The following is a 55,993-nucleotide window of genomic DNA, read 5'->3' as shown; positions in this document are numbered from 1 at the left end:
CTTTCGTGACGAAATGCGGCTCCCGTGGTCAGTGCGTCAGCAGCGTAACTTCGACCGATCCATGCGCGTCGCCGCGCTGGTCAATCGGTTCAGTCCGAAGATTCTGCGGATGTTTCCCTACAACTTCTATCTCTGGGATCTGCGTCGGCGCATCGCCAAGGGAATCCCGTTGGTCTGAGCCGACTCTGGCACTTGAAGTGATTGACACCACAGGTGAATCGGACACATACTCGACATAGTTGAAGTTGACGTCAAGTTTCATCATTCCTGTGGAGGCTGTCAGTGGCGAACACCGAAGGCGTATGTGACCAGCGATTCTCTGGCTTGAAGGAGGCGCTGGCACGCAATCTCGATTCCGGCGAGGACGTCGGGGCAGCGATCGCACTGACGATCGACGGCGAATCCGTCGTCGACATGTGGGGCGGTTGGGTCGACGTCGAGCACACTGCTCCTTGGTCTCGCGACACCGTTACCAATGTCTGGTCCTGCAGCAAGACCGTGACCGCACTGGCCGCGCTCATGCTCGTCGACCGCGGGTTGCTTGATCTCGACGCCCCGGTCGCGCAGTACTGGCCGGAATTCGCAGCAGCGGGCAAGGACCGAATTCGGGTCCGGCAACTGTTGTCGCACACCTCGGGTGTGTCGGGGTGGGATCAACCGTTCACCCTCGAGAACATTTGCGACGACGAATATGCCACCGCCCGGTTGGCGACACAGGCTCCGTGGTGGGAACCGGGTACGGCATCCGGATACCACGCCCTCAACTACGGCCACCTGATCGGCGAGGTCGTCAGGCGCATCGACGGACGAACCCTCGGCCGCTTCATCGACGAGGAAATCGCCGGCCCACTCGATGCTGATTTCCGCCTGGGCTTGCCGAAGTCGGAATACGGGCGAGTCTCGAATGTGATTGCGCCACCGCCGTTGCCGATCGACATCGCGGCACTCGGGATGGACAACATCATGGTGAAGACATTCACCGCGCCGCCCGCTGACGCTACAGGTTCGTGGACCGACGGGTGGCGCGCCGCCGAGATCGGTGCGGCCAACGGTCATTCGAATGCGAGGGCACTCGCAAGGATCCAATCGGTGATCGCGTGCGGTGGCAAGGTCGGTGACGTTCGCTTGCTGTCGGAGGAAACGATCGACAAGATCTTCGAGGAGCAGTCGTACGGGGTCGACCTCGTCCTCGGCGTGCCGGTCCGCTTCGGCGTCGGATTCGGATTGCCGACGCCCGAGTCCGTCCCGTTCATTCCGGAGGGGCGAATCTGCTTCTGGGGAGGTTGGGGTGGCTCGCAGATCATCATCGACACCGAGAAGCGCATGACGTTCTCGTACGTGATGAACAAGATGGGGCCGGGTCTGCTCGGTTCCGAGAGATCGGCGCAGTACGTATCGGCGGCCTACGACGCTTTGAGTTGATCGACCGATTCAAATCCGGCAGAACGGTTTTTGTCTGTCGCCGCTGACTATGCTGCCGGATATGCCAGTGTGCTCCGGGGGGAAATCAGCGAGTCCGTTTCGTCGAAGTACGCCCAAAAGTTGCGGAGCTGCATCGGCTGATCGGCGATGAACGGTTTGGTCGACGTCGTCATGCGCTGGTGGCAGTTGCCGGACCAGTTCCACAGTTTCAGCAGGTACCTCGAGGACCGCGGGTTCTTGACTTCCTGCCGGGCGCTGGTCGGCGGAACAGCATTCTGGATGGGGCTGGTGTTGCTGTCGGCGCGATTCAGTGACGTCGGTCCGCAAGGTACGTTCTGGCGAGCGGTCAATCTGGCGGTCATCGCGCTGTGCCTCGGCGCGGCCCTGATCTGGTGGCTGTTTCCGCCTACGCCGCTGTGGTCGTACACCTTTGTCGTGGGTTCCGACGTCGCGATTGCGGCGGCGGCCGAAACCGACTCGGAACCGCTGGGACGACTCATCGCGTGCGTCGTTTTCGCGTCGATCGGCGGCTACATCGCGTTCTTCCACAATCCGAAACTCCAAGTCGGTCACTTGGTCTTCGCCTCGACCGTCACGGTGCTTTCGGGGTGGACTTTGTTGTTCGGGCCAGCAGCGGACGTCGGCTTGGGACTGGCGAAGATCTCGGTTGTGCTGGCTACGATCATCGTGATTCCTGTTGTGTCACAGATTGTTCTGGCGGTCCTGGGTTCGGATGCCACTACCTCCGACATCGACCCGTTGACCGGACTGCTCAACCGTCGCGGATTGGAGCGTCGGGTGAATGACTTGATGGGCGCTCCGGTCACCGAAGCGGATGCACTGCTCGTAGTGGTGATCGACCTCGATCGCTTCAAGACGATCAACGACGTTCACGGCCATGACGTAGGAGACAGCACGATCATGCGAACTGCACTGCGCATCCGTTTGTGGACAACCCAGTCCGCCTTGACTGCTCGTATGGGCGGTGACGAGTTCGTCGTGGTCGAACGGGTACCGGTCAGCGTGATCTCCAGGCTGGAAGGACAGATCCGCTCCGCGATGGACGGAGCGAACGATGACCCTCCGACGAGCGCGAGCATCGGAATGGCGGTCCGCACCGCGCCCCGGAATCCGGGTGAGTCCGTCGACGCTGCTTTTGCCGAACTCTTCCGCGTCGCGGACTCGGTGATGTACGAAGCGAAGCGCGAAGGTGGCAACCAGGTGCGGGCGAGCTTGGTCTGATGTGAGAGCTCAGTCGGCGAAGCTCAGACCACGTTCGGCGAGTGCTTCGCGCAGAATCCTCAAGGCCTTCGGTCCCATCCCGTGCAAAGCGCCGAGTTCCTTCTCGGACACGGACGTCAGCTGCGCGAGATGGGTGTAACCCGCTGCGATCAGCGCGCGCTGTGCGGGAGCTCCCGTCTTCGGGAAGTCGGTTTCCACTGTGCCCGGATCCGGTTCTGTCACTGGCCAACTCCTCCGTGTGGGTTTCTCACAGTTTAGCGAGCGTCGTGAACGATTTCGGGGCTGCCGATTTTGTCGGGCGTTCGCGGAAGTGCGCGAGCTGCCACGGCAATGCCGATGATCGAGACAGCGGCGAAGGTGAAGAGAAGCAATTGCGCAGAACGAAGCGTCGACGGTTCGCCGATGTTGACCAGCACTCCGGCCAGGGCTGCACCGAAAGCATTGGCGATCAGCTGAACGGTGTTGATGGCAGCCGAGGCACGCGCACCTTCTCCGGGATCGGTGACCGAGGTCATCGCCCCGACTGCAAGATGAGGCCAGGCGATGCCGATTCCGACGCCGGCGAACAGCAGTCCGATCACCCACGCGACCACCGCACCGGCACCGGCGTGTTCGGTGAGAAATGCTGCCATGATGCCCAACCCGATCGCGACGAGGATCGGACCGCTGACAACGATTCGTCGCACGATACGAGGGGTCGTGGCCGAGGCGCTCGGGATTTCGCCGAGAGTCCAGCCGAGAGCGAGTGCGGCCCCGAGGAATCCGGCCGCGAGAGGCGCCAGGCCGGCAAGTCGTTGCCCGAAGAGTGGAATGAACGTCTCGACGGTCGACGCGACGGCGAGGACGACGATGGTCAGGTACACCCATTTGAGAGATGACGCGTTGAACGTCGACGGCGGTAGTGCGCCGTGGCGCGAGCGACGGTCAGCGGCGACAAAAGCGATCAGTAGCAGCACAGCGGCGAGAACCATTGCGGCGGTCACGGCGAGGTTGGACAGAATTCCGGCAACGCTGACCAGCAAAGCTGCCGCAGTCAGCAATGCCAGCGAGAGGACCGGCACCGGGCTACTGGTGGTGCTGCCCGGTTCATGTGCCGGTAGCGCGCTGGGGACGAGAGCGGCGACTGCGATCGTCGCGATGACCAGGACGCCGAAAGCCCATCGCCAGGCTCCGAACTGAGCAAAGACACCGCCGATTGCAGGGCCGGCGAAGGTGCCGACTCCCCACATCGCCGAAACCAGCGCGGCCCCGCGAGTCCACAGATGTCTGGGGAGCGCGGCATTGATGACGGCGTAACCGAGACCGGCCAGCAGGCCACCGCCCGAACCCTGGATCGTGCGGCCGACCAACAGCAATTCCATCGTCGGGCTGACCGCACAGACAACGGTGCCGAGCGCGAAGATCGCGAGGCCGATCAGGTAGGCCCCGCGCGGTCCCCTGGCGGCGAGGACGTTGGTGACCAACATCGAAGAGATGACGGAAGCAATGAGGAAGACCGTCGCGGTCCAGGCGTAGTACTGCTGACCGCCGATGTCGTCGATGGCAGTCGGAAGCAGGCTGGTCGTCAGGTAGACGTTGGTCGCGTACAGCGCAACGCCGCCTGCGAGGACGGTAGCGGTGCCGAGGTATCGACCGCTCAGGAGCTGCCGCCAGGTTCCGGTGGGAGCATCGGTGGGGGAGTGCATGTTGTCGAAGGTAGAATCTCGAGTGCGCTTCAGGTCAATGTCGCGCAGCCATTGGGAGGCAGAATGATCCGTAAGAGTGACGAACTTCTCTCGATCGGCGAGGTATCGGAGCGCACTGGCGTCGCCGTGTCGGCTGTGCGCTACTACGAAACACTCGGTCTGGTTCCTGCGGAGCGGACGGCAGGAAATATGAGGAAGTTCCCGCGGCACTCGATCCGGCGGGTGTCGCTGATCCAGTTGGCAGTCAGATTCGGGATACCCCTGGCCGAAGTTGCCGAAGTATTCGGATCGTTGCCGCAGGGGCGAACTCCGACGAAGAAGGACTGGCGCAAGATTTCCACGGAGTGGAATCAGCGCCTCGAGGATCGCAAGCAGGCCATCAACCGGATGCAGGACGAACTGACGGGCTGTATCGGCTGCGGGTGTCTGTCACTGAAAACATGCAACCTTCTCAACCCTGGAGACGAACTGGGCCGGGAGGGGCCCGGCGCCAGACGTCTCTGAAACTACTGTCGGTCACACTCTTTCGCGTGGCCGCGACTGAGCATTCCACCGACCACCACGACGCTCGATCTCGATGGGATGCGAGAAGCACTCGCTGATGTTCTGGGTGGTGATCACATCCTCGGCGAGGCCGCTGGCGGTCACGACGCCGTCCTTGATCAGAAGAGCATGTGTGGTGGTGCTGGGGATCTCCTCGATGTGGTGCGTCACGAGGATGCTGGCAAGTGACGGGTTCTGATTGCGGAGGTCGTCCAGTGCCGTCAAGAGTTGTTCGCGTGCAGCAAGATCGAGCCCGGTCGCCGGTTCGTCGAGCAGAAGCAGGCGCGGTTCGACCATGAGTGCGCGGGCGATCAGGGCTCGTCCCCGTTCGCCTTGGGACAAGTTGGGCCACAGTGCGTCCGAACGCGGACTCATTCCGAGTAGATCGATCAGTGCGTCGGTGTGAGCCTCTTGCTCCGGCGTCGGTGACCAGCGCGGCATCACCTCGGTGGTGTTGGTGAGGCCGGTGATCACGACGTTGCGGACGGTGATCGGAATTCCGATCGTGTGACGAGGGTTCACGTGCCCGATGTCCATCCGCAGTTCCCTCATGTCGACGCGGCCCAACTTGTGGCCGAGGACGTAAACGGAACCGCGAGTCGGGTGGGCGGTTGCTCCGAGCAGGCTCAGAAGCGTGCTCTTGCCCGCGCCGTTCGCGCCGAGGAGGACCCAGTGTTGTCCGGGTTCGATCGAAATGTTGATGTCTTTCAACAAGTATCGGCCGTCGCGGACGAGATCCACGTGTTCGGTCGACAGAACTGTGCCGGTGGGGTGTTGCACGAGAACTAACCTCTCTTAGGCGTCGAGCACACGCAGTCGTCGTAGGACGGTGTCGATGTTTGCTCGAGTTGCCGCTACCGCGGCTTCTGGGTCGGCGTCTTGAAGGGCCTCGACCAACTGATCATGGGCATGTGAGGTGTCGGGGACGCCGGCCTCGTGGGCCATCATCTCGACGAGGGATTCACGAAGGAGTGGACGCACCGACGTGAAAAGCGAGAGCAGAACTGCGTTTCCGGACAGCCGAACGACTTCGGTGTGGAAGTCGAGGTCGACGTCGACGAACTTCTCGACATCACCCTCGAAATGACTGTGTCGCATGGTCAGTCGCCGCCGCAGGCCGTCGAGGTCCTCGGGTTGTACCCGCTCCGCGGCCAGTCTGGCGGCCTCGATCTCGAGTGCGCGACGGACTTCGAAGACCTCGAGGATCCTCGAGCGTCGAAGAAGTTTGGTGAATTCGTCGACGTGCTCGAGTTCGGACGCGGCAGCCACGAAGGTTCCGACGCCGTGTCGGACTTCGAGTAGTCCGTCGCGAGCGAGGAGGCGGATTGCCTCGCGAATCGAGGAACGCCCGACGCCGAGTTCGACGGCGAGGGCCGCCTCGCTCGGTATGCGCTCGGACGGCGCCCACGTTCCATGCATGATTCGTCCGCGCAGCAACTGTTCGAGTTGCGGTACCAGCGGACCACTGCGAAGTGTGAATCCTGTGTGGTCGTCGGACACGGCTTGCCTCTCGGGTGGGTACCGAAAGAGTAACAACTCATCAGACGTCTGAGGACTCGGATGGCCGGTGTGTCGCCGTAGTGTTCACGCGGTCGAAGCGTGTCAGTTGCGGGTGACGCCGAGGAGCAGTGCGATCAGGTCGAGGGCCGTCTCGATCTCGGCCTTTTCTCGGCCGAGCAGGGGGGCGTAGAGGTGTACGTCGCAGATGCGAACGAGGGCTTCGCCCAGCACTTGCGGCGAGAGCGTGATCGTCAGCTGGCCGGCGTCGACCTGGGACTGCAAGATTTCGGCGGTAATGGAGGCGGAGATCGATTCGATGGAGCCGGGCATCATCGCGAGTTTGATGAACACCATCGGTTCGCGTTTGGTCAGCGCGCGCAGTTCTGTCGACGATTCCACCGATCGCATAACGCGGCCGAAGACGTCGAGAATGTACTCCGGACCTTGCCCCGACGCCTGTGACATCGCCTTTCGGTATGTCCGTTCGGTGGCCTCGGCCAGCACTGTTCCGAGCAGTTCGTCGCGGTTGCCGACCCAGCGGTACAGCGTCGCGCGGCCTACGCCGAGACGTTCGGCGAGCAGTGACATGTCGAGTGGTTCCTCCGCGAGGTACATGCTCGCGGCGGTGTCGATCGCGCGTCGGCGTTCGAGGTCGGTAGGCATCGGGACATTCTCTCCGGTTGTCCGGTACTGCACAATTTCGGCCGTTGAAAAATGGTGAGCCTCGGGGGATCGAGCCTATTGACGAACCTGGCCACGTGAGACACACTAGCTCATTGTCTCATGTTAGTGATGGCGATCACAGTCAGGGGTTCGATCGATGAGTTCAGTACAAACCGTTCGTGGGCCGGTGGATACAGCCGATCTGGGAAAGGTGTTGATGCACGAGCATGTCTTCGTTCTGGGTGAGGAGTTGCGCCAGAACTACCCCGACTACCCCGAACCCTGGGACGAGGAAGTGCGGGTAGCGGACGCAGTAGCAAAGCTGACCGAGGTGAAGTCCCGCGGAATCAGCACGATCGTCGATCCCACAGTGATCGGCCTCGGCCGGTACATTCCGCGAATCGTCCGGATCAACGAGCAGGTCGATCTCAACATCATCGTTGCTACCGGCATCTACACCTACAACGACATTCCCTTCCAATTCCATTACACCGGACCGGGATTGCTGTTCGACGGCCCCGAGCCGATGGTCGAACTGTTCGTCAAGGACATCAGGGAAGGAATCGCCGGAACCGGTGTCCGAGCCTCCTTCCTGAAGTGCGCCATCGAGGAGCCGGGCCTTACCCCCGGCGTCGAGCGGGTCATGCGCGCGGTCGGACAGTCGCAGGTGGAAACGGGAGTGCCGATCACCGTGCACACCAACCCGCACACTGAATCCGGGCTGGTCGCGCAGAAGGTTCTGGCCGAAGAGGGTGCGGATCTGACCAAGGTGGTCATCGGTCACTCCGGCGACACCACCGATCTCGATTACCTGTGTGCGCTGGCCGATGCCGGTTCGCTACTGGGGATGGACCGTTTTGGTCTCGAACCGTTCCTGTCGTTCGAGGATCGTGTCAACACCGTGGTGGAGATGGCCCGTCGCGGTTACGCGGAGAAGATGGTTCTGGCACATGACGCGTCGTGTTTCATCGACTACTTCCCCAGTGCTGCAAGAGAAGCGGCACTTCCGAACTGGAACTACACCCACATCAGTGATGATGTCATTCCGGCGCTGCTCGAACGTGGTGTCACCGAAGACCAGGTCAAGGCGATGCTGGTGGACAACCCACGTCGGTACTTCGAGAGCTGAGATATGACCAACGTGTACGAGAGCAAGCCCTGGCTCGCCAATTACGACGCCGACACTCCGCCGAACGTAGACATCGAGCACGTCGACGCCCTCGCGATGTTCCGTGCTTCGCTGGAGCGCGATCGCACTGCCCCGATCATCAGGTACTTCGACAGGACCGTCAGCTTTGCCGAGCTCGACGAGATGTCGGATGCGCTTGCCGTAGCCCTCGCCAAGGATGGAATCGGGTTCGCAGACAGAGTTTCCTTTGTCCTGCAGAATGTTCCGCAGTTCGTGATCGCGACAGTCGCGGTCTGGAAGCTCGGTGCCGTCGTCGTTCCGGTCAATCCGATGTACCGCGACCGTGAGCTGTCCACCGTACTGGCCGACAGCGGAGCGGCGGCAGTCATCTGTCTCGAGTCCTCGGCCGAGACCGTGGCGACTGCGTCCGAGGGCACCGCAGTGAGACGGGTGATCACCACGTCGGAACTGGATTTTCAGTCGCGCGACGATGAACGGATCTTCGGTTCGGCGTCCAGGATTCGGCACGATGGATTTCCGGATCTACTGGAATTGATCGAGGCTCATCGAGGGCAGAAGCCCGAGAAGGTCGATCTGTCCCCGGAAGACCTTGCCTACCTTCCCTATACGTCGGGGACAACCGGCCCGCCGAAGGGGTCGATGAACACGCACTCAAATGTCGTGTTCGCAGCGCAGATCTATCGGGACTGGCTGGGGTTGCGCCCCGGCGGCGCGATGTTCGCGGTGGCGCCACTGTTCCATATCACCGGGTTGATCGGGCACGTCGCGGCTCCACTCCTAGCCGGCGCGCCCACGATTCTGACCTGCCGATTCCATCCCATCGTTGCAGCGGAGTCAATTTCGGAGCATCGGGCTACCGCGATCATCGGAGCGATCACGGTATTCATCGCGTGGACGGACAGCGCCGCAGTCTCGAAGGAATCTTTGAGCTCTCTCGAGTCGGTGTATTCAGGTGGCGCGCCGATCCCGCACGCGGCGTTGGAAGCGTTCCGGGCGAAGTTCGGTCACTACACTCACAACGGCTACGGGCTGACCGAGACGAACAGCCCGGCAATCGTGGTGCCGAATTCGCGTGAAGCGCCGGTAGATCCGGCGTCGGGGGCCGTTGCTGTCGGCGTACCGGTATCGAATACGTACGCCGAGGTGGTGGACGAGAACGACAAGCCGGTACAGGTCGGGGAGTACGGCGAAATCGTGGTCTCCGGTCCCCAGGTTGCACTCGGATACTGGAACAAGCCGGACGAGACCGCACATGCCATGCCGGACGGGCGTTTTCACACCGGCGACATCGGATTCATGGACGGCGACGGTTGGTTTTACATCGTCGACCGGATGAAGGATCAGATAAATGCGTCGGGCTTCAAAGTGTGGCCACGCGAAGTGGAAGATGTTCTCTACGAACACCCCGCCGTACGAGAGGCTGCTGTCGTCGGTGTCATGGATCCGTATCGCGGCGAAACCGTGAAGGCCTTCGTGTCCTTCAAGGACGGTGCCGAGGCGACCACCGAGGATCTGGTCGAGTTCTGCAAGGAAAGGCTTGCAGCATACAAGTATCCACGCATCGTCGAGGTCATGAATGACCTCCCGAAAACAGTGAGCGGCAAGATTCTTCGTCGTGAACTGCGGGTACCGAACTAGATCTGCCTGACAAACGAATTGCCGGCCGCCGACAAGGTGAGCCGGCCATTCGTCGTGGTGGCTGACGAGCATCGGTAGGGGATTTAGTCCCCTATGCGGCAATGCATTTCAGTGATTGACATCACTCTTTTTGTATCGCAGACTGATCGCAACGCCACAGAGTTGAAGTTGGTGTCAGTTTCTACTTCTGGCCCGGTTCCGCTTCTCAACTCCCGGCGCGACGAGCGTCCGACCCATCGAGGAGTAACCCATGACGAGATCGGCAGTGGATTCGAGCACGCAGGCAGGGGGCCTGTCCGATCAGGAACGGAAGAAGAAGAAGGCGCACCGCAAACTTCTCGGCGCGGGACTGCTCGGCAGTTCCATCGAGTGGTACGACTTCTTCTTGTACGGAACGGCTGCGGCACTGGTCTTTCCGCATGTGTTCTTCCCCGATTCATCCGCACTGATGGGCACATTGCTCTCGTTCAGTACGTTCTGGGCCGGCTTCGTTGCCCGCCCCATCGGCGGTTTGGTCGCCGGACACTTCGGCGACAAGTATGGGCGTAAGCCCGCTGTCGTCACCTGCCTGTTGCTGATGGCTGTCGCGACGTTCCTGATCGGCGCGATCCCGAGTGCTTCGGCAATCGGCGTCGTCGCTCCGATTCTTCTGGTGACACTGCGATTCATCCAAGGTCTCGCCTGCGGTGGCCAGTGGGGCGGAATCGTCCTTCTCCTCACCGAATCCGCGAGTCCCAAGAAGCGCGGATTCTCAGGCACTTTCGGTCAGATGGGTGTCTCGTTCGGTGTAGTGCTGGGCAACCTGGTCTTCCTCGTCGCGACCGCGACCATTTCCAATGATGCATTCCTGAGCTGGGGTTGGCGAGTTCCGTTCTTCGCCAGCGCGCTGCTCTTCCCTGTGGTTCTGTACATCCAGACGAAGGTCGAGGACACGCCGGAATTCCTCGAGTTGCAGGAAGACGCCAAGAAGAACCAAAAGGACGTCGTCGTTCAGGCTCCACTGGCGCAGGCGCTCAAGGATCACTGGCGCAAGATTCTGCTCGGTTGCGGACTTCTGGCCGCCACCAATGCACTGTTCTACATCAGCATCGCCGGCGTGCTCAGCTACGGCACAACCGAACTGGGGTTGAAGCGGAACTCACTGCTCATCATCTCGCTCCTGAGCGCGTTGCTGACAGTCGGCGTGGTGCTGTGGTCCGGGAAGATGTCCGACAAGATCGGTCGTCGTCCGATGATCCTGATCGGCGCCGCGGCGATCGTGGTCTGGGCATTCCCGTACTTCTGGTTGATCAACACCAAGTCCCTGCCGCTGTTCTTCATCGCGGTGACGGTTGGCAGCGTGTTCCAGTCGATGACCTACGGGCCGATCGCGGCATACATGGGTGAGCTGTTCGCACCCAACGTGCGCTACTCGGCAGCATCGTTGGCCTACCAGTTGGCTGCGATCACGGTCAGCGGTGGCACTCCGTTCATCATGACAGCACTTATCGCGAAGACCGGAACCACGACATGGGTTGCCGTGTTCGTAGCCCTCATGGGCTTGGTGACCTTCTTCAGTGCCTGGGTGCTGAAAGAGACCAACCCGAAGGAAGTTCGGGACGATCCGAACGCAATTCCGGGCGCGCACCTGTACGCCAAGTAACTCTTTCGGTTTCGAGCAGACGCCCGCTATCGGTCACCGGTAGCGGGCGTCTGACGTATAACTGGAGCATGGCTGCAGCACGCACAGGCTCCGAAGATGCTTTGTCGACAGTGTCACGGGAACTCCCCTCCACTCAGCGTGGTTTGCGTACGCGGCGAGCGTTGATCGATGCGGCCCGCACCGTTTTCGAACGGTCCGGCTATCTGGACTCGCGGCTGATCGACATCACTGTGGAGGCGCAGTGCTCGGCCGGTACCTTCTACACCTACTTCGCGAGCAAAGAAGAGATCTTCGCGGCAGTGATGGAGTTGGCACGCGAAGACATGATGCATCCGGGTATGCCGCACACTCCGAAAGGCGCGGATCCTGCTGAGGTCATCGCGGCGAGTAACCGCGCGTACCTCGAGGCGTACCGACGGAACGCGAAGCTGATGGGACTGCTCGAGCAGGTAGCAAGCATCGATCCGGAGTTCCGGGTTCTCCGCCTCGAGCGTGCTGACGCGTTTGTTCGACGCAACGCGCGCAGTATCGAGAAGCTGCAGAAGGCCGGACTGGCGGACGCGAATCTGGATCCGCTACTGACGTCTCGGGCACTCTCCGGGATGATCAGTCGACTTGCGTTCGGGTACTTCGTATCCCGCGGCGGCGAGGACGGCGCCGCCGGAGTGACCTTCGACGGTCTGCTCGATACCGTCAACCGGTTGTGGATCAACACTTTGCAATTCTCGCTACGCCGAAATTGATGTTGACGCCGGGTTCACGTTTGGTGTCTGATGGAGCAATGACACCCACGCGTACGGCAGTGCTCGTCGATTTCGGTGGAGTTCTCACCTCCAGTGTGCTGCGAGCCTTCGAAGATTTCGGAGCCTCGCTTGGGGGCGACCCACGACTTCCGTTGACCCTGCTCTCCCGCGACGACGTCTCGAAGCGACTGCTCTCCGATCACGAATCCGGAAAGATCGACCAGGAGGCCTTCGAAGCAGGATTCGGGGAACGGCTACGAGCGCACGGCGCCGTCGTGGACAGCGAAGGATTGGTCGACCGTATGCAGGCCGGGCTTGTCCGAGACGAAGAGATGGTGCGACTGATTGCGGACGTCCGAGCGGCGGGTCACCCTGTTGCGCTCGTGTCCAATGCTTTCGGGCGTGATTGCTACGCGGGTTTTGTGCTCGAGGACCTCGCCGACGAAGTGGTGATCTCCTCGGAAGTCGGGATTCGTAAGCCCTCTCGTCAGATCTACACCATCGCGTGCGAGCGGCTGGGTGTTGCGCCCGAAGGCGCCGTGATGATCGACGACCTGCAACAGAACCTCGACGGCGCGGCACGATTGGGGATCGCCGGCATTCTCCACACCGATGCGGAAAGCACTCGCAGTCAGTTGGAATCGACGTTCGGACTACTGCCCATGCAGTGAAACTGTAGGTTCTCGGTAACACTCGAATACTGCTGGAACACTTTTGGAGGAATGAATGATTGCTGTCATCGCGGATATCACCGTCAAAGACGGAAGCGGCGAACAGTTCGAAGCCGTAGTCGCCGAACTTGCCGAGAAGGTGCGCACGGAAGAGCCCGGAACGGTTCTGTATCAACTGATCCGCTCGAAGACGGATACGAATTCGTACAAGTTCATGGAGCTGTATCAAGACAGTGCTGCGATCAAGGCCCATGGATCGTCCGAGCATTTCCAGGCCGCGGGAAAGGCGATGGCGCCCTTCCTCGCAGGCGCCCCGCAGATCGAGTACTTCGACGCACTCTGAGCGTATGGACAGGGCACTCTGAGCGCAAGGACAGGTGAACCCCGGCGAAATCTCGCCGGGGTTCACCTGTGTTTTCAGTTCTGCTTCTGGGCGCGGAGTTCGGTGCGGTCGATCGATCGCTTGAGGATCTTTCCCGTCGAACCCTTCGGGAGCGCGTCGATGAACTGGACCACCCGCGGAATCTTGTAGGCGGACAGACGTTCCCGAGCCCAAGAGGTGACGTCATCTGCTTCGAGGTCGGAGCCTGGGCGCACGGCCACCACCGCCGCAACCTCCTCGCCGTAGTAGTCGTCGGGTATACCGATCACCGCGGCCTCGATGATGTCGGGGTGCTGGTAGAGCACCTCTTCGACCTCGCCTGGATAGACGTTGTATCCACCGCGGATAATGAGGTCCTTGACGCGGTCGACGATGCGAAGGTCACCGTCGGCGTCGGTCTCGCCGAGGTCTCCGGTGCGGAACCATCCGTCGCCGGACAGGACGGCGGCCGTGTCGGCCGGGCGCTTCCAGTAGCCCTTCATGACCGTCGGTCCTTTGATGAATACCTCGCCCACTGTGCCTGCCTGGCAGACATTTCCGTCGTGATCACGGACCTCGACCTCGGTGCGCGGTACGGCGCGGCCGGTGTATCCGATCTTTGCGACGCGGTCGATGCTGTTGAAAGTTCCGAATGCGCTCGTCTCGGTCAGGCCGTAGCCCTCGAGGATTGTGCAGTTGAACCGTGCTTCGAAGGCGCGAGCGACTTCACCGGGAAGTGATGCGCCACCGGAGATTGCGATCCGCAGTTGTTCGAAGTCGGAGCTGTCCACGTCGGCTGCGGCGTGCAGCATGGCATTCCACATGGTGGGGACGCCGGCCATGATGGTGAGCTTGTCCCGACGCACCAGATCGAGCATGGCGGCCGGGTCGAACCGGGCGAGCAGGGATAGTGATCCGCCGCCGGTGAAGGTTGCCATCATGACCGAACCCTGGCCGAAGATGTGAAAGAGCGGCAGTCCGGTACCGGTGCGGTCCGAGGGATTTCCGCGGCTACTCTCGGCGCCGATCTCACCGGCAGACAACAGATTCCCGACTGTCAGCTGAGCGCCCTTCGGACGTCCGGTGGTACCGGAGGTGTAGAGAATCGCCGTGGTGTCCGCTGTGTCGCGGTCGACCACCGTTGCCGGTGGATGGTCGGCCTTCGCCGATTCTTCGGTGAGCGTCCACACCGGGACGCCGCGCGCACTCCCTGCATCCTGAACTGCGGGACCGAGCTGGTGCCAGGCGATCGCCAGCGAAATCTCGGCGTCGTCCAGTACGTACTCGACTTCGGGTTGCGCCGACATCGTGTTGATGGGCACCACGACACAACCTGCAGCCTGAATCCCCATGTACGCCACGATGAATTCAGGCACCGACGGCGCCGCGAGCAGAACCCGGTCGCCGATGCTCAACCCTTCGTCGCGAATGCGGCCGGCAAACGCCAGAGACGCGTCGTGAAGCTGTCGGTATGTCCAATGACTATCAGTGCCGCGAATTGCAATATTTTCCGGAGTGGCTTCCGCGTGACGGGTCACCGGGTCGAGAACGCTAACCATGGTTCTGCCTTTCGGGAGGAATCGACCGATTGTGTGTCCTGGGTCTCACCAGAGCGTACACTTGAATCCGGCGTCAACATCGAGTCTGCTGGGATTGTCCCGAAAATGATGTTGATCGGAAGGATGAGGAGCGCACCGTGCTCGACGACGAATCGCGAATTGCCGCCTTACCGGTGGCTCCGCCCGCGCTGCTCCGGGATCGACCGACAACCGAGCGGGGGACACGCACGCGTGCGGCATTGATTGCTGCTGCCCGTAAGGTTTTCGAGCGCAGTGGCTATCTCGATGCACGTTTGATCGACATCGCAAAAGAAGCCGGTTGCGCGACGGGATCGTTCTACACGTACTTCGCGAACAAGGAAGAGGTGTTCGCCGCCGTCCTCGAGGTTGCGCGAGACGACATGATGCACCCGGGCATGGGACGCGTTGCGAGCGCGGACGATCCGTACGCCGTGCTCGAGGCAAGTAATCGAGCGTATCTGGCCGCGTATCAACGCAATGCGAAGTTGATGGGGCTCATGGAGCAGGTTGCTCACATCGACCCGGAGTTCCGGAAGTTCCGCAGCGAGCGTGCCAATGCGTTCATACGCCGTAATGCCCGCGGGATTGCAGATCTGCAGTCCCGCGGCATCGCGGACACGACGCTGGATCCGATGACGGCGTCGATTGCTCTGTCCGGCATGGTGAGTCGACTCGCCTACAGTCTGTTCACCCTTCGTGAGGGTGAGGTGGACGGGCGTTCACCGGAGTTCGATCAGATTGTCGCCACTGTGACCGATCTGTGGGCGAACGCTCTGAAGTTCCCCGACCGTCTCTGACGAGGTGGGCCGCCCCGGCTGCATCGATGTTCGAGCGGCCGGGCGTCCCAGTCTCGGTTCAGCTCTTTTCGGTTCAGCTCTTTTCGACGACGCGAGCGACGGATTCGGCGACCACGACGGGCTTGTCGGAACCCTCGCGCTCGACCACCTGGCTCATCTTCACTTGGATTCCGCCGGGCAACTGCTCCGCGGACACGACGGTTGCGCGCATGCGGACCCGGGATCCCACGGGAACGGGAGCGGGGAAGCGAACCTTGTCGTAGCCGTAATTGAGGCTGTGGGCGAAGCCGTCGAAGTGGATGAGTTGGTAGGAGAACTGGGGTCCCAGTGAGAGGCTGAAGAGTCCGTGCGCGATCGTGCTGCCGAGCGGGCTCGATGCGGCTCGTTCCGGGTCGACATGAATCCACTGATGATCGTTTGTGGCTTCGGCGAACGCGTTGATGCGCTCCTGGGTGATGTCGTACCACTCCGTCGGGCCAAGTTCCTGGCCGATGAGCTTCTCGAGCTCGGCGAAGGTGGACGGGCGGACGGGCAATTGGTTTTCAGTCATCGTTATCCCTTTACTCGCAGTTCAGGAGGACGGAACGGGCCGTTCGGGTGACCGTCGCGATTCGACGGTTGAAACTGACGCCGGATTCAACTATACATGAGGGGAGACGTGGATCACTGTCAGCGCGTAGGTATGACGCAAGCGAGAGGAATCGCTCATGAAGGTTGCCCAGAAGGTAGCAATTGTCACCGGTGGCGGCGGGGGAATCGGCGGTGCACTGGCCGAGCGACTGGCTGCCGAGGGTGCTCGCGTCGTAGTGGCTGACCTGGACGGGGCAGCAGCTTCGGCAGTAGCAGAGGCGATCAACGCGGAGCGTCCCGGAGCGGCCGTGTCTGCCGGTGGCGACGTCTCCGACGAGACGGTCATTGCGGGCCTGATCGCGCAGGCGGAAAAGGAATTCGGCCCGGTCGACCTCTACTTCGCCAATGCCGGCGTTACCGGTGGCATGGGCCTCGACATCAGTGAAGACGTCTGGGACACGACGATCGACGTCAACGTTCGCGCCCACATTCGCGCTGCCAGGCTCCTCGTCCCCGGCTGGACGGAGCGCGGGGAGGGCTACTTCATCAGCACGGCCTCTGCGGCCGGCTTGCTCAGTCAGGTCGGGTCCGCCGCGTACTCGGTGACCAAACATGCCGCGGTCGCGTTTGCCGAGTGGCTCTCGATCACCTACGGAGATCAGGGTGTTCGCGTCAGTTGCCTGTGTCCGATGGGCGTCAACACCAAGCTTCTCTACGAAGGTGAGAACTCCGGCGATCCGGTCGGCAAGGCCGCAACCGGAGCCGTGCTTGCGGCAGGCAATGTTCTCGAGCCTGCCGAATGCGCCGAAATCGTTCTTGCGGCAGTGGATGCCGAAGAATTTCTCATCCTTCCGCACAAGAACGTGCTGGACATGTACCGGCAGAAGGGCGCCGACTACGACCGTTGGCTGCGCGGGATGCGCCGGTACCAGGCGTCGCTCCTCGCGGGAACACGATGACCGAGGAACTCGTCCTCTCCGAGCAGAGAGGAGCGGTGCTGGTTCTGACATTCAATCGGCCCCGCGTTCTCAACGCGTGGACCAACGAGCTCGAAGATCAGTACTACGACTTTCTGGCCGTGGCAGACGAAGATCCCAGTGTCCGAGCAATTGTTGTCACCGGCTCCGGCCGAGGATTCTGCTCGGGGGCTGACCTCGGCAATTTGAAGAACGTCGGCGAAGTCTCCGAAAGTGATCTTGTCCGGCCGCGAGACCGTCATTTCCCGACCACCATCCGCAAGCCGCTGATCGCCGCCGTCAACGGCGTCGCTGCCGGGCTCGGAATGGTCGAGGCTCTGTACTGCGACGTTCGTTTCGGTTCGAGCGCAACACGATTCACTACCGCGTTCGCGCGTCGAGGCCTGATTGCGGAGTACGGCATCTCCTGGATGTTGCCCCGCTTGGTCGGGCACAGTCGAGCAGTCGATCTTCTGCTTTCCAGCCGGATGGTGGACGCCGACGAGGCGTACCGCATCGGTCTGGTCGACCACCTGGTCACCGGCGGTGACGTTCTGGATGCGGCGATTGCTTACGCCGAGGACATCGCGGCGAACTGCTCGCCGACGTCCCTCTCCGTCATCAAATCTCAGATGAGTGCCGACGCGCACTCGACCTTCACCGATTCCGCCAGGCGTGCGGAATCGCTGATGCTGAACGCATTTCACGGCCCGGATGTCGTCGAGGGTGTCAACAGCCATCTCGAACATCGAGCCCCCAATTTTCCTTCCCTCTCTGTCAGGAGTTCACATGTCAGTGTTTGAGTTCTCGGATCGCACCAAGAAGTACCAGGCCGAACTGCTCGATTTCATGGACAAGCACGTTTACCCGGCCGAAGCGGTCTACGAAGAGCAGATGCGTGAGTCCGGTAACCCGCACTTTCAGCCGCCGATCATCGACGACTTGAAGAAGGAAGCCAAGGCCCGCGGGCTGTGGAACCTCTTCCATCCCCATCCCGAATGGGGCCCCGGCCTGACCAACCTGGAATACGCACCGCTCGCGGAGATCATGGGCCGCAGCCACCTGGCCTCCGAGGCCACCAACTGCGCCGCTCCGGACACGGGAAACATGGAGGTGCTCACGCTCTTCGGCACCGACGAGCACAAGGAGAAGTACCTCAAGCCGCTTCTCGAAGGCGAAATTCGTTCCGCTTTCGCGATGACCGAGCCCGAGGTTGCCAGCTCCGACGCCACCAACATCCAGCTCCGTATGGACCGTGACGGCGACGAGTACGTGCTGAACGGCCGTAAGTGGTTCGCTTCCAACGCCTTGCACCAGAACTGCAAGGTTCTGATCGTCATGGGTAAGACCGACTTCAATGCCGCCACCCACCGTCAGCAGTCGATGATGGTCGTGCCGATCGATGCTCCCGGCGTCACGATCCTGCGCAACCTGCCGGTTTTCGGCTACCAGGACCGCGAAGGACACGGCGAGATCACTTTCGAGGACGTGCGCGTCCCGGCCAAGGACATTCTCGCCGGTGAGGGTGAAGGATTCGCGATCAGCCAGGCGCGCCTCGGCCCCGGCCGCATCCACCACTGCATGCGTGCAATCGGAATGGCCGAGCGCGCACTGGAACTGATGTGCAAGCGCGCATCCACCCGCATCACCTTCGGGAAGCCCGTCAGTGACAACGCGAATATCCAGGACTGGATCGCCGAGGCTCGTATCGACATCGAGATGGTTCGACTCCTCACACTCAAGGCCGCACACATGATGGATACGGTGGGCAACAAGGAAGCGCGCACCGAGATCGCAGCCATCAAGGTTGCGGCACCGAACATCGCGCTCAAGATCATCGACCGCGCCATCCAGGTTCACGGCGGTGGCGGCGTCACCGACGACTTCCCGCTCGCGATGGCTTACGCCCACATGCGCACCCTTCGCCTGGCCGACGGCCCGGACGAGGTGCACAAGCGCGCCATCGCCAAGCAGGAACTGCGCAAGTACCGCGAAGTCAAGGCGAACTGACATGGCAGGACTGGATCTCACCGGTAAGACGGCCATCGTCACAGGCGCATCGCGGGGCATCGGCCTCGCGACCGCGCAGGCGATTGCGGCGGCGGGCGGAAACGTCGTACTGACTTCGCGCTCACAGGAATCCGCAGATGCGGCTGCCGCGCAGGTGAACGGCAACGCGATCGGCGTCGGCGCTCACGCGACGGACGAGGATGCTGCACGCAAGTGCGTCGAGCAGACGATCGAGCGTTTCGGCAGTCTCGACATCTTGGTGAACAACGCGGGCACCAACCCGTCGTTCGGGCCGATCATCAACCAGGATCACTCGCGCTTCGCCAAGACTTTCGACGTCAACGTGTGGGCTCCAGTCCTGTGGACCGGCCTCGCAGCGCGGGCCTGGATGGGCGAGCACGGTGGTTCCGTGGTCAACACCGCTTCGATCGGCGGCATGGCGTTCGAGGCGGGAATCGGTACGTACAACGCGTCGAAGGCTGCTCTGATCCACATCACCAAGCAGTTGGCGCTCGAGTTGTCACCGAAGATTCGTGTCAACGCCGTTGCGCCGGGAGTGGTGAGAACCAAACTCGCCGAAGCTCTGTGGAAAGAACACGAAGAAGCGGTGTCCGCGTCGACTGCTCTCGGACGCATCGGTGAACCCGAGGACGTGGCCGCTGCCATTGCCTTCCTGGTTTCGGATGCAGCCCAGTGGATCACCGGTGAGATCATGACCATCGACGGTGGCCAGTTGTTGGGTGACGCACTCCCGTTCCGGCAGGGAGCGTCCGTCGGTGGCTAGCGTCGGAGTAGTGGGACTCGATACCGAAGCGGTCACCGGGTGGATCGCAGGCCTGGGGATCGACTTTTCCGGGCCGTTGTCCTTCGATCGAATCGGCTTGGGACAATCGAATCTCACGTACCTGGTTCGCGATCACGACGGCAATCGCTGGGTGCTACGACGCCCACCGCTGGGGCATCTGCTGGCCTCGGCTCACGACGTGGCGCGTGAGGCTCGAATCCTGAGCGCTCTCGAATCCACCGACGTGCCTTCGCCGCGAGTATTCGGGTTGACCGAGGATCCTGCCGTCACCGAAGTTCCGCTGCTCCTCATGGAATTCGTGGACGGCGAAGTGGTGGACCGAATGCCTCTTGCGGAGGCGTTGTCGGAAGATCGTCGCCGGGCAATCGGAATCTCGCTCGCTCAGACGCTGGCGAAGATACACGCCGTCGACCTCGAGCAGGCCGGTCTCGACGACCTGGCAAGCCACAAGCCCTACGCTGCACGGCAGTTGAAGCGTTGGGGAGGTCAATGGGAACAGTCGAAGACGCGGGAATGCCCTGATCTCGACGATCTCACCCGACGCCTGATTGCAGCCCAGCCGGATCACACGGAAACCACGTTGGTGCACGGCGACTTTCACCTACGCAATGTGATCACCTCGGCGAGCAACGGCGAAGTTGTCGCGGCCCTCGACTGGGAACTGTGCACACTCGGTGATCCGTTGGCGGACGTCGGAAGCTTGTTGGCGTACTGGCCGGCGGCTGGTGAGAATACCGGCGGCGATTTCCCGGCGTCGGCACTCCCGGGATTCCCCTCGCGAGAGGAGATCTCCCGGATCTATCTCGAGGCCACCGGACGGGACCCTGCTGCGCTGAAGTTCTGGCACACGTTGGGACTGTGGAAGATTGCCGTGATCGCCGAGGGCGTGATGCGTCGCGCCCGCGACGAACCGCAGAATGCCGCCGAGAGCGGAACTCCCACCGTGGAACGTATTGACGCCTTGGTCGCCAAAGCCAGGGAAATTGCAGATCAGGCCGGGATCTGACGAGATCGTCCGGTGTCCGTCGAATCACGAAAGTATGGAGGGCCAGTGAGCCAGGAACGTAGAACCGCAATTGTCACGGGTGCAGCACGCGGAATCGGTGCGGCAGTAGCGAAGCGACTGTCGGAAGACGGTTTTGCCGTCGCCGTGCTCGACCTCGACGAAGCGGCGTGTGCCGGAACCGTCGACGCGATCAAGGCCGCAGGCGGACAGGCACTGGCCGTCGGCGCTGACGTCTCCGACGAGGCTTCGGTCGCTGCAGCAGTGGATCGTGTTGCCGCAGAACTGGGTGCACCTACCGTGCTGATCAACAATGCCGGCATCACTCGCGACAACCTTCTGTTCAAGATGAGCGTTGCCGAGTGGGATTCGGTGATGAACGTCCACCTGCGCGGAGCGTTCCTCATGTCGCGTGCGGTGCAGAAGTACATGGTGGAAGCGAAGTTCGGCCGCATCGTGAACCTCTCGAGCACGTCGGCTCTCGGCAACCGCGGACAGGTCAACTACTCCGCGGCGAAGGCCGGAATGCAGGGCTTCACCAAGACATTGGCCTTCGAGCTGGGCAAGTTCGGCGTGACCGCGAACGCTATTGCCCCCGGATTCATCGAAACCGAGATGACCGCCGCAACGGCCGAGCGCATGGGCGTCGGCTTCGAGGACTTCAAGACCGCTGCCGCTTCGCAGATTCCGGTCAATCGCGTCGGACAGCCCGAGGACATCGCGCACACCGCGTCGTTCTTTGTCAGCGAAGGCGCAGGCTTTGTTTCCGGTCAGGTCGTCTACGTCGCCGGTGGACCGAAGGACTGACCGTCCGCTCACCGCTCGAACCGAAGGAATGGGCATGGCTTTCGACGAAGAGGCAGTATCGCGTGATCTCACCGACAAGGTGAACACGCTTCTCGCGGAGAACGATCCGAACAGCGTGTCGGTATCGGACTTCCTCGGCGCACGATTCGACGCCGGACTGGCGTGGGTTCATTTCCCCGAAGGTCATGGGGGACTCGGTGTACCGCAGAGCTTTCAGCGTCAGGTGAACGCTCAGCTGGAGGCCGCCGGTGCACCGGGCCCGGCCACCGGCAAGAACGGGATCGGACTGGGCATGGCGGCACCGACCATCGCTGCCTTCGGCACCGAGGAGCAGAAGCAGAAGTTCCTGCGCCCGTTGTGGACTGCGGAGACGGTCTACTGCCAGCTGTTCAGTGAACCGGGCGCAGGTTCGGACCTCGCGGCCGTCGCTACCCGCGCCGTCCGCGACGGCGACGACTGGATAGTCAACGGGCAGAAGGTATGGACGTCGGGCGCGCAGAATGCGCAGCTGGCGATTCTCGTGGCCAGGACCGATCCGTCACGTTCCAAGCATGCGGGTCTGAGCTACTTCATCTGCGACATGACCGATCCGGGCGTCGATGTCCGGCCGCTGCGTCAGATCACCGGCGAGGCCGAATTCAACGAGGTATTCCTCACGGACGTCAGGATTCCGGACGCCAATCGCCTCGGAGCCGAAGGCCAGGGGTGGAAGGTTGCGACCACCACCCTGAACAACGAGCGTGTTGCCATCGGTTCGGGCGCACCGCGTGAGGGAGGCATGATCGGAAAGGTCGCTCAGGCCTGGCGTGACGAGCCCGAGCTGCGTAACCCGGCGATGCACGACGAGTTGATGCGACTCTGGACCGAATCCGAAGTTGCGCGTCTGACCGGTGAGCGACTGCGCCAGCAGCTCGCCGCCGGCCAGCCCGGCCCCGAAGGCTCGGGAATGAAGCTCGCGTTTGCCGGTTTGGCCCAGCAGATTTCTGGATTCGACCTCGAACTGCACGGCGAAGCCGGTCTGCGCTACGACGACTGGACACTGCGTCGACCGGATTCCGTCGACTTCACCGGGCGTGAACCCGGATACCGGTACCTGCGAGCCAAGGGCAATTCGATCGAGGGCGGAACGTCGGAGATCCTGCGCAACGTCATCGCAGAACGTGTACTCGGGTTGCCACCCGAGCATCGCGTCGACAAGGACATCGCCTGGAAGGACCTACCCCGATGAGCGCCGATCTGCTGTACTCCGAGACCGAACAAGATCTGCGAGCCAGCGTCAGACGACTGCTGAGCGAGCGGGCCGGCGCCGACACCGTGGTCACGGCGTACGACGACGTGTCCGCCGACTTCACCGGGCTGTGGAAGTCGCTGGCGTCGGAACTCGGTTTGGCGGGACTGCTGGTACCCGAGGAGTTGGGCGGGGCAGGTGCGTCGACGCGTGAGGCGGCGGTCGTGATGGAGGAGATCGGACGTGCGGTCGCTCCCGTTCCGTTCTTCACCAGCGCGGTGCTGGCGACGACGGCGTTGCTGAAGGCCGGCGAGACCGAGGTGCTCGGTCAATTGGCAGCGGGGGATTCGACGGCTGCTCTGGTCGTCCCGTTGTCCACTGCACCAGGAACTTTCACACCTACTGTCAAGGCAACGGCGAGTGGACTCGTCGGCAGCGTCACGACGGTTGCCGGCGTCGCCGAGTCCGATGTTCTTGTTGTTCCGGTTGCCGGTGAGAGCGGCCTGGAGCTGCATACCGTTCGGATCGCCGACGCTACCGTCACGCCGGTTCTGTCCCTGGACATGACGCGCCGATTGGCGGACGTCGAGTTCTCGGGTTCGTCGTCGGTCCGTGTCGACAGCGGCAATGCGGCGCAAGCGGTTGAGGAAGCGTTGCTCTGCGGAAGCGCACTTCTGGCGTCCGAACAGTTCGCTGTAGCTCAGTGGTGCCTCGAAACGACTCTCGCGTATGTGAAGGAGCGCAAGCAGTTCGGCCGGGCGATCGGTTCGTACCAGGCGATCAAGCACCGCCTCGCCGATCTCTGGCTCGAAGTCAGCTCTTCGGGCGCGGCAGCACGCTATGCGGCGGACACCTATGCACGCGGCGACGCCGATGCGGCGATCGCAGCGGCGGTGGCCCAGGCATTCTGCAGCGGCGTCGCGGTTCATGCTGCGGAGGAGTGCGTCCAACTTCATGGTGGTATCGGAATGACGTGGGAGTATCCGGCGCACCTGTACCTCAAACGGGCGAAGAGCGATCAGCTGTCGCTGGGAACCGCGTATCAGCATCGGGCACGCCTCGCCGAGTTGGTCGACCTCCCGATCTCGTCCTGAAACTCACCCACTATCTGTCTGGAGAATTGCTGTGAAGGCTTGGCGCGTCAACGAACTCGGTCAACCCCGCGATGTGCTCGCGTTGGAGGAGACCGCGGATCCCACCCCGAATGCGACGGAGATGTTGGTCAAGGTGCTGGCGGCTCCGGCCAACTTCCCCGACGTCCTCATGTGCCGGGGTGAGTACCAGATCAAGCCGCCGCTGCCCTTCACACCCGGTGTCGAACTGTGTGGTGAAGTGGTCTCGGTCGGTGAATCGGTGACCAAATTCGCAGTGGGGGACCGGGTGATCGGTAATCCGAGTCTGCCGTCCGGCGGATTCGCCGAGTACTCGGTACTGGATCAGAACAACACGTTCCCGGCGCCGTCGGCTCTCGACGACGCGGAAGCATCCGCTCTGAGCATCGGCTATCAGACAGCGTGGTTCGCTCTGCATCGCCGCACCCAACTGCTCGAGGGTGAGACATTGTTGGTCCACGCTGCTGCGGGTGGTGTCGGTAGTGCGGCAGTGCAACTCGGCAAGGCGGCAGGCGCCAAGGTGATCGGTGTCGTCGGCGGCCCGGACAAGGCCGAGTACGCGCGCAAGCTCGGCGCAGACCTCGTCGTAGACCGTCACAGTGAGGACTTCGTGGCAGCGGTCAAGGAGTTCACCGGCGGCAAGGGCGCCGACGTGGTCTTCGATCCGGTCGGCGGCGACGCATACGCGAAGTCCACCAAGTGCATCGCCTTCGAGGGACGGATCGTCATCATCGGCTTCGCCGGTGGCACGATCCCGCAGCCGGCACTCAATCACGCTCTCATCAAGAACTATTCGATCATCGGACTGCACTGGGGGCTGTACAAGGCCTACAACCAGCAGGCCATCGACGACTGCCACGTCGAGCTCACCAGGCTCGCCGATGCCGGCTTGGTCAAACCACTGATCAGTGAGCGGTTGTCGTTGACGGACGTTGCCGACGGTATCGGTCGCCTCGGCGACGGCACCACGGTCGGTCGCGTCGTGTTCCAGCCCTGATTCTTGCTGTGCGCCTTTATTAACCCCCGGCGGTTAATAAAGGCGCACAGCACTTCGTGTTCGACGAAAGGATTCCCCGATGAGGCAAGCTGTCATCGTTTCCACCGCCCGTACCCCGATCGGTAAGGCGTACCGCGGCGCGTTCAACAACACTCAGGCTCAAGAGCTTGCTGCACATGCCATTTCGAATGCAGTTCAGCGCGCGGGCCTCGAGGGCGGCGAGGTCGAGGACGTCATCCTCGGCGCCGCGCTGCAGCAGGGCTCTTCCGGCGGCAACGTCGCGCGGCAAGCGGTACTGCGGGCCGGGCTTCCGGACTCGGTGTCCGGAATGACGATCGATCGTCAGTGCTCGTCCGGGCTCATGGCCATCGCGACCGCAGCAAAGCAGATCGTGGACGACGGAATGCAGATCGCGGTCGGCGGCGGAGTCGAATCGATCTCGTTGGTCCAGAACGATCACATGAACAACTTCCGCGCGGCTGATCCGTGGCTGAAGGAAAACAAGCCGTCGATCTACATGCCGATGCTGCACACGGCCGAGATCGTCGCCGAGCGCTACGGAGTCACCCGCGAGCAGCAGGACGAGTTCGCGCTCGTCTCCCAGCAGCGGACCGCAGCGGCCCAGGACGCAGGTCGGTTCGATCTCGAGATCGTCCCGCTGCCCTCGATCAAGCAGGTGCAGGACAAGGAGACCGGTGAGATCCGCAGCGAGTCCGTGACGCTGACCCGCGACGAAGGCAACCGCGCTTCCACCACGTTGGAAGGGCTGTCGAGTCTGCGACCGGTTCTGGCCGACGGGACTGTCAGTGCTCATTCGTCCATTACTGCGGGCAACTCGTCTCAGCTCTCCGACGGCGCTTCGGCGTCGGTGCTGATGGAGGCAGGCGAGGCGCAACGCCGCGGGTTGGCTCCTCTCGGTATCTACCGTGGCATGGCTGTCGCGGGTTGCGCTCCCGACGAGATGGGCATCGGACCGGTGTTCGCGATTCCGCGTCTGCTGGATCTTCATGGGCTGAAGGTCGACGACATCGATCTCTGGGAACTCAACGAGGCCTTCGCCTCTCAGGCCCTGTACTGCCGCGACAAGCTCGGGATCGATCCCGAGAAGTACAACGTCGACGGCGGCGGTATCTCCGTCGGCCATCCGTACGGAATGACGGGGGCTCGTCTGGTCGGCCATGCTCTTCTTGAAGGAAAACGGCGCGGAGCCAAGCTCGTGGTGGTGACCATGTGCATCGGCGGCGGTATGGGTGCTGCCGGGCTTTTCGAGGTCGCATGAGCTTGATCGAGGGACTGTTCGACGTCAGTGGCAAGACCGTTGTGGTCACCGGTGGATCACGCGGCATCGGATACATGATCGCTCGCGGGTTTGTCGAAGGCGGAGCGACGGTCGTCATTTCGGCCCGAAAAGCCGAAGCCTGTGACGAAGCCGCGCGAGAGCTTTCGGAGTTCGGCACCTGCATTTCGCATCCGGCCGATCTGTCCACGGACGAGGGGGTCGAGAGCCTCGCTGCGAAGGTCGCCGAGGTTTCGCCGACGCTCGACGTACTGGTCAACAACGCCGGTGCCACGTGGGGAGCTCCCGTCGACGATTTTCCGGCCGCAGGCTTCGACAAGATTTTCGACATCAATGTCAAGGCAATCTTCCTCCTGACGCAGAAGCTGTTGCCGCAGTTGCGGTCTGCAGCCACGGCGGAAGATCCCGCGCGCGTGATCAATATCGGATCGATCGACGGACTCGTGGTGTCGGGTTCGGAGAACTTCTCGTACGGAGCCAGTAAGGCTGCGGTGCACATGTTGACGCGCAAGCTCGCGGCAACGCTTGCGGGGGAACAGATCACGGTCAATGCCATTGCGCCGGGCCCGTTCCCGTCGAAGATGATGGCATTCCTCCTCGAGGACGAACAGAGTGCAAAGGCTGTGGCGGACTCGGTCCCGTTGGGCCGGGTCGGAACTCCCCAGGATGCCGCAGGTCTTGCCATCTTCCTGGCTTCACGTGCCGGGGCTTATCTGACCGGCGCGGTGATTCCACTCGACGGCGGTGCGAGCGGAGCGCGCTGACCTACTGACCGATCTCCTCTGTCCCAAAAGGCCTGAAAGTCTGAACTACTATGACTTTCAGGCCTTTTCGTCCCTTTGTCTGATTGGGTTGTCTGTGACTGCAGTTGCTAGATTATCCGAGGTTCGGGGGGAACGACGACGACAACACCAACAATCCCGGCCTTGGGGGAGTCATGTTTCGCGCGGGGAGATCGTTGGGGGTGTTCGGGGTAGTTGCTGCTCTGGCAGCTGCTGCCGTCACGGTGGTGGCTTCGCCGGCGATGGCTGCGCCGGGATGCGTCGGAGTCAGTGGCGTCGGTAGTAGCGGTGGTCCGGCCAATGCGGCACCGTGGCTCAACGGCAACACCGGAGGGTTGCCAGGTCTGTCCGGTCGTACTGCCGCGATCGAAAAGGTCACCGGGACATACAGTCCAAACAAGACCGTTGATCGCTTCAATGTCCTGGGTACCGACCTGGGCATCATGTGGGACAACGGTGCGGGGCAGATTCTGACCGCTTTCGGCGATACCACCGGGCTCAGTCGTAACCCCGGCTGCGACGGTTTGGTGGGCGAGTGGCGAAGCAATGTACTCTTCCGCAGCTCGGATCGGGTACTGGCCGACGGTATGCGCATCGACAGTGCGCCGATGGACGGCACAGGTCAGGCGCGTGAGATCATTTCCGGTCTGAAGATTCCGGGTGTCGAGGCCTCCAGCATCCCCACGAGCGGCATCACAGTGAACGGTGTGCAGTATCTGAGCTACATGTCGGTGCGTAACTGGGGCGAGGCCGGGCAGTGGAGCACGAACTACTCGCAGATTGCCACCTCCTTGGACAACGGCGAAACGTGGACCACTCGTCCGGAAACTCTGCGCCCCAACATCGGTGGGGTTCTTCCCGCGGGTGTCGCCCCCGTCGCCGGTAGCGAGAACTTCCAGATGAGCTCGATGGTGAAGGACGGCGGGTTCGTCTACAACTACGGAACCCCCGCGGGACGATCCGGCGAGGTTCGACTTTCTCGCGTGCCCGAGGGGGCGATCCTCGATCTTTCCGCCTACGAGTACTGGAACGGAAACGGCTGGATCCTTGCCGATCCCGCTGCGGCCGTACCCGTCATGGACGGCCGCATCGGGGAGATCTCAGTTCAGTACAACGAGTTCCTCGGCAAGTTCGTGGCGATGTACGCCGATGCGTTCAGTTCGATCGTGATGCGAACCGCTCCCAGTCCGGTCGGTCCGTGGACGGCACCGGAGACACTGGTCAATCTGGTCGAGGTTCCCGGTATCTACGCCGCATACATCCACCCGTGGTCCAGTGGTTCGGATCTGTACTTCCTTGCCACCACGTGGGCCGACTACAACGTCATGTTGATGCGTACGACGCTCGTTCGCTGATCCGGCTCACGCTTGCGTTTGCTGGAGGTACACGATCTCCTCGGTGATCGGCGCGTCGTCATCGGCGTCGGTCGGCGGTTCTTGTCGGCGGCGCCACCAGATGGTGAACAGGACGGCTCCGATCACCAAGGCAGCCAGAGCGATTACCGCCACCCAGAATTTCGGGCCGTAGTATCCGACAAGGACCATGCGCATGGCGTTGCGCGCCCACGTGAGTGGCATCAGAGCGTGCAGCCACTGCAGAACCGTCGGCATCTGTTCGATGGGGTATACCGCGCCGAAGGCGAAGATCTGAATCATCAAGGCGCCCAGAGCGATGAAGGTTCCGTTGACGGCACCGAACACAACGGTGAAGAGCCTGCCCGAGCTGACCGCGGCGGCACCCACCAGGATCATCACTGCGATCATCGCCAGAACACTAGGTGGTTCGACGTTTGCCACGGTCAGTGACACCACCGACAACACGAGCGCCGCGACCAAGGTGACCAGGGCGGGAATGCGGTAGCGGCGCAGCCCCTCACGTACCACGCTGGTGTGCGAGTTCAGTGAACGTCCGCGTCGTGGGCGGACGACGAACCACGTGAGAATTCCGCACAGGAACAGTGCCACCGAGATCACGGCAGGGACGGCTCCCGGCCCGAAACCGGCTGCGGGATAGTTGTTCCGCGCGTCGACGGCAACCGGGGAGGAGAGGAGATTGGCCGTGGTGGCGCGCTCGTCGTCCGTGAACTGCGGTACCTGGGCGGCACCGTCGGACAAACCGGTGGCGAGTTCCGCGCTGCCCGCGTCGAGCTCGCCGACGCCGGCCGATAGCTGCCCGAGACCGTCACGGAGCGCAATACTTCCAGTGTCCAACTGCCCCAGCCCGGTGGAGAGTTCCTGTGCACCGGTAGCGAGTTGGCCTGCACCGTCGGACAGTTGGCCCAGGCCGGTGTTGAGTTCACCTGCACCGGCCGCGGCGGCAAGGAGCCCACCACGGTAGTCGCTGCTCGGATCAGTGAGCTGCCGCGAGATTTCCCGCGCGCCGTCGCGAAGCTGACCGAGCTGACCGATCACGTCGTCGTCCGACGGTTGTGCAGTCAGGGAAGCCCGCAGTCCACCCAGGGCTTCGACGAGTCCGGCGGAGACCGGATCGGCCGAGTTTCGAAGCATCGACGTGAGGGCGTCGATCTGACCGACGACGGCGTCCGAGGACCCCGCGAGGTCGAGTACCGGGGTGGTGACCATGTCGACCACTTCGCTGATCTGTCGGGCGCCTGCGCCGAGTTCGTCGGTGCCCCCGACCAACTGGTTGAGTCCGCTGCTCAGCTCGCCCGAGCCTGCAGCAGCTTCGCGAGCTCCGGCAGCCAGCTCGCCGGCTCCGGCGGCCAGCTCCTTGCCGCCCTGATTTGCTTCGCCCATGCCGGTGGCGAGTTCCTTGCTTCCAGCGTAGAGCTCGTTGGTTCCGGCAAGCGCTTCGGAGGATCCATCGGACAGCTGTTGCGCTCCTGCTGCTGCTTCACCGAATCCTGTTCCGAGTTCACCCAACCCGACCAGCACCTGGTCGATGGACTGCTCGCCGATCGACTCGGAGACCGCCGAGCGCACCTGAGCGATGATGCTTTCACCGACCGGGCCGGCGACCAGACTGTTGTAGTCGTTGTACAAGACGTCGAGTTCGGCCTTGCGGCCCGAACCCGATGCGGCACTGGCCACATCCGCGCTGAAAGTTTTCGGAATGACGACCGAGAAGTAATAGGTGCCGTCGTTGACGCCGTCGGCGGCTTCCTGTTCCGAGACGACCTTCCATGCAACGTCTCCGCTCTCGACGAGCGCGGCAACAACTTCATCGCCGGCTTGCAGACGTGTTCCGTCGAGTTCTGTGCCCGCATCGGCGTTGACGATGGCGACGGGCAAGCGGTTGACCGTGTCGCCCGGATCCCACAGTGCCCACATGTAGAACGCCGCAATCGACAGCGGTGCGATGACGAGGACAGCGAGAACTGTCCGGATGATGTGCGTGCGTCGCGTCGTGGCCGCGTTGTCGACTACGGGTTGTGGCGCCATGTGGAGCTCTCTTCTCGTGGACCGAAGCAGGTGTGGCACGAAAGGGAGCCACCAAAACTGCTGGACATACGTCCAGCTCGGTCACGATACAAAGCAAACGGCCATCCTGTGACCGTTTTCGAAGAATTGGGCGTTATCGGCCGCCGTGCTCTGCCTCGATCTTTGCCCACTCCCACCCTCGGAAGTTGGCCAGACGAAGCTCCTCTGCTTCGTCGAAGGTGTACCACTCGGTGCTCGGCGCATCAGGGAGAGTGCCGCGCAAGTATTCGCCCAGGTAGTGAAGTGGGCCTTCCCAGCCGGTTCCGACGCCGTAGCAGCCGGTGTCCGGGTCGTTACGGAAGACATCGGCGACGGAGGCGTGCTCCAACTCGAGCCAGGTGGCGTCGGGGCCGTCGGCAGTCAGCCGGATCTCGACCTGATCGCTGTATCCACGATCGCCGGGCGGTGTCCACTGCAGTCGCAGCAGGTGTGGGGCGTCGCAGGCCAGGATCTCGCCACTTGCCTGGCCTTCGAAGGCGTACGAGCCGCCCACCTGGAAGTTTCCGCTCACCGGGAGGAAGAAGCGGTTGATGCGGTCAGGGGTCGTGATGGCGTCCCAGACGTCGTCGACCGACGCGTTGTAGCGGCGCTTGAGTACGGCAGTTCGAGCCGAACCTTCTGCGATGTCGCGGTTACCCATGCTCCGCTCCACCGCGGTGAGGCTGGTGTCCTGGTTCGCGATCTCGGTCATTGTGAGTCTCCTTCGTCGGAAGAATTCGATTGTGAAGATCTGCTCCGCTTCGAGCCGCGTCGTTTCCCGCGTGCGAGTTCTGTGGCCAATGCGTCGAGAGGGCCGCTCCAGAACTGCCGGAATCCGTCGAGCCATTGGTCCACTTCTTGCAATGGCGCGGGCTCGACGGCATAGAGACGCCTGGTGCCTTCACTGCGGACGGTGGCGAATCCGTTTTCTCGGAGTACTCGCAGGTGTCCGGACGCGGTCGGTTGCGAGATTCCGAACTCCGCTGCCACGACTTCGGCGATCTGACCCGCCGAGCGCTCGCCGCCGGACAGGAGTTCCATGATTCGTCGCCGCACTGGGTCTCCGAGAACGTCGAATGCATGCACCAGTCATTTATATCGGCAATGACCAATATAGGCAAGCGCCGAAACTTGTACCCGGACTCGGTCAGTCCGAGAGCGCGAACTCGTCGGCGTCGAAAAGTTCGCCGATCAGCCCGCCGAGATGGCGTCGATGTTCGGCTGACAGCGTCGCTGCCGACTCGGCATCGTGGTCTGCGCACAGCTTGATCAGCCTGTTGTGATGATCGACGGAGTCCTGGCTCCCGAGGAGGCTCGAGAACTTGCGGTAGTAGATGCGGTGAATTTGTGGGTGCACTTGGTGGATCAGCTTCTTCAACAGCGGATTCGCCGCAGCATCGATGATGACGCTGTGTAGGCGATCGTCAGCGGTCAGGGCTCGGCCTATGTCGTTTCGCTTGACGGCGGCAGCGAAGTCCTTGTTGGCCGAACGCATCGCCCCGATCATCTCGTCGGTGAGATTCGGTACAGCGGTGACGACGGCCAGTTGGTCGAGAGCTTCGATGACTGCGAGTGTTGCCTCGACGTCGCCGCGGTCGAGGGTGGTGATGCGCGTGTACGCACCGGGTTTCGCTTCCACGAGTCCGGTGTCGACAAGCCTTGCGAGCGCTTCGCGGACCGGAGTTCTGCTCAGTCCCAGATACTCGGCGAGTTCGCTGTCCTTGATCTTCGAGCCCGGCGCCAGTTCACCGGTGACGATCGCTTCGCGAATGCGTTCGAGAGCGATGTCGCTCATTCGTGCTCGCTCAACCGGTTTACCGCCACGCAACATACTGGATATCGTACTCTGCAGCCTCCCCGCTGCAGGTCAGCCCGAAACGACCATCGAAGGGTGTCTCCGGGCATCTGCAACCCGCCGGAGCAGAGCGCGGGCGAGAATTGTTGCCGGATCGATGATCTGACAGGTTGTGGCGTCGGCGGGCAGTCCGAGCGGAATCTCGGTGCATCCGGCCACGACGACCTGCGCGCCCGATTCGACGAGAAGATCAGCGGCCCTGACGAGCTTGTCGGTGGTCTCGTCTTCGACGTTGCCGCTCTTGATTGCTCGGATCGCCGGCATCACCAGTTCGTCCTGGATCGCAGGTCCGGGCACCAGGACGTCGATCGAGTATTCCGACAGCCATTGTTGATACAACCCGGTGCGGACCGTCCCCGTGGTGGCCAATAGTCCGACGGATGTGACGGCGGGTGAGAGCGTCCGGATGTGCCGAGTGACTTCGTCGATCATGTGGACGACGGGAAGTCCCAGTTGGGACGAGATGGCGGGCAGGAAGGCGTGGGCGGTATTGCATGGGATGGCGAGCGTCGTCGCGCCCGACTCTCGGAGAACGCGCGCACCGCGGATCAGCCAGGGGGTGGGGTCAGGGCCGTTCTCGGTGAGTGCCAATGTCCGGTCGGGAACGGTGGGATCGGCCCAGATGACAACTTTGGGGTGCTCCTGATCCGTCGAACCTGGTGTCAGCGCAACGAGTTTGGAGTAGAAGTCGGCAGTAGCGGCGGGCCCCATGCCTCCGAGTATTCCGATGACGGGGTCGCTCATGGACGCCGGAGAGCTGGCGCTCTGCCGTATTCGTGGCACCTTCATGTTGCAATCCAACCTTTCGCATCCAATATATTGGATACTCGTAATGTTGACTACAGTGAAGGAGGTCGGAGGTAGTTGTCAAGTAAGGCGCAGTGTTCCCGGAATTGCGAAGTTCGAGAACTCAGCCGATCAGCAGGGGTTCGGTTCGCCGATCTTCACGGCCGAGAGCACGGCTTCGATTTCCCCGAAAGGACTTCCGGCAGAGGGTGTCTGATCGACGACAATCCAGTTGGAATCGACCAGTTGGCGTCGACCCGCGCCGGTTGCGTCAGCACTTCTGGAGAAGAAGACTCCGGCCGACTGAATGGTGTCCTGTGCGTCTTGAAGATTCATGCACACGACGTTGGGCATGACCGCGGGAGCTGCAGCGGGCGTCACTTCCGCGGCGACTGGGGTCGTGGCCAGTGGAGAATTCGTCGTACCGATCACCGAGGTGGTCAATGGAGCCTGAGTCGTCGTGGGTTGAGTTGTCGAGGTTGCAGTGGTGGTCGCGGTGGATGTTGATTCGGCCTCGCTGTCGGTGCTTGTTCCTGAGCACGCGGCAAGTGACGCCAAGGCGAATGCGCTGAGTCCGATGCGAACGGCAGTTGAGGGCGGGCGAATCGATGTCGAAAAGAGGTGTGGTGCGCGCACAGACGTTCCTTGTCGGTAAAGGGGCGATGAAAGCGGAGATTCGAGCGCAGAGCACATCCGACGCCGTCGATGTGCCTTATGTCGAATAGAACCATAGGCTTTCGGCACCGGATTCGAGAGGAATTGCCTACATGCATTTTCTGGAACTACGACACGCGCAGTGTGAACCCCCAGCGGCGTATTCGCCTGTCCTGGAGAGCTACGGAGACGTGCAGACTGTTCTTCTGGGCACCGACCCGCTTCCGGCACATCGACGGTTCGACGCCGTGATCGTGATGGGCGGGCCGATGGGCGTCGGCGATCAGGGCGAGGTCGAGTGGTTGGCATCCGAGATCGAATACATTCGCGATCTGGTCGAGAGCGACGTCCCGGTGTGGGGAGTGTGTCTGGGTTCGCAGTTGCTCGCCGCGGCGCTGGGTGCTCGCGTCTACACGGGCGCTGTGCCTGAAGTCGGAGTTGAGGAGATCACCTTGACTGTCGAGGGCCGGCAAGATCCCGTGTGGGGAGATCTGCCCTCCACATTTCCTGCAATGCAATGGCATTCGGATACCTTCGACATTCCGAACGGCGCGGTGCGGCTCGCTGGTTCAGCCAAGTATCCGAATCAACTCTTCCGATACAAGCAGAGTTACGCCGTTCAGTTTCACCTCGAAGCGTCCTCCGCGGTGGCGCGCGAGTGGATGGAACTGGCCGAGTACCGCGATTCGCTGCATGCTTCGCTGGGAGCGGACGGTCCGCGCATCTTCATGCAGCAGTTGAGTGCAGCCGAGTCGCAGGGACTCGAGATTGCCGCAGCCGTGATGGAGAAATGGTTGAAATCCATCTCCACCGAATAAGCCCGTTTTGTCCTGATTGACCGATTTACCTGTTACCTTGTGTTCTCGTGGGTGGATGAACCGATCCGGTCGAGCAACACACCTCGTAGAGTCCGGATCTCCCCCGCGAAAGGGGAGCGATGCGCCGGATGCGGAAGATATCGACAGCAGCAGTGACGTGTGTACTCGCGTCGACCGCGGTCTTGGGGGCGACCCAGGCCAATGCATCCCCGTGGGATTGCAATGTCACCGGGAGCTTGGATCAATCAGGTGGGCCGACCAATCCGATTCCCTGGCTCAACGGCACGGATGGCAAACTGCCGGAATTGCAAGGCCGCACCTCGGCGGTCGAGTACATCACGGGCGCGCTGAGCCCCAACCAAACCGTCGAGCGGTTCAACGTTCTCGGCACGGATCTGGGCATCATGTGGGACAACGGCGCAGGTCAGGTCCTGACAGCTTTCGGTGACACCGTCGGTATCGGATCTGACCCTCTGTGCTCCGGGGTGGTCGGCGACTGGCGCAGCAACGTCCTGTTCCGTAGCTCGGACGGAAATCTGTCCGACGGCATGAACATCGACTCCTCACCGACCGACCGACCGAATCACTCGCGCGAGATCATCGGAAGTCTGAAAGTCACCGGCGTCGAAACCAGCAGCATTCCGACGACGGGTATCTCCGTGGGCGGCGTTCAGTACGTCAACTACATGTCGATACGTTCGTGGGGAGGGTCGGGCGAGTGGGTCACCAACTTCTCGCAGATCGCGTCCTCGCACGACAACGGTGAGACCTGGCAGATCGAACCGGCCTCGTCCCGGCCCTATCTGCCGTTGACAGGTAACGACAACTTCCAGATGGGGTCCTTCGTCAAAGACGGTGGTTACGTCTACAACTTCGGCACCCCCGCCGGACGCTTTGGCGAGGGGCGTCTCTCGCGAGTCAAGGAAGCCTCCATCGCGGACGTCGCGGCGTACGAATACTGGGACGGAAAGGCATGGGTCCCCAACAATCCTGCTGCCGCTGCAGTAGTTCTCGACGGGGATGTCAGCGAACTGTCGGTGCAGTACAACAACTATCTCGGAAAGTTCGTCGCGATGTACTCCAACGAGTGGGGAGCGCTGGTGCTGCGGACGGCCTCGGACCTGACCGGCCCGTGGAGCGCACCGGACGTCGTGATCGGCACCGACGAGGTTCCGGGACTCTACGGCGCGTACATGCACCCCTGGTCGCAGGGGCAGGACCTCTACTTTCTCGCCACCACGTGGTCCGACTACAACGTGATGCTCATGAAGACCACGCTGCACCAGTGAACCGGATGGTTATCGTTGAACGGTGAGCACCACCGACAATGCGCTACTGATCACCGCCCTTCGAGACGTGTTGGTGGGACCACTTCCCGAAATCGGCCGACGATTTTCGACGCTGATCGCGGACATGGCGCCGCACACCTCTCTGGTGATCTTCACCCGTGAGTGCACCGGTAGGCCGCGCAAGGTTGCCGGGGATCCAGCTGTCGTCGATCGTGTGACCATCGCCGAACTCGACCGTATCCGCACGGATCTCACTGTCGGACAGATATTTCGGGGAAAATGCGCTATCGCCGGCCGGGACCGTGAAGTGCTCGCGATGCTCGATCGAACAGACACCCTACTCGTGCTGACGCCGCACCCCGGACCGGTGAAGGCGGCATCCCTCGAATTGATCCAGGCACTGTTCGCGGTGACTGCAACCGGAATTCAGCTCCAGGTGCGGAACGCGAGTCCGGCATATCTCGCCGAGTCGCGGGCAGCGTCGTCCGAGCGTGCACGCACCGTGGCAGAGATGACGGAGGTGCATGCGGCCACCCTCGAGACGATGCTGGCGACGCTGCGCTCGGCGGATCTCGACGACACGCGTGCTCGAACCTCGGCCAGGGAGACTGCAGCTTCGGCCCTGATCGGCCTGCGTTCGGCCGTCGACGTGCACCGCGAGTTGGCCGAGGAGTCGACCACCACCGCTTTTGCGCGGATGCGTGGGGAATTGCGTTCGCTGCTCAAGCATCGGGAAATCGCGTTGGAGTTGGTGGAGCCACCCGTCGACGGGCGTGGGTTACCCGGTGAAGTGGCGCACGGCGCCCGCGCGGTCGTCCGCGGCGCGGTCTTGGCCTTGTCGGATCAGCAGACGCTCTCGCGAATCCGGGTGGCCTGGACCCTCGACGCGGCTTCGCTCTCGATCGACATCCGCGACGACGGTGGTGGTGAAGCCGATGTGATCGACGTGGAACGCCAATTACGTTCGAGGGTAGAGACTTTGGGCGGAACCGTCGAATCCGAGTCGACGCCCGGGTGGGGGAACCGGATCAGCACAACCATCCCGCTCGACGCCCCAGTCGCGCTGCCGAACCGCGACGTACTCACCGAACTGGCACCGCGGGAGTTCGAGGTACTCGAGCATCTGGTGGCCGGACGGCGCAACAAGGCAATCTCGGAGCGACTCGGCGTCAGTGAGAGCACAGTCAAGTTTCATGTTGCCGGGGTCCTGCGGAAATTGAGCGTCGAGAGTCGGGGTGCGGCGGCCGCCGCGGGCGCGGAGGCCGGCGTGAAGCCTGCACCCTAGTCCTTTCGGCCAGGTCGGTCAGTCAGTTCGACCAGGGTTGCGGGCACCTGCTTCGGGCTAACCTTTCAACGAGTGCACATATCGCAATGTGAAAACACGGCGCCATGTGACGACACGTCCTCAATCGCACGAAGCCAGGAGCAAAGCCATGCCACAGCAGGTACGCGGCGTCATCGCCCGATCCAAGAGTGCCCCCGTCGAAATCGTCCCCATCACGATTCCCGATCCCGGCGCCAACGAGGTAGTGGTCGCCATTGCAGCGTGCGGTGTGTGCCACACCGACCTGACCTACCGCGACGGCGGAATCAACGACGAGTACCCGTTCCTGCTCGGGCACGAGGCGTCGGGCATCGTCGAGAGCGTCGGCCCCGGTGTCACTCACGTCGAGGTGGGCGACTTCGTCGTCCTCAACTGGCGTGCCGTATGCGGGCAGTGTCGTGCGTGTAAGCGTGGCCGCCCGCAGTACTGCTTCGACACGTTCAACGCCGAGCAGAAGATGACGCTCGAAGACGGCACCGAACTGACGCCGGCACTCGGCATCGGCGCATTCGCAGACAAGACGCTGGTTCACGAAGGCCAGTGCACCAAGGTCGACGCCTCGGCCGATCCGGCTGTCGTCGGACTGCTCGGTTGCGGCGTCATGGCCGGCATGGGTGCCGCGATGAACACCGGCAACGTCGGACGCGGTGATTCGGTGGCTGTGATCGGGTGTGGCGGCGTCGGCGACGCAGCGATCATGGGTTCACGCCTGGCCGGTGCCAATACCATCATCGCCATCGACCGGGATCCACGAAAGCTGGAGTGGGCCACGGAACTTGGTGCCACGCACACGATCAATGCGACCGAGGTCGACGACGTCGTCGAAGCAGTCCAGGAGCTGACCGGAGGTTTCGGCGCCGACGTGGTTGTCGACGCAGTCGGCCGTCCCGAGACCTGGAAGCAGGCGTTCTACGCCCGCGACCTCGCGGGAACCGTAGTGCTGGTGGGAGTTCCGACGCCGGACATGAAGCTGGAAATGCCTCTGGTGGACTTCTTCTCGCGCGGCGGAGCCCTCAAGTCGTCGTGGTACGGCGACTGCCTGCCCGAGCGTGACTTCCCCGTTCTGGTCGACCTGTACCAGCAGGGGCGTCTGCCGCTCGAGAAGTTCGTCAGCGAGCGCATCAAGCTCGACGAGGTCGAGAAGGCCTTCGAGACGATGCACCGCGGCGAGGTCCTTCGTTCGGTGGTGGTCCTGTGACATTGCGTGTCGATCGCGTCGTCACCTCGGGCACGTTCAGCCTCGACGGCGGAACATGGGACGTCGACAACAACATCTGGCTGATCGGTGACGACAACGAAGTGGTGATCGTCGACGCAGCGCACACCGCGCGGCCGATCATCGACGCTGTCGGTGGACGCAAGGTGATCGGAATCGTCTGCACCCACGGTCACAACGATCACGTCACGGTTGCGCCGGAGCTGGCCGAGAAGCTCGACGCTCCGATCTACCTGAACCCGGCCGACGATGTCCTCTGGGAGATGACTCACCCCGGGGTGAAGCATCTGAGCTTGGAAGATGATCAGCGTATTGCTGTGGCGGGTACGGACATTCTGGCCATCCACACACCGGGCCATTCCCCGGGGTCGACCTGCCTCTACCTGCCCGAGGCGGGGGAACTGTTCAGCGGCGACACCTTGTTCTCCGGTGGACCCGGCGCAACGGGGCGGTCGTACTCCGACTTCCCGACCATCATCGGGTCCATTCGCGACAAGCTGTTCGCGCTCCCCGCCGAGACCAAGGTTCACACCGGTCACGGCGACGGCACGACGATCGGTACCGAGGCGCCGCATCTCGAAGAATGGATCCGCGCCGGATCCTGATGTGATCAGAAGCGAAGTGGGGACGCCGGTACCGGCGTCCCCACTTTTGTCACAACGCTGATGCCCAACCGGCGGTGTCGTTCTCACCCGGGATCGCCATCAGGCCGTGCCACAGTTCGAGGATCTCGAACCATTCTGTCTCGGATCGGCTGAGGGGACGGACGGATTCGTAGCCGGCGCGCAGGCTCTGCCGTACCGCGATCGGTGTCGGTCGCCAATCGGTGAACAGGGTGCCCAGATAGACGCTTGCCTTGGCCAGGTCGCTCACCCGGTGGTCGATCACCACGTCGTCGAAGTCGAGTACTCCGGTGGTCCGAGAGTTTCGAGTCAAGATGTTGGCTGCACGGAAGTCGTTGTGTACCAGTTGTGTTTGGTCATCGAGCTCGGACGCACGCGCCAGGAGGCCCACGAGCCTACGCGTTGCCTCAGGCGCGAACCCGCGGTCGAAATTCGCGAGCCAACCACCGATGCGCTCCTTCAACCCGGTGCTGCGCGACGAGAAAACCGATCCGTCGACATGGGTGGCGCCGAGCGTTCGGTGTATTTCTGCCAGACATGCTCCTGCCGAACGGACCGCCGCGCGGTCTTGCACGTCCAACCAATCTCCCGCCAACTCCGGCAGTACGGTGAATGACACTGCGCACGAAGGCCCTTCCAGTGTTTCCCGGTCCAACAGTGTTTCCCGGTCCAATCCGTTCAGGGACGTGATTGGTGACGGAACGGGCACGCCCTGCGCGGCGAGTGCGCTCAGCAGGCGCGTCGACGCCTCCAGGTTCGCGAAGCGCTCTGTGTCGCGCGACCACTTCACCACCAGCCCACCTCGGTCGCTCGCAACCCACACAATCGCGTTCTGGTCACTGATCGCCATTCGCGAGCACTCGAGGGCCGTCAATCCCCAAGTCTGCTCGAGTACCGCCGAGACCCAATGGGTGGCTGCGCCGAAGCTGTTGAATCCGAATCGCTGCTTCAGAGCGGCTTCCGACTCCACCGATTCCCAGAGCATGGACAACCCGAGTGGCAACATGCTGTTCGACTCTAGTGGGGAGAAGTTCGAATCGAGGTGCCGATCTCGGAAGCACTCGAAGACGCCTTGGCGACAGCTGCAGTTCAGCCGCCTTGACTCAGTTCGCTGAAGATCAGGTTGGTCTGGGTATTGGCGATGGCCGGATCGTTGAGGTGCGCGCTGACGAAATCGCGAAGCCGAGTGGGGGATTCACACGACACGTGTACCAGGAGATCACGGTCCCCACTCATCAGGAACACTCGCTGAACGGAATCCAATCCGCTCAGGTGCTCGGCAATTTCCGTCATCCGGCTCCTGGCGTGGGAGTGAATCAGAATCGACACCATCGCCGAGATCTCGAGGCCGAGTAGCTCGAGGTCTATGTCTGCGTGAAACCCCTTGATGACGCCCGATTCGCGTAGCGCACGCATCCGCGCCAGAGCGGTCGACGGCGCTATCCCGACCTTCTCGGCGAGTGCGTTGTTGGGGATGCGTGCATCCCGGACGAGTTCGCGGAGAATCGCTGTATCGACGTCGTCGAGCCGAACATGATTCGGCCGAGCTGCGGCAGCTGCCCGTTCGATCGCATTTATCATCCGATTTCTCCCTGCCGTCGCGAAAATATTCAGCATCTATTGACCGCGCCCGTCGATGATCCTAGCTTTTGCCAAACACATCGAATTATCAAACGGTCGAGATCGACACAGTCGACTGTTGCGACGAAGGGGTCTGGATGTTTCCGAGGATCGGCCGCCACACGGGCGACGGACACACGGGCGACTGGAGGGCGCGGTTGATCGACATCAGCCCGCCGATCTCCGAATCGACGCCCGTGTGGCCAGGCGATACCGCCTTCACCCGCGCTGTCACGTCCGACCTCGGCGGCAGTGACGCCGTCACCATCAACCGAATCACCACCACTCCGCATATCGGTGCTCACGCCGATGCGCCGGCGCACACTCGCATCGACGGCGCGACCATTGGTTCCGTTCCCCTCGAGCCCTATCTCGGCGAAGCACTGGTGGTCGACATGACGGGGGTCGACGGTGCCGCCTGCATCAGGCCCGTCGAAGAGACGGTGGAGCGACTCGGCGGACATCTGCCGCAGCGGCTGATTCTGAGGACGTACCCGAAGTACCCGCGCGAGTGGGACAACGACTTCGCCGGTGTATCTCCGGAGCTGACCCACTGGTTCGCCGACCGCGGTGGAGTTCTGATCGGAATCGACGGCGCCTCGTTCGATCCGATGGACAGCAAGACCATGGACGGGCACCACGCGGCAAGCGATCGTAGCGTCGCGATCCTCGAAGGACTTTGCCTCGACGACGTCGACGAAGGCTACTACGAGTTGATCGCACTGCCGCTGAAGTTCCTCGACCTCGATGCCAGCCCGGTACGCGCCGTGCTCCGGACTCTGCCTTCATCACCCTCAACGCCGACACATGCAGGAGAAGAATCGTCATGACATCGACAACCACACTTTCGTTGGAAGACTGCGTCAAGGCCGACGCAGTGGATCCCCTGAGGGAGTTCCGCCGCGAGTTCGCGATTCCGGAGGGCGTTCTCTACTTCGACGGAAACTCGCTCGGCGCGCGTCCCATTGCCGCGCAGGAATGCGCCGCGAGAGTGATCGGCGACGAGTGGGGCAACGGCTTGGTTCGCAGTTGGAACGAGGCTGGATGGTTCGACCTCCCGGTCCGCCTCGGTGACAAACTTGCCCCGTTGCTGGGAGCAGGTGAAGGCGAAGTGGTAGTAACGGATTCGACGTCGATCAACCTGTTCAAGGCATTGGCCTCCGCGCTGTCCATCGCGGCTGCTCAGGATCCCAGCCGGAAGGTGATCGTCTCCGAGCGCGACAATTTCCCCACTGACCTCTACATTGCGGAGGGCATCATCTCGCTGCTCGATCAGGGATACGAACTACGCCTGATCGACCAACCGGGCGACCTCACCGAAGCAGTAGGACCGGACACCGCCGTAGTGATGTTGTCGCACGTCAACTACCGCACCGGAAACCTGTATGCGATGACGGAAGTCACTGCAGCAGTGCAGGAACGTGGCGCCCTCATGATCTGGGATCTCGCACACTCGGCCGGCGCCGTCACTGTCGATCTGAGCGGTGCCGACGCCGACTTCGCGGTGGGGTGTACGTACAAGTACCTCAACGGTGGTCCGGGTTCACCTGCATTCATCTGGGTCAACCGTCGCCATCAGAACACCGGAATCCAGCCGCTGTCCGGGTGGTGGGGGCACGCGCGACCATTTGCGATGGAGTCGGCCTACGAACCCGGCGCAGGAATACGACGGTTTCTGAGTGGTACTCAACCCATCACGTCGTTGTCACTCGTCGAGTGTGGTCTCGACGTCATGCTCAAAGCTGACATGGCCGACATCCGCAGCAAGTCGCTCGCGCTGGCCGATCTCTTCATCAGCCTCGTCGAGGAGCGTTGCGCTGATTACGGTTTGCAGTTGATCACGCCGCGCGAACACGAGAGTCGTGGATCGCACGTGAGTTTTGTTCATCCCGAGGGCTATTCCATCATGAAGGCTCTCATCGCGCGGGGCGTCATCGGCGACTACCGCGAACCAGGAGTGCTGAGGTTCGGTATCACTCCGCTCTATCTCGGATACGCCGACGTGTGGAACGCCGTCGACGTGTTGCGAGACATCCTCGAGAACAAGTCCTGGGATCGCCCCGAATTCCGCGAGCGCGACGCAGTCACCTGATTCTTCCAAGTTTCCGCGGACCGGGAGGTACCGCCTTTCGCAAGGAGCTTTCATGAGTGATTTCAAAAACATTCAGCAGCGAGAATCAGGTCTCAAACGCGAACTCGGCCCCAAGCAGATGAGCATGATCGCGCTCGGCGGTGCAATCGGCACCGGACTCTTCCTCGGCAGTAAGTTCGCCATCGGATTTGCCGGCCCGAGCGTCATCATCAGTTACGCGATCGGCGGGTTGATCGCCCTCCTGCTGATGGGTGCCCTCGCCGAAATGACTGTTGCACATGCGACATCAGGTTCGTTCGGTGCGTACGCAGAGTTCTACGTCGGACCGTTGATCGGCTTCCTCGTTCGCTATCTCTACTGGTCGTGCATCGTCCTCGCGGTCGGTACCGAGGTCACCGCAATCGGTGAATATATGCAGTTCTGGTTCGCCGACGTACCGTCATGGCTGTGGATCGTGTTGTTCTCCGGAGTGCTGATCGGCGTGAACATGTTCAACGTCAAGGCCTTCGGAACGATGGAGTACTGGTTCTCGACGATCAAGGTCTTCGCGATCGTGGCGTTCATCGTGATGGCAGCGTACGTAGTGTTCGGTAGCGGGAACCCGGACTACGGATTTCACAACTACACGGCCGGTGGCGGATTCTTCCCGAATGGTTTGTCCGGCATGTGGTTTGCCGTGATCGTATCGATCTTCAGCTACTTGAGCATCGAGATGATCGCCATTGCAGCCGGTGAGGCGGAAAACCCCGCGGTGGCGGTGAAGAAGGCGTTCCGTGTGACGATCGTCCGACTGTTCGTCTTCTACATCGCAACGCTTGCCCTGATTCTGGCAATCGCTCCGATGGACAAGATATTGAGTGGCGGAAGCCCTTTCGTCACGGTGATGCAGGTTGTGAAGATTCCGGGCGCAGACAGTGTGCTGAACTTCGTGGTGATCATCGCCGCGCTGTCCGCGATGAACAGTCAGCTGTACGTGTCTTCGCGAATGATGTTCTCGCTCTCCCGTGCTGGTGACGCGCCGGCCATTCTCGGCAAGGTCAGGGCCAACGGCTCACCGGTCAATGCCTTGCTGCTGTCGACGTCGGGTATCGCCGTCGCAACCATCGTCTACGTGCTCTTTCCCGAGCAGGCATTCACCTTGATGATCTCGCTGTCGATGTTCGGGGCGATGGCGACGTGGCTGCTGATCTTCGTGACGCACTGGTTCTTTCGCAAGCGGATGGCAAGCGAAGGACGAACCCTCTCGTTCACGATTCCGTTCTTCCCGGTGGGGACGATACTGGGTGGTGTCCTCATGGTCGCGATCCTCGTCACGACATTGTGGGTCGAGGATTTCAAGATGACGCTGGTGTTCGGAGTTCCGTTTGTTGTGGCCGTGATCGGCATCTACTACTTCACTCGATCGCGTCGCGCGCAGAGTCTGGCAATGGATGCCGACCAGATTCAGGACGAGATCACCGGCACGGTGGTCAAGCGGGTGCCCTGACACACGCTGGCAATCACAGGGTTTCGTTGAAGAACTCCATAGTGCGGGTCCACGCGATGGCAGCAGAGTTCGGGGCGTAGTGGCTGGCCGAAGTGTCGTTGTTGAACGCGTGGCCGGCGTCGGCATAGCGGTACACCCGGGCGAGATCGGACGCGGTTGCGCGCAATTGCTCGACGCTCTCCGGCGGGATACTGGGATCGAGGTCGCCGTAGTGACCGAGCCACGGGACCTGCAGTTGCGCTGCAAGTTCGGTGCCTGCGGCAATCCCATCCCATCGGGCTTCTGCAACGCCGCTACCGTAGTACGTGACAGCGGAATCGACGAGGGGTACGGCGGCACACCACAGGGATGCGGTGCCGCCCATGCAGAATCCGAGGGAGCCGACTTTGTCTGCTCCCTCGGATCGGCTGTAGTCGACGGCGGCACGTACGTCGTGGCCGATGCTTGTGCCGTCGAGTGCCATGAGCGCATCCTTCGCGGACGGGAAGTCGGTGAAGGAGGTCTGTGCGCCGCGGTGGTAGAGATGCGGGGCGACGGCAAGGTAGCCGGCATCGGCGAGACGCTCGAGGATGCTCTCGATGTGCTTGTTCACGCCCCACGCTTCTTGGAGAACCACCACCGCATGCTTCGGTTCTCCTGGCGAATCCGGTCGGCTGACGGTCAGCGGCACGTCGTGTGTGGTCGTCGTGAAAGTTCCCATATCCAGACTGTAGGCGAGCCCAGACTGTAGACGGACCGTCGAACTAGACTCGTCAAATGTTGAGTTCCGCCGTTCCGCCGATCAGCCTGGGCAGTTGGCCGACGCCCGTCGAACCTGTGGCGCGTTGCGCGCAGGCACTCGGATTGGGGCCGGAAGATCTGTGGATCAAACGTGACGACGTCACCGGCCTGGGCGGTGGCGGCAACAAGATCCGAAAGCTGCAGTACACCTGCGCTCAGGCTTTGGCCGTCGGCGCGACGACTCTGATCACTACCGGTGCACCGCAAAGCAATCACGCTCGCTTGACTGCGTCGGCAGCAGCCCGTTTGGGATTGCGTTGTGTGCTGGTGCTCGGTGGTGCCGAGCCGGAATCCGCGCAGGGAAATCTCGTTCTGGATGCACTCGCAGGCGCTGAGATCGTCTGGGCCGGTGGGGACACGGCATCCGCGCTCGACGCCGCGGCGCAGGCCGTCGCTGACTCGGGCGGAGTTCCTTTTGTCATTCCCTTCGGTGGTACCAGCGCGGTGGCTGCGCAGGGATATGTGGACTGCGCACGCGAGATCGAGCAGCAACTCTCCGGCGTCGATCGCGTCGTGGTTGCTCTCGGATCGGGCGGAACGATGGCTGGACTTGTCGCGCATCTGGGCGTCGACAGAGTTGTGGGCGTTGATGTCGGGGCTGTTGCCGATCCAGTGTCGACTGTCGCTGGGTTGTTGGACGAGATGCCTGGTCCGGCTATGCGAGCCGCAGATCTTCAGATCCTGCGAAACCAAGTTGGACAAGGATATTCGACGCTCACGGAAGCATCAGCCGGCGCGATTCGATTATTGGCTCGTACGGAGGGCATCTTCCTCGACCCGACGTACACCGGCCGAGCCTTTGCGGGATTGATCCAACTCGTGAAGGACGAAGCCATCACGGCGGGATCAAAAACGGTCTTCCTGCACACCGGTGGGTTGCCTGGCCTGTTCGGACATCCCGAACTGTCGACGCTGCGGTGAGCGAGCAGATCGACTACCCGCTCAGCAGTCCGCTCGACGAACTGTCCGAGTGGCAACGCGTCGTTCGACCGCTGCGCGTCAGTGCCGACGGGTACTTGCGGTTGGCGACCAATCGGCTGGCCGTCGATTCCGACTACACGTGGGAGATGCACCGCCACAGCGATCACGAATTGCTGTGGGCGATCGACGGTGTTCTCGAGGTCCGTACTCCGGAGACTGTGTACACGGTGCCGAGCGGGGTCAGTCTGTGGATCCCGTCCTATGTTCCCCACGAGGTGACGGCGCGTAGCGGCACAGAATTGTCGTGCACGTGGTTGGTGGCATCCGATGTGACCGGGTTGGATCGTGTGGTGGCCTTGTCCACCCCTCCGCTGCTCGAACAAGTACTCGATCACCTCACCCGAGACGACTTGACCGACGCGGCTCGTCGACGAGCCGAGGCGTTTGCCATCGACCTCGTCGAACCCGTTCCGCGACTGATTTTCGATGTGCCGCTGCCGACGACGCCGTGGCTTCGGCAGATCGCAGATCAGTTGGTTGCCAGCCCGGCCGACACCCGATCGGTCGAGGAGTGGGCCACCGACGCGAAGGTCAGTACGAGGACTCTCACACGACGGTTTCCGGCCGAGACCGGATTGACCTTCTCGGAATGGCGTATGCGACTGCGGGCTCATCATGCGATGCAACTTCTGGCACTCGGTCGAAGCATCTCGTTTGTGGCGCGGAAGACGGGTTTTCGTTCCGAAAGCGCGTTCGGTGCGGCTTTTCGTCGAACGATGGGCGTGACGCCGGGGGAGTTTGCAAGCCTGATCGATCATCCGCGCGCGCCAATGACCGATTGGCTACAGGACTAGTCCGAACAGCGACTCAAAGCATCTCGATCGGACTTGTGCCGTGCCGCAGAATGAACTTAGGGTTGGCTAAACAATCACCCTGTAGGAGTTCTGCGTGCGCGCAATTCGATCATTTTCTTTCGGTTCCAGAGTCATTGCAGCGGCGGCGGTTGCCGTCGTAGGTGCGATGGTGGTGACCGGCTGTTCCTCGTCGTCGGCCGACTCCGAGCAGACGGACGTCCGGACCGTCGCGTCGGCGTACGGGGACATCGAGGTTCCGGTTTCACCGGAGCGCGTCGTCGCCGCGTCGTACGACACTCCTTGGCAGCTCATGTCCCTCGGAGTGAAACCGGCTGCTGTGCAGGACTACGGCAAGTGGATCAGTGAATTCACGCCGGAGCAGCAGGCCTTCGTCGACGGGCTCCCGACCATCGGGCCTTTCGGGGAAATGAACTTCGAAGCGATCGCTGCGGCGGATCCCGACATCATTGTCGGCGACGCCGACGAGGTGGACCAAGCGGCGTTCGACCGTCTGTCCGGCATTGCACCCACCGTCATCGTCAAGGGAGAGAGCCGAGGCGACTGGAAGAAGATCACCACCGAGCTTGCTGAGGCAATTGGCAAGACCGACGTGCTCGAGTCGACGCGGACTGCTTACGAAGAGAATCTCGAACGTGTCCGTGGCGAGTACGCCGACGTGATCGCGACCAACAAGTGGATTCACATTTCACTCGGAGACGCGCCCGGCGCTTTCTCGGTTCAGCAGCCCACCGGTGCGATCGGCAATTTGGTGGTCAACGAACTCGGATTGGCGTACGGGCCCGGTGTTCCGACCAATTACACCGATGCCGGATACGCGTCCTATCCGATGGAGCAGTTGGCCGACATCCTGAACGGCGTGACGGTCGTGCTGTATCCGCTGAACGCGGACGGGTCGACCAGTGCGGCGGTTCAGGCGGTCCTCGACGACAACCTCTTCACGAGGCTGCCGGCGGCGCAGGCCGGGCACGTCTTCGGATTGCAGTCGAGCGTCACAGACTTCGTGACCGCGAACGGTTGGCTGAACGAAGTGAAAACGAAGGTGTTTGCAACGCTCTGACGCTTGCTCACCTTTTCACTGCGTGCCCGCAACTGACCAGTTGAGGGCGCGCAGTCTTTTTGGTCGCCACTACGAGCGGAAATCCTGTCCTCTGCTTATGATTTCTGTCACTGCCGGTTACCGTTACTTCGACGAGGGCGACGCGGTTCGACCTTGCCTTGGCAGGGATCATCGATCCTCGGCGACGTGCGGAGGTGGTCGCCATCCCCGCAGATCCGTGGGGTATTTTGTCCGTATCTACTGTCGGGGTGAGCAGTGATGTGCGGGGGAGTTTCTGGTGAGTACAAGCGCTCGTGCCGTCTTTCGAGCAGGGCGCTCTGGATTTCGGGACCATACCCGTCCGGGCATTAGTTCTGGTTTGCTGAGCGTGAACGGTGCGTGGGGCGAATCGTTCGAGGGGACGAAAGGCGAGATCGGCGAATGACAGCGACTTCCGACGCACGGCGTACCGAATCGAACGCTGTCCAGAACACCGACTCGCCGTCCGGCGAAAATCCGCGCTGGCGCGACCGCAAGAGGTACCTGTGGCCGCTCGGATTGCTGATTCCACTCAGCCCGTTCATCTCCTGGTTTCTCGTCGACAACCTTCGTCTCGGATTGTTCTGGGCGACCGGCGCGTGGCTACTGGTCATCGTCATCCCGATCATCGACATGCTGGCCGGTGAAGACGGCGAAAGTCCGCCGGACGATGCGATCCCACGACTGCAGAAGGACCGCTACTACCGCTGGTGCACTTACGCGTTCCTCCCCTTGCAATACGCCGGTCTGGTCTTCGCCTGCTGGTGCTGGATCAACGCTCCGATGGGAATCGCGGAGAAGATCGCGATGTCGTTCACGGTGGGCGTCGTCGCCGGCGTCGGTATCAACGCGGCCCACGAGCTCGGCCACAAGAGCGAGAAGATCGAACAGTGGCTCGCGAAAGTGGCGCTTGCGCAATCTCTCTACGGGCACTTCTACGTGGAACACAATTTCGGCCACCATGTGCGTGTAGCTACTCCGCAGGACCCGGCCAGCTCACGGTTCGGTGAGAGCTTCTGGAGGTTCTTGCCACGAAGTGTGTTCGGCGGGCTGCGTTCGGCATGGCGCATCGAGAGCGCTCGACTCCAGAGGAAAGGCAAACGAACCTGGAGCTTCGAGAACAATATTCTCAACGCTTGGGCGATGAGTGTTGTCCTCTTCGCGACGCTGATCGGTATCTTCGGTTGGGAGGTCGCGCCCTGGCTCCTGCTGCAGGCAGTTGCCGGATTCACCTTCCTCGAAGCCGCGAACTACCTCGAGCATTACGGCCTGCTGCGTGGCAAGCGTGCCGACGGCTCGTACGTTCGCTGCAGCCCCGCTGACAGTTGGAACAGCGATCACGTCGTGAGCAATCTGTTTCTCTACCAACTGCAGCGGCACAGCGATCACCACGCCAACCCGAAGCTGCGGTACCAAAGTCTGCGTAGCGCGGCCGAAGCGCCGCAACTTCCGGCCGGCTACGCAGTGATGATCGTGATCGCGTGGATTCCACCGCTGTGGCGCCGGGTGATGGATCAGAGATTGTTGGACTACTACGACGGCGACACAGAACGAATCAACGTCGGCTGATCCGCATCCCTCTCTGAACTGTTCGGAGTTGCCGTCTCAGCGACCGTCGTCCCACACGGTGTTGCCGCTTGCAGTCGTCGACGGGTAGTCCTGGACGGCGTCCCAATGCTCGACGATTTTGCCGTTCTCGTCGAATCGGAAGATGTCCATCGAGCCGCTGCCGGCCGTTCCCTCACCGGACGAAGCGAAGGTCTGAACAAAGACGAAGTCGCCCTCGGCTACCGTCCGTGGAAACTTGGTGGCCTTGTCTTCGGTAACGGGTTCGATCCCGGCCAGTGCGGTGACAAATGCGTCCTTGCCGTCAGCGAACGAGGGGTTGTGCTGCGTGTAGGTCGGACCGACCAGCTGGTCGGCAGCCTCGGCGGCTTTGCCTTCGTTGAAGGCGAGCTGCAGGAACGTCAACGCGTTGGCCGTGTTGCGCTCCAAGACTTCTGACGACTTGGACGGCGACGAGGTGGGTCCGTCGAACATCGTGTTCGGATTCGCGGACGTTTCCGGCACGTCTTGAATGGCATCCCAGTGTTCGACGATCTTGCCGTTGTCGACGCGGAAGATGTCGAATACCGCCTGGCCGCGGTCGCCGGGTGCAGACGTGGTGTGGGACTGGAGGGCAACCAGATCGCCCTCGGCGAAAACGCGAGTGATCTCGGCATGCAATCCGGGTGTGGCCTCGACGTAACCGCCTATGCCGCTGACAAATCCGGCTGCCCCATCGGCGGCGGTGGGGTTGTGCTGGATGTAGACGTCGCCAAGGTACCGGTCGGCGGCTTGCTGAACCTGACGGCCGTTGAACGCCAGTTCGTAGAAGTCCGTGACGACGGTCTTGTTGGATTCGAGTTGATCGCCCTGTTCGGCAACAACGCTCGTGGACGTCGTAGAACTGCTGGGCGTTGCGGATTCCGCGTCGTTGGAGCACGCGGTGAGCAGGAGTGCGGCGGCAGCGGGAACAGTCATCCAGGCTGCGCGCCTACGAAGGTTGCTCATATTCAGTGTGCGACGGTGAAACGCTGGCGACGGTGGGCCGGAGTCTCGATCTCGTCGACAAAAGCGTGTGCGTAGTCTTCGCCCGCGATGGCGGAGTTGCCCTCGGCGTCCGTCAGGAGAATGTCGCCACCCAACTGGAACGATCCCTTCGGGGCGACGCCGGCATGGGCACCGAACGCAGCGGCCGGGCTCACGTAGAACCAGTCGACATTGCTGTCGGTCGCGCGGAGCGCATCGAGGACGTCGGCGTGAGCGAGTGCCTCACCCTTGTATGCGTCCGGGAAGTCGGGGGTGTCGACGACGCGTGGCCCACCCTCGGAGACCAACAGGCTGCCGGCGCCACCGACTACGGCAATGCGAGCACCGTTGCGTGCGGCGGCATCTGCGAGGGGAGTGACGGCGTCGAGCAGGCGCTTGCCGTCGATCTCGCGAGCGGGGATGGCAACGACAACGACGTCGTTGTCTGCCGTGATCTGCTCCACGATCGTGTTGTCGTGAACAGAACCCTGCACGACATTCGTGTCGGTTCCGGACTGCGCGCTGCGAGCGACGACGGTTACCTCGTGGCCGCGTGAAGCGGCTTCTTTCGCGATTGCGCTTCCTGCAAAACCGTTTCCACCGAATACTGCGATCTTCGACATGGGGTGTGCCTTTCCTTGATGTCGTCGTTGTGCTTGTAGTAGTAAATTTATTCACCTCGAGGTGCATTGTCTCGGTCAGATGCGGGCATTCCTTGGTGAAAAACAGACATCATGATGACGATGGGCCGACTGCTTCGGGTCGACGTTGCGAACCGTAGGGTTGGTACATGACTCTCACCGCCGACAACAATGCAGGTCCAGTGGCAATCGAGCGCTCGGACGTCGAAGCTGCGCGGACTCGTATCGCGGGACTGGCGCGGCGTACTCCGATCTTTCGCACTGCGCTACCGACGCCACAGGGTGAGGTACCGGTTCTGTTCAAGCTCGAGTACCTCCAGCACGGCGGTTCCTTCAAAGTGCGCGGCAGTCTCAATGCAGTGGAACGAGCGGTCGCCGACGGCACCATGCCCGATGCCGGCGTGGTGATCGCGTCTGGCGGCAACGCTGCAATCGGGGCCGCGTGGGCAGCGCGGCGACGAGGACTCACCTGCACAGTGGTGGTGCCGGAGACAGCGCCTGATGCCAAGGTGAAGGCTCTCGGAGAGTTGGGTGCAACCGTTCACAAGGTAGGCGACCGGTATGCACTCGCTGCTGCCGCTGCGGCGGACATCGCACGCACCAGCGGTGCGCTCGAACTGCATGCCTACGACCTGCCCGACATCGTCAGTGGGGCCGGCACCATCGCTCTCGAGCTCGAAGACGACGCATCCGGACCGATCACGTATTGCGTTGCAGTCGGCGGCGGCGGATTGGTCTCTGGAATCGTCGCGGCGGCTCGTCCCGAAGATCACGTGGTAGCCGTCGAGCCGACCGGAGCTGCCACCTTGCACACCTCGCTCGATGCGGGGCGTCCGGTGGATATCGAAGTAAACAGTATCGCCGGAGACTCGTTGGGGGCTACACGAATTGGTGCCATCGCCTGGGAGACACTGCATGAGAGTTCGGTAGACAGTGTTGTGGTCGAAGATGATTCGATCCGACAGGCGCGGGCATTCCTGTGGCGGGAGTTCCGGATTCTGGTGGAGTTGGGAACCGCAGCAGCATTGGCTCCGGTTCTGAACGGAACGGTGTCGCCGCCGTCCGACGGTGAACTGTGCGTGGTTTTATGCGGAGCCAACACACATCCGACCGACCTGTAATTTCAGCGTATTTGTTTGCCTGCGTGTGAGAAAGTCGCAGGTGGGTACCTCTCGCAGTATGAGTACCAGCAGCATTATCTGGATAATTGTTGCCGTGGTCGTGGTGATAGCGATCGTGGCCGCACTCCTGTGGGTGGCGCGAAACAGGCGTGACGAGCGTCGTCACATCGAGGCAGAACAGATCCGCGAAGACGTCGCAGACAAGTCACTGCAAGTAGGCGAGCGCGAGGCGCGGGCAGAAGAGACAGCAGCCAAAGCGCGCATGGTGCAGGCAGAGGCCGACGCCAAAGCGGCGGAAGCGTCTGCGCTGCAACATCATGCAGCGCAGCATCGGAAAGAGGCGACGAGTTCTCGCGAGGAACTGAACCAGCAACGAGATCATGCAGACACGATCGACCCCAAGGTTCCCAACCCCGAAGAACCGCGGTCGACGCCGGATCAGAACCCTCGAAACCCTTGATCTCGAAACACTTGATGCAGGCGTTCGAGGGAAGCGTCTGCCCGTATATGGTTCGACGATCATGATGAATAAAGAATCGTCACCGCACGACCAGAAGAGCGTCGCGTCCACGGCGGCTGACGTCGCACAGAACAATGTCTTCGAGCGCTTTGCCCGTGCCGGATTCGTCGTCAGCGGTGTGGTTCATCTGCTGATCGGATATATCGCGATCCGCCTTGCTCTCGGTGGATCCGGGTCTGCGGACCAATCGGGTGCGATGGCCGAGTTGGCAGGAAAGCCAGGGGGTGTCTTCGCTCTGTGGGTCGGCGTCGTGGCCTTCCTTGCCATGGCGTTGTGGAGATTGGCCGAAGCTGCGTTGGGAAGCTCGTCGTCGCCGTCCTCTGACGACAAGAAGAAAGAGTTCTTCAACCGCGCAAAGGCTCTGGGCATTTCGCTCGTCTATTTCGGTTTTGCTTTCACTGCATTCGGATTCGCCCGCGGTAGCGGGAAGTCCAGCAGCGGTCAGAGTGCGGGGATCACGGCGCGTTTGATGGAGAACACGCTTGGAACTATCGCATTGGTGATCGGCGGGATCGCGATCATCGCCGTTGGTGTGTACCACGTGTACAAGGGCGCGAGCCAGAACTTCCTCGATGATCTGAAAGGCACACCCAGCAATTTCGTGCGCCGACTCGGAACCGTCGGGTACGTCGCCAAGGGCTTGGCCATCGCTGCAGTCGGCATTCTGGTTCTTCTTGCGGTCAACAGTTCCGAACCCGGCAAGTCCTCCGGACTCGACGGAGCGTTCAAGACGCTGGGCGCGCAGCCGTACGGAGTGGCGCTGCTGATCCTTGCCGGATTGGGCATCATCACCTACGGGCTCTACTGCTTCGTGATGGCGCGCTCGACGAAGATGTAGCGCCTGTAGGCAAGTGGGCCTATCCGAATGACCCGGTCTGGAAGCCGACGTCGCTGCCCGACGAACTTCCCGTCGAGCTACCGAATATGGGTCGTCTCGGAACCAGATCATGCATCAGGTTCACGGCTGCAGGGTCGATCATCGCCGCATTTCCACCGTTCGCCAGAATCGTGATCGACCAGTCGCTGTCGGGAACCAGCAGGGTGATGCAGTTGGATCCCGAGCTATCTCCGTTTTTCTTGGCGAACCGTTGTGGGAAGTTCGGCGTCGGGGGTTGGAGCTGCCACGCCATTCCCATTCCGAATGCAGGATTCTCCGGAGCTTGCGTGTCGATCTGCTCGAGCATCGAGGTCAGGACTGGTTTGAGCGGGTTGTTTCCGTAGCCGAGAGTTGTTGCAGCCCAAATCGACATGTCCTCGGCGGTGCTGACCAGCCCACCCCCTCCTGCGATCGCACCCGTGTTGTTCCACAGAGGCGCTCGTGTGCCGTCGAGGTGGTACGGAACGGCAAGGTCGGTTGCTTTGGTCTCGATCACGGTACCCATCATCCCGAGCGGGTCGGTGATTTCGCGGGCGACTGCCGCCGCGAATGGTGGCTTCTCTTGTCCCGGAATGATTTTGTCGGCCATCAGTGTGCCGAGCAGTCCGAACCCGAAGTCCGAGTACAGCCAGTGGCTACCGGGGGCGAACTCCAAGGCGCCGGCGTCTTGGAGTCCTTTCCAGAGCATATTTCTGGTGTACTTCGCCTTCTCGTCCGTGCACGATCGTGTGGGATCGGCACACCCCGCCGAAAGATTGGGCGGGTCGTCGCTCAGGCCGGAACGGTGGGTGACCAGTTGGCGAAGCGTGATCTCCTCGCCGCCGATGCCTTTCGGCAGCGGGTTGCCATCCGAATACTTGCTCGCCAGGTCGTCCAATCCGACTTCTCCCCGAGCGATCAGTTTCGCCAGTAGTGCAGCGGTGAAGGTCTTGGTCTCCGAGGCGATCTCGAATTGCGTTCGTGGAGTGACTCTCACGCCGTTTTCGACGTCGGCCTGGCCGTAGTGGTACGTAGTGGTGACACTCGCCTTGCGGTTCTTCTCATCCGGTTTGACGATAGCGAAGGCAAGGCCGGGAACGCCGCTGTTCAGCAGTGTCTCTGCGACGCGTTGCACCGCTTGGGCTTCAGCAGGATCGCCGACCCGCGAACCTGGATTGGGTGCCGTGGGGCCGGCGGCGCCGGCGGTCGAGGAGGTCGCGAGGGTTATGACCGCGGTTGCCGCCAGCCCTGCAACGCTGATGAACTGTCGTCGTGACGTCCGGGCGGACCCTCGATCCTGGTTATCCATTGTTTGCACATTACAACCAAAGTCGACTGGTTTGACTGTTTTGTCGGAATTGCCAAGGTGTGGTCCTTAGGCGATGGTTTCGCTAAATCACGCCGCCGTTGACGTAGATGACCTGGCCATTGACCCAACGAGCTGGGCCGGCGAGAAATGCGACAGCCTCCGCGATGTCCATCGGTGTGCCGAGGCGTTCCAGGGGAGCCAGCTTGGACAGGTTCTCCACTGTAGCTTCGTCTTTCCCGTCAAGGAACAGATCGGTGGCCGTGGGGCCTGGGGCTACGGCGTTGACCGTGATATCGCGTCCCCGTAGCTCTTTCGCGAGAACCAGAGTGATCGCGTCGACAGCACCTTTGGTGGCGGCGTACGCGGCATAAGTCGGAAATGCCAGCTTCTTCACGGAGGTGGAGAAATTGATGATCGCACCACCGCGCCGGACACGTCTGGCTGCCTGCTGGTCGACCGCGAAGGTCCCTCGGACGTTGGTCCGATGCATCCGATCGAAATCGTCGAAGTTCAGTTCTGCGACGGTGGAGAGAATCATGATTCCGGCTGCATGGACGACGACGTCGATGCCCCCGAACTCCTCCTCGACCGTATCGAACAGTGCGGCGACTTCACCTTCGTCGGCGACGTCCGCATGCACCGCTATGGCGCGACCGCCCGCAGCGACGATGGCGTCAGCTGTTTCCTGGGCGCGTTGAATGTTTCCTGAATAGTGCACGGCGACAGCCATTCCGTCGGCGGCGAGCTTCTCTGCAGTCGCTCGCCCGATGCCGCCGGAAGCTTCGGTGACGATGGCGACGCGGGTGGTGGTGTCAGTCATGATGTAACTCCTGAACTGGTTTCGGTTGCATCGGACAGCTTGCGAAGCCACTCTCGTAGTAGGCCGACTTCGTTGGCGGAGAGAGAAGTTGAATCTGCGGCGGCCAGTTGGGCGTCGA

59 protein-coding genes (2 of these 59 running past the window's edge) are annotated in these 55,993 nt (G+C 62.0%); 38 read left to right on the top strand and 21 right to left on the bottom strand.

The genetic code is table 11. The features are described 5' to 3' along the window. The 3 genes from RA302_RS26815 to RA302_RS26805 form a co-directional block, all read left to right on the top strand. Nucleotides 1-178, top strand: the end of a protein-coding gene (locus RA302_RS26815) for an oxygenase MpaB family protein (RefSeq protein WP_230587520.1). The gene continues 713 nt to the left of window position 1, outside the view; only the last 178 of its 891 coding nucleotides appear in the window; its start codon lies beyond the left edge, outside the window; it ends in the stop codon at nt 176-178. A 104-nt stretch (nt 179-282) separates the two neighbouring features. Beyond that, a complete protein-coding gene (locus tag RA302_RS26810) occupies nt 283-1,422 on the top strand; it encodes an EstA family serine hydrolase (protein ID WP_030536048.1) in 1,140 nt (379 codons plus the stop codon). A 147-nt stretch (nt 1,423-1,569) separates the two neighbouring features. Continuing rightward, nucleotides 1,570-2,664, top strand: a complete 1,095-nt coding sequence (locus RA302_RS26805) for a GGDEF domain-containing protein (RefSeq protein ID WP_338478559.1) — start codon at nt 1,570-1,572, stop codon at nt 2,662-2,664. A 9-nt stretch (nt 2,665-2,673) separates the two neighbouring features. On the opposite strand, the gene RA302_RS26800 is transcribed toward RA302_RS26805, so the two are convergent. Further along, nucleotides 2,674-2,886, bottom strand: a complete 213-nt coding sequence (locus RA302_RS26800; RefSeq protein ID WP_007730800.1) for a hypothetical protein — start codon at nt 2,884-2,886, stop codon at nt 2,674-2,676. Nucleotides 2,887-2,918: 32 nt separating this feature from the next. After that, nucleotides 2,919-4,349 (bottom strand): MFS transporter, encoded by a 1,431-nt coding sequence (locus RA302_RS26795; RefSeq protein WP_030536046.1) that lies wholly within the window; start codon nt 4,347-4,349, stop codon nt 2,919-2,921. 63 nt (nt 4,350-4,412) lie between these two features. Here RA302_RS26795 and soxR point away from each other — a divergent pair, with 63 nt between their 5' ends. Continuing rightward, the gene (gene soxR / locus RA302_RS26790) at nt 4,413-4,853 is read left to right on the top strand and encodes a redox-sensitive transcriptional activator SoxR (protein WP_003943238.1); all 441 of its coding nucleotides are present in this window, start codon (nt 4,413-4,415) and stop codon (nt 4,851-4,853) included. 12 nt (nt 4,854-4,865) lie between these two features. On the opposite strand, the gene RA302_RS26785 is transcribed toward soxR, so the two are convergent. The 3 genes from RA302_RS26785 to RA302_RS26775 all read right to left on the bottom strand — a co-directional run bounded on the left by RA302_RS26785 (nt 4,866) and on the right by RA302_RS26775 (nt 7,055). After that, the gene (locus RA302_RS26785; RefSeq protein ID WP_030536045.1) at nt 4,866-5,672 is read right to left on the bottom strand and encodes an ATP-binding cassette domain-containing protein; all 807 of its coding nucleotides are present in this window, start codon (nt 5,670-5,672) and stop codon (nt 4,866-4,868) included. A 15-nt stretch (nt 5,673-5,687) separates the two neighbouring features. Beyond that, nucleotides 5,688-6,392, bottom strand: a complete 705-nt coding sequence (locus RA302_RS26780; protein ID WP_003943086.1) for a FadR/GntR family transcriptional regulator — start codon at nt 6,390-6,392, stop codon at nt 5,688-5,690. 102 nt (nt 6,393-6,494) lie between these two features. Next, nucleotides 6,495-7,055: a QsdR family transcriptional regulator gene (locus RA302_RS26775; RefSeq protein WP_003943195.1), complete on the bottom strand. Its 561-nt coding sequence runs from the start codon at nt 7,053-7,055 to the stop codon at nt 6,495-6,497. 157 nt (nt 7,056-7,212) lie between these two features. Between RA302_RS26775 and RA302_RS26770 the strand changes: the two genes are divergently transcribed. From RA302_RS26770 to RA302_RS26745, 6 genes are all read left to right on the top strand, one after another. Further along, nucleotides 7,213-8,184: a phosphotriesterase gene (locus RA302_RS26770; RefSeq protein WP_030536044.1), complete on the top strand. Its 972-nt coding sequence runs from the start codon at nt 7,213-7,215 to the stop codon at nt 8,182-8,184. Between the two features lie 3 nt (nt 8,185-8,187). Next, nucleotides 8,188-9,843 carry an AMP-binding protein gene (locus RA302_RS26765; RefSeq protein WP_030536043.1) on the top strand — a complete coding sequence of 552 codons (1,656 nt, stop codon included), beginning with the start codon at nt 8,188-8,190 and terminating at the stop codon, nt 9,841-9,843. Between the two features lie 250 nt (nt 9,844-10,093). Continuing rightward, nucleotides 10,094-11,485 (top strand): MFS transporter, encoded by a 1,392-nt coding sequence (locus RA302_RS26760; protein WP_030536042.1) that lies wholly within the window; start codon nt 10,094-10,096, stop codon nt 11,483-11,485. Nucleotides 11,486-11,553: 68 nt separating this feature from the next. Then, entirely contained in the window at nt 11,554-12,228 is a 675-nt protein-coding gene (locus tag RA302_RS26755) for a TetR/AcrR family transcriptional regulator (protein WP_030536041.1), read from the top strand. 38 nt (nt 12,229-12,266) lie between these two features. After that, on the top strand, nt 12,267-12,899 hold the full coding sequence (locus tag RA302_RS26750; RefSeq protein ID WP_007730818.1) for an HAD family phosphatase: 633 nt from the start codon (nt 12,267-12,269) through the stop codon (nt 12,897-12,899). 55 nt (nt 12,900-12,954) lie between these two features. Then, complete coding sequence (locus tag RA302_RS26745) at nt 12,955-13,242, top strand: putative quinol monooxygenase (RefSeq protein ID WP_007730819.1); 288 nt, start codon at nt 12,955-12,957, stop codon at nt 13,240-13,242. Nucleotides 13,243-13,316: 74 nt separating this feature from the next. Here the strand turns inward: RA302_RS26745 and RA302_RS26740 are convergent, their stop codons facing one another. Further along, entirely contained in the window at nt 13,317-14,819 is a 1,503-nt protein-coding gene (locus RA302_RS26740; protein ID WP_030536040.1) for an AMP-binding protein, read from the bottom strand. A gap of 137 nt (nt 14,820-14,956) precedes the next feature. Here RA302_RS26740 and RA302_RS26735 point away from each other — a divergent pair, with 137 nt between their 5' ends. Continuing rightward, complete coding sequence (locus RA302_RS26735) at nt 14,957-15,637, top strand: TetR/AcrR family transcriptional regulator (RefSeq protein WP_030536039.1); 681 nt, start codon at nt 14,957-14,959, stop codon at nt 15,635-15,637. 73 nt (nt 15,638-15,710) lie between these two features. Here RA302_RS26735 and RA302_RS26730 read toward each other — a convergent pair whose 3' ends face one another. Then, nucleotides 15,711-16,187, bottom strand: a complete 477-nt coding sequence (locus RA302_RS26730; protein WP_003942878.1) for a MaoC family dehydratase — start codon at nt 16,185-16,187, stop codon at nt 15,711-15,713. A gap of 157 nt (nt 16,188-16,344) precedes the next feature. Between RA302_RS26730 and RA302_RS26725 the strand changes: the two genes are divergently transcribed. The 12 genes from RA302_RS26725 to RA302_RS26670 all read left to right on the top strand — a co-directional run bounded on the left by RA302_RS26725 (nt 16,345) and on the right by RA302_RS26670 (nt 28,559). Beyond that, a complete protein-coding gene (locus tag RA302_RS26725; RefSeq protein WP_003942864.1) occupies nt 16,345-17,166 on the top strand; it encodes an SDR family oxidoreductase in 822 nt (273 codons plus the stop codon). Further along, a complete protein-coding gene (locus tag RA302_RS26720) occupies nt 17,163-17,966 on the top strand; it encodes an enoyl-CoA hydratase-related protein (RefSeq protein ID WP_030536038.1) in 804 nt (267 codons plus the stop codon). The genes RA302_RS26725 and RA302_RS26720 overlap by 4 nt, the downstream gene beginning before the upstream one ends. Beyond that, the gene (locus RA302_RS26715; protein ID WP_019745701.1) at nt 17,953-19,173 is read left to right on the top strand and encodes an acyl-CoA dehydrogenase family protein; all 1,221 of its coding nucleotides are present in this window, start codon (nt 17,953-17,955) and stop codon (nt 19,171-19,173) included. The genes RA302_RS26720 and RA302_RS26715 overlap by 14 nt, the downstream gene beginning before the upstream one ends. A 1-nt stretch (nt 19,174) precedes the next feature. Next, nucleotides 19,175-19,957: an SDR family oxidoreductase gene (locus RA302_RS26710; protein ID WP_007730827.1), complete on the top strand. Its 783-nt coding sequence runs from the start codon at nt 19,175-19,177 to the stop codon at nt 19,955-19,957. Continuing rightward, nucleotides 19,950-20,984, top strand: a complete 1,035-nt coding sequence (locus RA302_RS26705) for a phosphotransferase family protein (RefSeq protein WP_030536037.1) — start codon at nt 19,950-19,952, stop codon at nt 20,982-20,984. Before RA302_RS26710 ends, RA302_RS26705 begins: the two co-directional genes overlap by 8 nt. Before the next feature lie 45 nt (nt 20,985-21,029). Next, on the top strand, nt 21,030-21,788 hold the full coding sequence (gene fabG / locus RA302_RS26700; protein ID WP_020909429.1) for a 3-oxoacyl-ACP reductase FabG: 759 nt from the start codon (nt 21,030-21,032) through the stop codon (nt 21,786-21,788). 34 nt (nt 21,789-21,822) lie between these two features. Continuing rightward, a complete protein-coding gene (locus RA302_RS26695) occupies nt 21,823-23,016 on the top strand; it encodes an acyl-CoA dehydrogenase family protein (protein WP_030536036.1) in 1,194 nt (397 codons plus the stop codon). Further along, a complete protein-coding gene (locus RA302_RS26690) occupies nt 23,013-24,110 on the top strand; it encodes an acyl-CoA dehydrogenase family protein (RefSeq protein ID WP_030536035.1) in 1,098 nt (365 codons plus the stop codon). The genes RA302_RS26695 and RA302_RS26690 overlap by 4 nt, the downstream gene beginning before the upstream one ends. A 31-nt stretch (nt 24,111-24,141) precedes the next feature. Beyond that, on the top strand, nt 24,142-25,125 hold the full coding sequence (locus tag RA302_RS26685; protein ID WP_003943088.1) for an NADPH:quinone oxidoreductase family protein: 984 nt from the start codon (nt 24,142-24,144) through the stop codon (nt 25,123-25,125). Between the two features lie 79 nt (nt 25,126-25,204). Then, nucleotides 25,205-26,404 carry an acetyl-CoA C-acyltransferase gene (locus RA302_RS26680; RefSeq protein ID WP_003943187.1) on the top strand — a complete coding sequence of 400 codons (1,200 nt, stop codon included), beginning with the start codon at nt 25,205-25,207 and terminating at the stop codon, nt 26,402-26,404. After that, nucleotides 26,401-27,186, top strand: a complete 786-nt coding sequence (locus RA302_RS26675) for a RhlG family 3-oxoacyl-ACP reductase (protein ID WP_030536034.1) — start codon at nt 26,401-26,403, stop codon at nt 27,184-27,186. Before RA302_RS26680 ends, RA302_RS26675 begins: the two co-directional genes overlap by 4 nt. Before the next feature lie 173 nt (nt 27,187-27,359). Next, nucleotides 27,360-28,559 carry a DUF4185 domain-containing protein gene (locus tag RA302_RS26670; RefSeq protein WP_030536033.1) on the top strand — a complete coding sequence of 400 codons (1,200 nt, stop codon included), beginning with the start codon at nt 27,360-27,362 and terminating at the stop codon, nt 28,557-28,559. Between the two features lie 6 nt (nt 28,560-28,565). Here the strand turns inward: RA302_RS26670 and RA302_RS26665 are convergent, their stop codons facing one another. From RA302_RS26665 to RA302_RS26640, 6 genes are all read right to left on the bottom strand, one after another. Beyond that, nucleotides 28,566-30,605, bottom strand: coding sequence for a YhgE/Pip domain-containing protein (locus tag RA302_RS26665; protein WP_030536032.1), 2,040 nt, complete (start codon nt 30,603-30,605; stop codon nt 28,566-28,568). 133 nt (nt 30,606-30,738) lie between these two features. Then, nucleotides 30,739-31,335 carry an SRPBCC domain-containing protein gene (locus RA302_RS26660; protein ID WP_003942993.1) on the bottom strand — a complete coding sequence of 199 codons (597 nt, stop codon included), beginning with the start codon at nt 31,333-31,335 and terminating at the stop codon, nt 30,739-30,741. Beyond that, nucleotides 31,332-31,709: a metalloregulator ArsR/SmtB family transcription factor gene (locus RA302_RS26655; protein WP_003942971.1), complete on the bottom strand. Its 378-nt coding sequence runs from the start codon at nt 31,707-31,709 to the stop codon at nt 31,332-31,334. Before RA302_RS26655 ends, RA302_RS26660 begins: the two co-directional genes overlap by 4 nt. A gap of 61 nt (nt 31,710-31,770) precedes the next feature. Beyond that, the gene (locus RA302_RS26650) at nt 31,771-32,454 is read right to left on the bottom strand and encodes a GntR family transcriptional regulator (RefSeq protein ID WP_030536031.1); all 684 of its coding nucleotides are present in this window, start codon (nt 32,452-32,454) and stop codon (nt 31,771-31,773) included. Between the two features lie 36 nt (nt 32,455-32,490). Beyond that, nucleotides 32,491-33,267, bottom strand: a complete 777-nt coding sequence (locus RA302_RS26645) for an amino acid racemase (RefSeq protein WP_230587515.1) — start codon at nt 33,265-33,267, stop codon at nt 32,491-32,493. A gap of 129 nt (nt 33,268-33,396) precedes the next feature. Then, nucleotides 33,397-33,900 carry a PASTA domain-containing protein gene (locus tag RA302_RS26640; RefSeq protein WP_030536029.1) on the bottom strand — a complete coding sequence of 168 codons (504 nt, stop codon included), beginning with the start codon at nt 33,898-33,900 and terminating at the stop codon, nt 33,397-33,399. A 131-nt stretch (nt 33,901-34,031) separates the two neighbouring features. Between RA302_RS26640 and RA302_RS26635 the strand changes: the two genes are divergently transcribed. From RA302_RS26635 to RA302_RS26615, 5 genes are all read left to right on the top strand, one after another. Continuing rightward, complete coding sequence (locus RA302_RS26635; protein ID WP_030536028.1) at nt 34,032-34,736, top strand: type 1 glutamine amidotransferase; 705 nt, start codon at nt 34,032-34,034, stop codon at nt 34,734-34,736. Nucleotides 34,737-34,855: 119 nt separating this feature from the next. Then, complete coding sequence (locus RA302_RS26630; protein ID WP_030536027.1) at nt 34,856-36,025, top strand: DUF4185 domain-containing protein; 1,170 nt, start codon at nt 34,856-34,858, stop codon at nt 36,023-36,025. Between the two features lie 22 nt (nt 36,026-36,047). After that, on the top strand, nt 36,048-37,310 hold the full coding sequence (locus tag RA302_RS26625) for a LuxR C-terminal-related transcriptional regulator (protein WP_030536026.1): 1,263 nt from the start codon (nt 36,048-36,050) through the stop codon (nt 37,308-37,310). A 148-nt stretch (nt 37,311-37,458) separates the two neighbouring features. Next, nucleotides 37,459-38,547: an S-(hydroxymethyl)mycothiol dehydrogenase gene (locus RA302_RS26620; protein ID WP_030536025.1), complete on the top strand. Its 1,089-nt coding sequence runs from the start codon at nt 37,459-37,461 to the stop codon at nt 38,545-38,547. After that, nucleotides 38,544-39,170 carry an MBL fold metallo-hydrolase gene (locus RA302_RS26615; protein ID WP_030536024.1) on the top strand — a complete coding sequence of 209 codons (627 nt, stop codon included), beginning with the start codon at nt 38,544-38,546 and terminating at the stop codon, nt 39,168-39,170. The genes RA302_RS26620 and RA302_RS26615 overlap by 4 nt, the downstream gene beginning before the upstream one ends. A gap of 49 nt (nt 39,171-39,219) precedes the next feature. On the opposite strand, the gene RA302_RS26610 is transcribed toward RA302_RS26615, so the two are convergent. Further along, nucleotides 39,220-40,194 (bottom strand): phosphotransferase, encoded by a 975-nt coding sequence (locus RA302_RS26610; protein ID WP_030536023.1) that lies wholly within the window; start codon nt 40,192-40,194, stop codon nt 39,220-39,222. A gap of 83 nt (nt 40,195-40,277) precedes the next feature. Further along, nucleotides 40,278-40,769: an Lrp/AsnC family transcriptional regulator gene (locus RA302_RS26605; protein WP_007730865.1), complete on the bottom strand. Its 492-nt coding sequence runs from the start codon at nt 40,767-40,769 to the stop codon at nt 40,278-40,280. Between the two features lie 137 nt (nt 40,770-40,906). Between RA302_RS26605 and kynB the strand changes: the two genes are divergently transcribed. Genes kynB through RA302_RS26590 form a run of 3 tightly spaced genes read left to right on the top strand, consistent with a single transcriptional unit; the run spans nt 40,907 to nt 44,386 of the window. After that, a complete protein-coding gene (kynB, locus tag RA302_RS26600) occupies nt 40,907-41,638 on the top strand; it encodes an arylformamidase (protein WP_030536022.1) in 732 nt (243 codons plus the stop codon). Continuing rightward, nucleotides 41,635-42,900 (top strand): kynureninase, encoded by a 1,266-nt coding sequence (kynU, locus tag RA302_RS26595; protein WP_030536021.1) that lies wholly within the window; start codon nt 41,635-41,637, stop codon nt 42,898-42,900. Before kynB ends, kynU begins: the two co-directional genes overlap by 4 nt. Before the next feature lie 52 nt (nt 42,901-42,952). Further along, nucleotides 42,953-44,386, top strand: coding sequence for an amino acid permease (locus RA302_RS26590; RefSeq protein WP_030536020.1), 1,434 nt, complete (start codon nt 42,953-42,955; stop codon nt 44,384-44,386). Nucleotides 44,387-44,399: 13 nt separating this feature from the next. Here RA302_RS26590 and RA302_RS26585 read toward each other — a convergent pair whose 3' ends face one another. Next, a complete protein-coding gene (locus RA302_RS26585) occupies nt 44,400-45,086 on the bottom strand; it encodes a dienelactone hydrolase family protein (protein ID WP_030536019.1) in 687 nt (228 codons plus the stop codon). A 56-nt stretch (nt 45,087-45,142) separates the two neighbouring features. Between RA302_RS26585 and RA302_RS26580 the strand changes: the two genes are divergently transcribed. The 4 genes from RA302_RS26580 to RA302_RS26565 all read left to right on the top strand — a co-directional run bounded on the left by RA302_RS26580 (nt 45,143) and on the right by RA302_RS26565 (nt 49,606). Beyond that, a complete protein-coding gene (locus RA302_RS26580) occupies nt 45,143-46,087 on the top strand; it encodes a D-cysteine desulfhydrase family protein (protein WP_030536018.1) in 945 nt (314 codons plus the stop codon). Beyond that, nucleotides 46,084-46,941, top strand: coding sequence for an AraC family transcriptional regulator (locus RA302_RS26575; RefSeq protein WP_030536017.1), 858 nt, complete (start codon nt 46,084-46,086; stop codon nt 46,939-46,941). The genes RA302_RS26580 and RA302_RS26575 overlap by 4 nt, the downstream gene beginning before the upstream one ends. 94 nt (nt 46,942-47,035) lie before the next feature. Next, complete coding sequence (locus tag RA302_RS26570) at nt 47,036-48,019, top strand: ABC transporter substrate-binding protein (RefSeq protein WP_030536016.1); 984 nt, start codon at nt 47,036-47,038, stop codon at nt 48,017-48,019. A gap of 420 nt (nt 48,020-48,439) precedes the next feature. Continuing rightward, a complete protein-coding gene (locus RA302_RS26565; RefSeq protein WP_030536015.1) occupies nt 48,440-49,606 on the top strand; it encodes an alkane 1-monooxygenase in 1,167 nt (388 codons plus the stop codon). Nucleotides 49,607-49,642: 36 nt separating this feature from the next. Here the strand turns inward: RA302_RS26565 and RA302_RS26560 are convergent, their stop codons facing one another. Both RA302_RS26560 and RA302_RS26555 read right to left on the bottom strand, forming a co-directional pair. Beyond that, on the bottom strand, nt 49,643-50,560 hold the full coding sequence (locus RA302_RS26560; RefSeq protein ID WP_225320166.1) for a nuclear transport factor 2 family protein: 918 nt from the start codon (nt 50,558-50,560) through the stop codon (nt 49,643-49,645). A 32-nt stretch (nt 50,561-50,592) separates the two neighbouring features. Further along, nucleotides 50,593-51,231, bottom strand: coding sequence for an NAD(P)H-binding protein (locus tag RA302_RS26555; protein ID WP_030536013.1), 639 nt, complete (start codon nt 51,229-51,231; stop codon nt 50,593-50,595). 167 nt (nt 51,232-51,398) lie between these two features. On the opposite strand from RA302_RS26555, the gene RA302_RS26550 reads away from it, so the two are divergent. The 3 genes from RA302_RS26550 to RA302_RS26540 all read left to right on the top strand — a co-directional run bounded on the left by RA302_RS26550 (nt 51,399) and on the right by RA302_RS26540 (nt 53,728). Beyond that, nucleotides 51,399-52,370 carry a serine/threonine dehydratase gene (locus RA302_RS26550; RefSeq protein WP_037126245.1) on the top strand — a complete coding sequence of 324 codons (972 nt, stop codon included), beginning with the start codon at nt 51,399-51,401 and terminating at the stop codon, nt 52,368-52,370. Nucleotides 52,371-52,428: 58 nt separating this feature from the next. Further along, complete coding sequence (locus RA302_RS26545) at nt 52,429-52,830, top strand: hypothetical protein (protein WP_020971062.1); 402 nt, start codon at nt 52,429-52,431, stop codon at nt 52,828-52,830. Nucleotides 52,831-52,891: 61 nt separating this feature from the next. Continuing rightward, the gene (locus RA302_RS26540) at nt 52,892-53,728 is read left to right on the top strand and encodes a DUF1206 domain-containing protein (RefSeq protein ID WP_003943056.1); all 837 of its coding nucleotides are present in this window, start codon (nt 52,892-52,894) and stop codon (nt 53,726-53,728) included. Between the two features lie 19 nt (nt 53,729-53,747). Here RA302_RS26540 and RA302_RS26535 read toward each other — a convergent pair whose 3' ends face one another. From RA302_RS26535 to RA302_RS26525, 3 genes are all read right to left on the bottom strand, one after another. Next, the gene (locus RA302_RS26535) at nt 53,748-55,055 is read right to left on the bottom strand and encodes a serine hydrolase domain-containing protein (protein ID WP_030536011.1); all 1,308 of its coding nucleotides are present in this window, start codon (nt 55,053-55,055) and stop codon (nt 53,748-53,750) included. A gap of 82 nt (nt 55,056-55,137) precedes the next feature. Then, the gene (locus RA302_RS26530; protein WP_030536010.1) at nt 55,138-55,875 is read right to left on the bottom strand and encodes an SDR family oxidoreductase; all 738 of its coding nucleotides are present in this window, start codon (nt 55,873-55,875) and stop codon (nt 55,138-55,140) included. Beyond that, nucleotides 55,872-55,993, bottom strand: partial view of a TetR/AcrR family transcriptional regulator gene (locus RA302_RS26525; protein WP_030536009.1) — the final stretch only. The gene runs 583 nt beyond the window's last position; only the last 122 of its 705 coding nucleotides appear in the window; its start codon lies off the right edge, out of view — the gene reads right to left on this strand; the stop codon is at nt 55,872-55,874. The genes RA302_RS26530 and RA302_RS26525 overlap by 4 nt, the downstream gene beginning before the upstream one ends.

It is taken from the genome of Rhodococcus sp. DN22 (assembly GCF_036669995.1).
Classification (GTDB): domain Bacteria; phylum Actinomycetota; class Actinomycetes; order Mycobacteriales; family Mycobacteriaceae; genus Rhodococcus_F; species Rhodococcus_F erythropolis.
This window is presented reverse-complemented; position numbering and strand designations above follow the sequence as displayed.

Bases quoted from the DNA above. Each gene is read 5' to 3' on its own strand.
- kynB (WP_030536022.1), top strand. From the start codon at position 40,907: ATGTTTCCGAGGATCGGCCGCCACACGGGCGACGGACACACGGGCGAC.
- RA302_RS26765 (WP_030536043.1), top strand. From the start codon at position 8,188: ATGACCAACGTGTACGAGAGCAAGCCCTGGCTCGCCAATTACGACGCC.
- RA302_RS26605 (WP_007730865.1), bottom strand. From the start codon at position 40,769: ATGATAAATGCGATCGAACGGGCAGCTGCCGCAGCTCGGCCGAATCAT.
- RA302_RS26535 (WP_030536011.1), bottom strand. From the start codon at position 55,055: ATGGATAACCAGGATCGAGGGTCCGCCCGGACGTCACGACGACAGTTC.
- RA302_RS26730 (WP_003942878.1), bottom strand. From the start codon at position 16,187: ATGACTGAAAACCAATTGCCCGTCCGCCCGTCCACCTTCGCCGAGCTC.
- RA302_RS26650 (WP_030536031.1), bottom strand. From the start codon at position 32,454: ATGTTGCGTGGCGGTAAACCGGTTGAGCGAGCACGAATGAGCGACATC.
- RA302_RS26675 (WP_030536034.1), top strand. From the start codon at position 26,401: ATGAGCTTGATCGAGGGACTGTTCGACGTCAGTGGCAAGACCGTTGTG.
- RA302_RS26680 (WP_003943187.1), top strand. From the start codon at position 25,205: ATGAGGCAAGCTGTCATCGTTTCCACCGCCCGTACCCCGATCGGTAAG.
- RA302_RS26665 (WP_030536032.1), bottom strand. From the start codon at position 30,605: ATGGCGCCACAACCCGTAGTCGACAACGCGGCCACGACGCGACGCACG.
- RA302_RS26760 (WP_030536042.1), top strand. From the start codon at position 10,094: ATGACGAGATCGGCAGTGGATTCGAGCACGCAGGCAGGGGGCCTGTCC.
- RA302_RS26715 (WP_019745701.1), top strand. From the start codon at position 17,953: ATGTCAGTGTTTGAGTTCTCGGATCGCACCAAGAAGTACCAGGCCGAA.
- RA302_RS26565 (WP_030536015.1), top strand. From the start codon at position 48,440: ATGACAGCGACTTCCGACGCACGGCGTACCGAATCGAACGCTGTCCAG.
- RA302_RS26795 (WP_030536046.1), bottom strand. From the start codon at position 4,349: ATGCACTCCCCCACCGATGCTCCCACCGGAACCTGGCGGCAGCTCCTG.
- RA302_RS26550 (WP_037126245.1), top strand. From the start codon at position 51,399: ATGACTCTCACCGCCGACAACAATGCAGGTCCAGTGGCAATCGAGCGC.
- RA302_RS26560 (WP_225320166.1), bottom strand. From the start codon at position 50,560: ATGACTGTTCCCGCTGCCGCCGCACTCCTGCTCACCGCGTGCTCCAAC.
- RA302_RS26585 (WP_030536019.1), bottom strand. From the start codon at position 45,086: ATGGGAACTTTCACGACGACCACACACGACGTGCCGCTGACCGTCAGC.
- RA302_RS26610 (WP_030536023.1), bottom strand. From the start codon at position 40,194: ATGTTGCCACTCGGGTTGTCCATGCTCTGGGAATCGGTGGAGTCGGAA.
- RA302_RS26620 (WP_030536025.1), top strand. From the start codon at position 37,459: ATGCCACAGCAGGTACGCGGCGTCATCGCCCGATCCAAGAGTGCCCCC.
- kynU (WP_030536021.1), top strand. From the start codon at position 41,635: ATGACATCGACAACCACACTTTCGTTGGAAGACTGCGTCAAGGCCGAC.
- RA302_RS26750 (WP_007730818.1), top strand. From the start codon at position 12,267: ATGACACCCACGCGTACGGCAGTGCTCGTCGATTTCGGTGGAGTTCTC.
- RA302_RS26660 (WP_003942993.1), bottom strand. From the start codon at position 31,335: ATGACCGAGATCGCGAACCAGGACACCAGCCTCACCGCGGTGGAGCGG.
- RA302_RS26695 (WP_030536036.1), top strand. From the start codon at position 21,823: ATGGCTTTCGACGAAGAGGCAGTATCGCGTGATCTCACCGACAAGGTG.
- RA302_RS26775 (WP_003943195.1), bottom strand. From the start codon at position 7,055: ATGCCTACCGACCTCGAACGCCGACGCGCGATCGACACCGCCGCGAGC.
- RA302_RS26755 (WP_030536041.1), top strand. From the start codon at position 11,554: ATGGCTGCAGCACGCACAGGCTCCGAAGATGCTTTGTCGACAGTGTCA.
- RA302_RS26670 (WP_030536033.1), top strand. From the start codon at position 27,360: ATGTTTCGCGCGGGGAGATCGTTGGGGGTGTTCGGGGTAGTTGCTGCT.
- RA302_RS26745 (WP_007730819.1), top strand. From the start codon at position 12,955: ATGATTGCTGTCATCGCGGATATCACCGTCAAAGACGGAAGCGGCGAA.
- RA302_RS26540 (WP_003943056.1), top strand. From the start codon at position 52,892: ATGATGAATAAAGAATCGTCACCGCACGACCAGAAGAGCGTCGCGTCC.
- RA302_RS26690 (WP_030536035.1), top strand. From the start codon at position 23,013: ATGAGCGCCGATCTGCTGTACTCCGAGACCGAACAAGATCTGCGAGCC.
- RA302_RS26545 (WP_020971062.1), top strand. From the start codon at position 52,429: ATGAGTACCAGCAGCATTATCTGGATAATTGTTGCCGTGGTCGTGGTG.
- RA302_RS26720 (WP_030536038.1), top strand. From the start codon at position 17,163: ATGACCGAGGAACTCGTCCTCTCCGAGCAGAGAGGAGCGGTGCTGGTT.
- RA302_RS26580 (WP_030536018.1), top strand. From the start codon at position 45,143: ATGTTGAGTTCCGCCGTTCCGCCGATCAGCCTGGGCAGTTGGCCGACG.
- RA302_RS26590 (WP_030536020.1), top strand. From the start codon at position 42,953: ATGAGTGATTTCAAAAACATTCAGCAGCGAGAATCAGGTCTCAAACGC.
- soxR (WP_003943238.1), top strand. From the start codon at position 4,413: ATGATCCGTAAGAGTGACGAACTTCTCTCGATCGGCGAGGTATCGGAG.
- RA302_RS26740 (WP_030536040.1), bottom strand. From the start codon at position 14,819: ATGGTTAGCGTTCTCGACCCGGTGACCCGTCACGCGGAAGCCACTCCG.
- RA302_RS26770 (WP_030536044.1), top strand. From the start codon at position 7,213: ATGAGTTCAGTACAAACCGTTCGTGGGCCGGTGGATACAGCCGATCTG.
- RA302_RS26630 (WP_030536027.1), top strand. From the start codon at position 34,856: ATGCGCCGGATGCGGAAGATATCGACAGCAGCAGTGACGTGTGTACTC.
- RA302_RS26530 (WP_030536010.1), bottom strand. From the start codon at position 55,875: ATGACTGACACCACCACCCGCGTCGCCATCGTCACCGAAGCTTCCGGC.
- RA302_RS26555 (WP_030536013.1), bottom strand. From the start codon at position 51,231: ATGTCGAAGATCGCAGTATTCGGTGGAAACGGTTTTGCAGGAAGCGCA.
- RA302_RS26805 (WP_338478559.1), top strand. From the start codon at position 1,570: ATGAACGGTTTGGTCGACGTCGTCATGCGCTGGTGGCAGTTGCCGGAC.
- RA302_RS26635 (WP_030536028.1), top strand. From the start codon at position 34,032: ATGCATTTTCTGGAACTACGACACGCGCAGTGTGAACCCCCAGCGGCG.
- RA302_RS26725 (WP_003942864.1), top strand. From the start codon at position 16,345: ATGAAGGTTGCCCAGAAGGTAGCAATTGTCACCGGTGGCGGCGGGGGA.
- RA302_RS26710 (WP_007730827.1), top strand. From the start codon at position 19,175: ATGGCAGGACTGGATCTCACCGGTAAGACGGCCATCGTCACAGGCGCA.
- RA302_RS26645 (WP_230587515.1), bottom strand. From the start codon at position 33,267: ATGAAGGTGCCACGAATACGGCAGAGCGCCAGCTCTCCGGCGTCCATG.